Annotated in this window: 47 protein-coding genes and 12 pseudogenes (2 of these 59 cut by a window edge); 42 read left to right on the plus strand and 17 right to left on the minus strand. The window is 68.4% G+C overall.

The window, feature by feature from the left end:
- A protein-coding gene (locus C7T91_RS00930; RefSeq protein ID WP_201741926.1) for a TauD/TfdA family dioxygenase crosses the window boundary here: on the minus strand, positions 1–696 show its 5' portion. The gene continues 315 nt to the left of window position 1, outside the view; only the first 696 of its 1,011 coding nucleotides appear in the window; the start codon lies at positions 694–696; its stop codon lies off the left edge, out of view.
- Between the two features lie 208 nt (positions 697–904).
- Here C7T91_RS00930 and C7T91_RS32050 point away from each other — a divergent pair, with 208 nt between their 5' ends.
- From C7T91_RS32050 to C7T91_RS00985, 11 genes and pseudogenes are all read left to right on the plus strand, one after another.
- A complete protein-coding gene (locus C7T91_RS32050) occupies positions 905–1,522 on the plus strand; it encodes a TetR/AcrR family transcriptional regulator (protein WP_161555675.1) in 618 nt (205 codons plus the stop codon).
- Positions 1,523–1,820: 298 nt separating this feature from the next.
- Positions 1,821–2,348, plus strand: a pseudogene (locus C7T91_RS37670) (metallophosphoesterase); the annotation flags it as partial.
- A 68-nt stretch (positions 2,349–2,416) separates the two neighbouring features.
- Positions 2,417–3,674 (plus strand): annotated as a pseudogene (locus tag C7T91_RS00945) (sarcosine oxidase subunit alpha); the annotation flags it as partial.
- A gap of 46 nt (positions 3,675–3,720) precedes the next feature.
- Entirely contained in the window at positions 3,721–5,379 is a 1,659-nt protein-coding gene (locus C7T91_RS00950) for a phage tail sheath family protein (protein ID WP_108257628.1), read from the plus strand.
- 27 nt (positions 5,380–5,406) lie between these two features.
- Positions 5,407–5,832 (plus strand): phage tail protein, encoded by a 426-nt coding sequence (locus tag C7T91_RS00955; RefSeq protein ID WP_108257629.1) that lies wholly within the window; start codon positions 5,407–5,409, stop codon positions 5,830–5,832.
- Positions 5,833–6,166: 334 nt separating this feature from the next.
- A pseudogene (locus tag C7T91_RS00960) lies at positions 6,167–6,709 on the plus strand (carbon-phosphorus lyase complex subunit PhnI); the annotation flags it as partial.
- A gap of 176 nt (positions 6,710–6,885) precedes the next feature.
- The gene (locus C7T91_RS32055) at positions 6,886–7,206 is read left to right on the plus strand and encodes an endonuclease domain-containing protein (RefSeq protein WP_161555676.1); all 321 of its coding nucleotides are present in this window, start codon (positions 6,886–6,888) and stop codon (positions 7,204–7,206) included.
- Positions 7,203–8,054 carry an alpha-D-ribose 1-methylphosphonate 5-phosphate C-P-lyase PhnJ gene (locus C7T91_RS00970; protein WP_108257631.1) on the plus strand — a complete coding sequence of 284 codons (852 nt, stop codon included), beginning with the start codon at positions 7,203–7,205 and terminating at the stop codon, positions 8,052–8,054. The genes C7T91_RS32055 and C7T91_RS00970 overlap by 4 nt, the downstream gene beginning before the upstream one ends.
- Positions 8,051–8,395: pseudogene (locus tag C7T91_RS34410) on the plus strand (ATP-binding cassette domain-containing protein); the annotation flags it as partial. The gene C7T91_RS00970 and the pseudogene C7T91_RS34410, both read left to right, overlap by 4 nt.
- A 260-nt stretch (positions 8,396–8,655) precedes the next feature.
- Complete coding sequence (locus tag C7T91_RS00980; protein ID WP_108257633.1) at positions 8,656–10,041, plus strand: GntP family permease; 1,386 nt, start codon at positions 8,656–8,658, stop codon at positions 10,039–10,041.
- Between the two features lie 110 nt (positions 10,042–10,151).
- The gene (locus C7T91_RS00985; RefSeq protein ID WP_108257634.1) at positions 10,152–11,402 is read left to right on the plus strand and encodes an AGE family epimerase/isomerase; all 1,251 of its coding nucleotides are present in this window, start codon (positions 10,152–10,154) and stop codon (positions 11,400–11,402) included.
- Positions 11,403–11,428: 26 nt separating this feature from the next.
- Here C7T91_RS00985 and C7T91_RS31305 read toward each other — a convergent pair whose 3' ends face one another.
- Entirely contained in the window at positions 11,429–11,854 is a 426-nt protein-coding gene (locus C7T91_RS31305) for a hypothetical protein (protein WP_145962733.1), read from the minus strand.
- A 797-nt stretch (positions 11,855–12,651) separates the two neighbouring features.
- Positions 12,652–13,125, minus strand: coding sequence for a Cys-tRNA(Pro) deacylase (ybaK, locus tag C7T91_RS00995; RefSeq protein ID WP_108257636.1), 474 nt, complete (start codon positions 13,123–13,125; stop codon positions 12,652–12,654).
- Positions 13,126–13,266: 141 nt separating this feature from the next.
- Between ybaK and C7T91_RS01000 the strand changes: the two genes are divergently transcribed.
- Entirely contained in the window at positions 13,267–14,028 is a 762-nt protein-coding gene (locus tag C7T91_RS01000) for an HpcH/HpaI aldolase family protein (RefSeq protein ID WP_236637904.1), read from the plus strand.
- A gap of 7 nt (positions 14,029–14,035) precedes the next feature.
- Here C7T91_RS01000 and C7T91_RS34415 read toward each other — a convergent pair.
- Positions 14,036–14,269 (minus strand): annotated as a pseudogene (locus C7T91_RS34415) (MerR family DNA-binding protein); the annotation flags it as partial.
- Here C7T91_RS34415 and C7T91_RS01010 point away from each other — a divergent pair.
- From C7T91_RS01010 to C7T91_RS01050, 9 genes and pseudogenes are all read left to right on the plus strand, one after another.
- Positions 14,225–14,362 (plus strand): annotated as a pseudogene (locus C7T91_RS01010) (MOSC domain-containing protein); the annotation flags it as partial. The pseudogenes C7T91_RS34415 and C7T91_RS01010 overlap by 45 nt on opposite strands.
- Positions 14,363–14,425: 63 nt before the next feature.
- The gene (locus C7T91_RS01015) at positions 14,426–14,791 is read left to right on the plus strand and encodes a chorismate mutase (protein WP_108257638.1); all 366 of its coding nucleotides are present in this window, start codon (positions 14,426–14,428) and stop codon (positions 14,789–14,791) included.
- Between the two features lie 22 nt (positions 14,792–14,813).
- Positions 14,814–15,348: pseudogene (locus C7T91_RS01020) on the plus strand (tetrahydrofolate dehydrogenase/cyclohydrolase catalytic domain-containing protein); the annotation flags it as partial.
- Positions 15,349–15,513: 165 nt separating this feature from the next.
- On the plus strand, positions 15,514–15,909 hold the full coding sequence (locus tag C7T91_RS01025) for a VOC family protein (RefSeq protein ID WP_108257639.1): 396 nt from the start codon (positions 15,514–15,516) through the stop codon (positions 15,907–15,909).
- A 74-nt stretch (positions 15,910–15,983) separates the two neighbouring features.
- Positions 15,984–16,283 (plus strand): SH3 domain-containing protein, encoded by a 300-nt coding sequence (locus C7T91_RS01030; RefSeq protein ID WP_108257640.1) that lies wholly within the window; start codon positions 15,984–15,986, stop codon positions 16,281–16,283.
- A gap of 121 nt (positions 16,284–16,404) precedes the next feature.
- A complete protein-coding gene (locus C7T91_RS01035; protein ID WP_108257641.1) occupies positions 16,405–17,427 on the plus strand; it encodes an aspartate-semialdehyde dehydrogenase in 1,023 nt (340 codons plus the stop codon).
- 87 nt (positions 17,428–17,514) lie between these two features.
- Entirely contained in the window at positions 17,515–18,093 is a 579-nt protein-coding gene (locus tag C7T91_RS01040; RefSeq protein ID WP_108257642.1) for a hypothetical protein, read from the plus strand.
- A 204-nt stretch (positions 18,094–18,297) separates the two neighbouring features.
- Positions 18,298–19,200 carry an alpha/beta hydrolase gene (locus C7T91_RS01045; RefSeq protein ID WP_108257643.1) on the plus strand — a complete coding sequence of 301 codons (903 nt, stop codon included), beginning with the start codon at positions 18,298–18,300 and terminating at the stop codon, positions 19,198–19,200.
- On the plus strand, positions 19,197–20,324 hold the full coding sequence (locus tag C7T91_RS01050; RefSeq protein ID WP_108257644.1) for a dienelactone hydrolase family protein: 1,128 nt from the start codon (positions 19,197–19,199) through the stop codon (positions 20,322–20,324). The genes C7T91_RS01045 and C7T91_RS01050 overlap by 4 nt, the downstream gene beginning before the upstream one ends.
- A gap of 50 nt (positions 20,325–20,374) precedes the next feature.
- Here C7T91_RS01050 and C7T91_RS01055 read toward each other — a convergent pair whose 3' ends face one another.
- Entirely contained in the window at positions 20,375–21,046 is a 672-nt protein-coding gene (locus tag C7T91_RS01055; protein ID WP_108257645.1) for a carbonic anhydrase, read from the minus strand.
- A gap of 178 nt (positions 21,047–21,224) precedes the next feature.
- Between C7T91_RS01055 and C7T91_RS01060 the strand changes: the two genes are divergently transcribed.
- Positions 21,225–21,686, plus strand: coding sequence for a hypothetical protein (locus C7T91_RS01060; protein ID WP_108257646.1), 462 nt, complete (start codon positions 21,225–21,227; stop codon positions 21,684–21,686).
- Here C7T91_RS01060 and C7T91_RS01065 read toward each other — a convergent pair.
- The 5 genes and pseudogenes from C7T91_RS01065 to C7T91_RS01085 all read right to left on the minus strand — a co-directional run bounded on the left by C7T91_RS01065 (position 21,678) and on the right by C7T91_RS01085 (position 28,466).
- A pseudogene (locus tag C7T91_RS01065) lies at positions 21,678–22,558 on the minus strand (IS5 family transposase). The gene C7T91_RS01060 and the pseudogene C7T91_RS01065 overlap by 9 nt on opposite strands.
- A gap of 1,254 nt (positions 22,559–23,812) precedes the next feature.
- The gene (locus C7T91_RS01070; protein ID WP_108257647.1) at positions 23,813–24,835 is read right to left on the minus strand and encodes a Rossmann-fold NAD(P)-binding domain-containing protein; all 1,023 of its coding nucleotides are present in this window, start codon (positions 24,833–24,835) and stop codon (positions 23,813–23,815) included.
- A gap of 3 nt (positions 24,836–24,838) precedes the next feature.
- Entirely contained in the window at positions 24,839–25,978 is a 1,140-nt protein-coding gene (rodA, locus tag C7T91_RS01075; protein ID WP_108257648.1) for a rod shape-determining protein RodA, read from the minus strand.
- On the minus strand, positions 25,975–27,915 hold the full coding sequence (mrdA, locus tag C7T91_RS01080) for a penicillin-binding protein 2 (protein ID WP_108257649.1): 1,941 nt from the start codon (positions 27,913–27,915) through the stop codon (positions 25,975–25,977). Before mrdA ends, rodA begins: the two co-directional genes overlap by 4 nt.
- A complete protein-coding gene (locus tag C7T91_RS01085) occupies positions 27,912–28,466 on the minus strand; it encodes an Lrp/AsnC family transcriptional regulator (protein ID WP_108257650.1) in 555 nt (184 codons plus the stop codon). Before C7T91_RS01085 ends, mrdA begins: the two co-directional genes overlap by 4 nt.
- A gap of 144 nt (positions 28,467–28,610) precedes the next feature.
- Between C7T91_RS01085 and C7T91_RS01090 the strand changes: the two genes are divergently transcribed.
- The 5 genes and pseudogenes from C7T91_RS01090 to C7T91_RS01110 all read left to right on the plus strand — a co-directional run.
- Positions 28,611–29,078, plus strand: a complete 468-nt coding sequence (locus C7T91_RS01090) for an RrF2 family transcriptional regulator (RefSeq protein ID WP_108257651.1) — start codon at positions 28,611–28,613, stop codon at positions 29,076–29,078.
- Positions 29,079–29,198: 120 nt separating this feature from the next.
- The gene (locus C7T91_RS01095) at positions 29,199–29,387 is read left to right on the plus strand and encodes a hypothetical protein (RefSeq protein ID WP_108257652.1); all 189 of its coding nucleotides are present in this window, start codon (positions 29,199–29,201) and stop codon (positions 29,385–29,387) included.
- Between the two features lie 107 nt (positions 29,388–29,494).
- Positions 29,495–30,526 carry a sulfate ABC transporter substrate-binding protein gene (locus C7T91_RS01100; protein WP_108257653.1) on the plus strand — a complete coding sequence of 344 codons (1,032 nt, stop codon included), beginning with the start codon at positions 29,495–29,497 and terminating at the stop codon, positions 30,524–30,526.
- A 4-nt stretch (positions 30,527–30,530) separates the two neighbouring features.
- Positions 30,531–31,367, plus strand: a complete 837-nt coding sequence (cysT, locus tag C7T91_RS01105) for a sulfate ABC transporter permease subunit CysT (protein WP_108257654.1) — start codon at positions 30,531–30,533, stop codon at positions 31,365–31,367.
- A gap of 140 nt (positions 31,368–31,507) precedes the next feature.
- Positions 31,508–31,672 (plus strand): annotated as a pseudogene (locus C7T91_RS01110) (methylated-DNA--[protein]-cysteine S-methyltransferase); the annotation flags it as partial.
- Between the two features lie 82 nt (positions 31,673–31,754).
- On the opposite strand, the gene C7T91_RS01115 reads toward C7T91_RS01110, so the two are convergent.
- Positions 31,755–34,316: a GcvT family protein gene (locus tag C7T91_RS01115; protein WP_108257655.1), complete on the minus strand. Its 2,562-nt coding sequence runs from the start codon at positions 34,314–34,316 to the stop codon at positions 31,755–31,757.
- 166 nt (positions 34,317–34,482) lie between these two features.
- Positions 34,483–34,878: a hypothetical protein gene (locus tag C7T91_RS01120; RefSeq protein WP_407943240.1), complete on the minus strand. Its 396-nt coding sequence runs from the start codon at positions 34,876–34,878 to the stop codon at positions 34,483–34,485.
- 108 nt (positions 34,879–34,986) lie between these two features.
- Between C7T91_RS01120 and C7T91_RS01125 the strand changes: the two genes are divergently transcribed.
- Positions 34,987–35,841, plus strand: a complete 855-nt coding sequence (locus tag C7T91_RS01125; protein WP_108257656.1) for an ABC transporter substrate-binding protein — start codon at positions 34,987–34,989, stop codon at positions 35,839–35,841.
- Positions 35,838–36,905, plus strand: coding sequence for a patatin-like phospholipase family protein (locus C7T91_RS01130; RefSeq protein WP_236637905.1), 1,068 nt, complete (start codon positions 35,838–35,840; stop codon positions 36,903–36,905). The genes C7T91_RS01125 and C7T91_RS01130 overlap by 4 nt, the downstream gene beginning before the upstream one ends.
- Before the next feature lie 257 nt (positions 36,906–37,162).
- On the opposite strand, the gene C7T91_RS01135 is transcribed toward C7T91_RS01130, so the two are convergent.
- A complete protein-coding gene (locus tag C7T91_RS01135; protein WP_407943241.1) occupies positions 37,163–37,684 on the minus strand; it encodes an ATP-binding cassette domain-containing protein in 522 nt (173 codons plus the stop codon).
- On the opposite strand from C7T91_RS01135, the gene C7T91_RS34425 reads away from it, so the two are divergent.
- The 3 genes and pseudogenes from C7T91_RS34425 to C7T91_RS01150 form a co-directional block, all read left to right on the plus strand.
- A complete protein-coding gene (locus tag C7T91_RS34425) occupies positions 37,683–38,072 on the plus strand; it encodes a response regulator (RefSeq protein ID WP_407943242.1) in 390 nt (129 codons plus the stop codon). The two genes, C7T91_RS01135 and C7T91_RS34425, sit on opposite strands and share 2 nt — an antisense overlap.
- A gap of 91 nt (positions 38,073–38,163) precedes the next feature.
- Positions 38,164–38,631 (plus strand): RidA family protein, encoded by a 468-nt coding sequence (locus C7T91_RS01145; RefSeq protein ID WP_108257659.1) that lies wholly within the window; start codon positions 38,164–38,166, stop codon positions 38,629–38,631.
- Positions 38,628–38,867: pseudogene (locus C7T91_RS01150) on the plus strand (glycerophosphodiester phosphodiesterase family protein); the annotation flags it as partial. The gene C7T91_RS01145 and the pseudogene C7T91_RS01150, both read left to right, overlap by 4 nt.
- A gap of 566 nt (positions 38,868–39,433) precedes the next feature.
- On the opposite strand, the gene repC reads toward C7T91_RS01150, so the two are convergent.
- The gene (gene repC, locus C7T91_RS01160; protein ID WP_108257662.1) at positions 39,434–40,486 is read right to left on the minus strand and encodes a replication initiation protein RepC; all 1,053 of its coding nucleotides are present in this window, start codon (positions 40,484–40,486) and stop codon (positions 39,434–39,436) included.
- Between the two features lie 449 nt (positions 40,487–40,935).
- On the opposite strand from repC, the gene C7T91_RS01165 reads away from it, so the two are divergent.
- The 3 genes from C7T91_RS01165 (at position 40,936) to C7T91_RS01180 (ending at position 45,765) form a co-directional block, all read left to right on the plus strand.
- Positions 40,936–42,249 carry an AAA family ATPase gene (locus tag C7T91_RS01165; protein ID WP_108257663.1) on the plus strand — a complete coding sequence of 438 codons (1,314 nt, stop codon included), beginning with the start codon at positions 40,936–40,938 and terminating at the stop codon, positions 42,247–42,249.
- 1 nt (position 42,250) lies between these two features.
- A complete protein-coding gene (locus C7T91_RS01170; RefSeq protein WP_108257664.1) occupies positions 42,251–43,309 on the plus strand; it encodes a ParB/RepB/Spo0J family partition protein in 1,059 nt (352 codons plus the stop codon).
- A gap of 1,133 nt (positions 43,310–44,442) precedes the next feature.
- On the plus strand, positions 44,443–45,765 hold the full coding sequence (locus C7T91_RS01180) for a mechanosensitive ion channel family protein (protein WP_108257666.1): 1,323 nt from the start codon (positions 44,443–44,445) through the stop codon (positions 45,763–45,765).
- 480 nt (positions 45,766–46,245) lie between these two features.
- Here C7T91_RS01180 and C7T91_RS01185 read toward each other — a convergent pair whose 3' ends face one another.
- A complete protein-coding gene (locus C7T91_RS01185) occupies positions 46,246–47,550 on the minus strand; it encodes a short-chain fatty acid transporter (RefSeq protein WP_108257667.1) in 1,305 nt (434 codons plus the stop codon).
- Positions 47,551–47,880: 330 nt separating this feature from the next.
- On the minus strand, positions 47,881–48,549 hold the full coding sequence (locus C7T91_RS01190) for a GntR family transcriptional regulator (RefSeq protein WP_161555678.1): 669 nt from the start codon (positions 48,547–48,549) through the stop codon (positions 47,881–47,883).
- A 142-nt stretch (positions 48,550–48,691) separates the two neighbouring features.
- On the opposite strand from C7T91_RS01190, the gene C7T91_RS01195 reads away from it, so the two are divergent.
- The 7 genes and pseudogenes from C7T91_RS01195 to C7T91_RS01220 all read left to right on the plus strand — a co-directional run bounded on the left by C7T91_RS01195 (position 48,692) and on the right by C7T91_RS01220 (position 54,539).
- Positions 48,692–49,234 (plus strand): NAD(P)-dependent oxidoreductase, encoded by a 543-nt coding sequence (locus tag C7T91_RS01195; protein ID WP_108258439.1) that lies wholly within the window; start codon positions 48,692–48,694, stop codon positions 49,232–49,234.
- Positions 49,234–49,578: pseudogene (locus tag C7T91_RS01200) on the plus strand (bifunctional methylenetetrahydrofolate dehydrogenase/methenyltetrahydrofolate cyclohydrolase); the annotation flags it as partial. The gene C7T91_RS01195 and the pseudogene C7T91_RS01200, both read left to right, overlap by 1 nt.
- Positions 49,579–49,666: 88 nt before the next feature.
- On the plus strand, positions 49,667–50,536 hold the full coding sequence (purU, locus tag C7T91_RS01205) for a formyltetrahydrofolate deformylase (protein ID WP_108257669.1): 870 nt from the start codon (positions 49,667–49,669) through the stop codon (positions 50,534–50,536).
- 214 nt (positions 50,537–50,750) lie between these two features.
- Positions 50,751–51,404: a FadR/GntR family transcriptional regulator gene (locus tag C7T91_RS01210; protein WP_330848795.1), complete on the plus strand. Its 654-nt coding sequence runs from the start codon at positions 50,751–50,753 to the stop codon at positions 51,402–51,404.
- Between the two features lie 336 nt (positions 51,405–51,740).
- Positions 51,741–53,120: an ammonium transporter gene (locus C7T91_RS01215; protein WP_108257670.1), complete on the plus strand. Its 1,380-nt coding sequence runs from the start codon at positions 51,741–51,743 to the stop codon at positions 53,118–53,120.
- Between the two features lie 26 nt (positions 53,121–53,146).
- Positions 53,147–53,320 (plus strand): hypothetical protein, encoded by a 174-nt coding sequence (locus C7T91_RS32065; protein WP_161555679.1) that lies wholly within the window; start codon positions 53,147–53,149, stop codon positions 53,318–53,320.
- Positions 53,321–53,405: 85 nt separating this feature from the next.
- Positions 53,406–54,539 (plus strand): aminomethyltransferase family protein, encoded by a 1,134-nt coding sequence (locus tag C7T91_RS01220; protein ID WP_108257671.1) that lies wholly within the window; start codon positions 53,406–53,408, stop codon positions 54,537–54,539.
- 206 nt (positions 54,540–54,745) lie between these two features.
- Here C7T91_RS01220 and xseA read toward each other — a convergent pair.
- Positions 54,746–55,230 (minus strand): annotated as a pseudogene (gene xseA, locus C7T91_RS01225) (exodeoxyribonuclease VII large subunit); its annotated part runs 163 nt beyond the window's last position; the annotation flags it as partial.

Consider the following 55,230-nt stretch of genomic DNA (forward strand, 5'->3'; position numbering starts at 1 on the left):
TTGGCGCAGGTAGCGGCAGCTCAGCTTGCCCTCGTGCAAGCTGAAGATCGGCGACAGGCTGGGCTGGTCCTCGCAGAGATGGGCGAAATGCCAGCGCTTGTAGAACAGGCCCAGGTGATGCGGATGGCTGGCCAGGATCTCGTTGTGGATCGCCGCGGCGCTGACCAGGCTGCTCAGCCCGCCGGACCGCGCCTTGCGGATCGACAGCAGTCCGACCACGTCGGACGGATCGGAGTGATAGGGCAGGTAGAGATTGGTCTCGTAGACGCGGGTCTCCTTCTTCGCGGCATCGCCGACATGCATCACCTGGCCGATCAGGTCGCCGCGGGGATTCTGGCCGACCGGCTGCCCCAAGTGCAGGCCTATGCCGTAGTAGAGCGTCTCGATCTGCGCGTCGGAATAGCGCTCGACCGGCAGGCCGCGCAGCAGGCAGAAGCCGCGACCGTCCTCGAGATCGCGCGCGCAGGCAGCCAGCACCGGCTCCAGGGGGCCGAGCGGGAAATCCGCCGCGGCGAAATCCGGCATCTGCAGCCCGCGCGCCTCGAGCCCGGCAAGCGCCGCGTCGATGGCGTCGATGTCGGCAGCGGAGAGCACGCGCAGCCAGCTGTCGTCATGGTCGAAATCGGCGCCCTTCCAGGCTGCGGGGGCGGGGATCGGCCGGGTCATCATCATCGTGGCGGAGGGATCGCGGGTCATGGGGGCTCCTGTCGTGGCAAGGCGGTGGCGGCGGGGAGGACCGGGGTCGGCGAATCTCCATACCATAAGGTACAGACATGACGGATCGGCGGTGCCGTCAATCCCTGTTGCAAGGCGCGGCACTGCGGATGCGGCGGCGGGATTGAGACTGCCTGCGATTTCAGCGAAACAGGGCGCAGCTCCGGAAGGCGGGGGCAGGGGGCGGGGAATGGCTGAGATGGCAGGTCCGGAGAAGGCAGCGGCTGCGGCGGGGCGTGGCACCGGGCGCGTCAAGGAGGACCGCCTGTCGCGCGGCGACTGGCTGGAGGCCGGCATGGCGATCCTGGCCCGGTCCGGTCCGGGCGGGCTGCGGATCGCGCAGGTCTGCGAGGTGGTCGAGGCGAGCAAGGGCAGCTTCTACTGGCATTTCCGCGACCGCCGGGATTTCCTGGTCGGGCTGTTCGGGCATTGGCGGCAGCGCGAGACCTCGGCGCTGATCGCCCGCACCGAGGCGGCCCATGACAGCCCGCGCGACCGGCTCTGGCATGTGATCCAGTTCGTGACCCTCGGCAGCTACGATGTCGGCTGCGAGGTGGCGATGCGGCAATGGGGGCAGGGCGATCCCGATGTCCGCGACGCGCTGGCCGAGGTCGATGCCGAGCGGCTGGAGTTCTTCGCCCGGCAGTTCCGCGACAGCGGCTTCGCCCCGGAGGAGGCCCGGCTGCGCGCGCTCTCGGTCTATTCGCTGACGCTGAGCTGCGGCTACATGCTGACCGGCGAGACCCCCGCGGAGCTGGAGGCGCGGCTGCGGACCAGCCTCGACATGCTGCTCGCACGGCGGGACTGATCCCCGGCAGGCGGCATTCATGAGCCGCGCTCACGATGGTGATCGGAATTCACTGGAAGCGGCGGGCCATGATGCCAGATAGAGTGCTCCGATCCCCGCCGCAGGTTCCGCGGCCGCTGTTCCGTGAAGGTATCCCTTGTCCCTCTTCCAGTTCATTTCCGTCGTTCCCGGCCTCTATGTCGTGCTGCGCCTGCTCTGGCCGATGCGGCTGCCGCTTCCGGCTTTCCTCGCGCTGGCCCTGGTGGTGCTCGTCGTCTCGCAGCACCGGCTGATCACCATCTGGCTCTGGGGCAGCATGATGTCCCCGGAATGGCCGCGCGCCGTCGCCATCGCGGTGAACTGGATCTACGGCGCCATCGTGATCGGCGCGGTGGCGGCGCTGCTCCTCGATCTGGGCACGCTTCTGGCCTCGGCCCTGCGCTGGCACTGGAGCCCGGTCTCCCCGGGCGTGCGGACCGGCGCCGGGGTGCTGGCGCTGGCGGTCTCGGCCTGGGGCGTGTCCCAGGCGATCCGGGTGCCGCCGCTGAAGGAGATCGAGATCGCGCTGCCGGGGCTGGCGCCGGGCTTCGACGGGTTCCGCGTGCTGCACCTGACCGACCTGCATCTGAGCCGGATGTTCCAGCGCCCCTGGGCGGAACGGACCGTGGCGGCGGCGCAGGCCCAGGGGGCGGACCTGATCCTGGTGACCGGCGACCTGATCGACGGCACGATCCCGGACCGGCGCGAGGCGGTCGCGCCGCTCGCCGGGCTGTCGGCGCCGCATGGCGTCTATGTCACCTCCGGCAACCACGAATACTATTTCGGCCATGACGGCTGGATGGCGCATTACGCGTCGCTGGGGATGACCGAATTGGCCAACGGCCATGTCGTGCTGGAGCGGGACGGCGGGCAGCTGGTCGTCGCCGGGGTGCCGGATGCGCAAGCGCGGCGCTCGGGCGGGCAGGGGCCGGATGTCGCCGCGGCGCTGATGGTCTGCGCGCGGCGGCCGAGGCGCTCGGCGATCTCGGTCTGGCGGCGGCGGCGGTCGATCTGCCCGCGGCAGAGGACGAAGCGGCCGGGCAGGCGGCGTTCTGGCATGTGCCCGGCAAGGGCCGCGCCTGGGTCGATTTCCAGAACGACGTGACGGTGAAGGACGTCAAGCTGGCGCATCAGGAAAACATGCGTCCGGTCGAGCACCTTAAGCGCTGGACCACGCTCGGCATGGCGACCGATCAGGGCAAGACCGCCAATGTCACCGCGCTTGCGGTGATGGCCGAGCTGGCCGGGCAGTCGATTCCCGAAACCGGCACCACGATCTTCCGTCCGCCCTACACGCCGGTCTCGCTCGGCGTGCTCGGCGGCGGCGACAGCGGCNCGCGATTTCCGCCCCGTGCGGCTGACGCCGACGCATCGCTGGGCCGAGGCGCAGGGCGCGGTGTTCACCGAGGTCGGCCCCTGGATGCGGGCGCAGTACTTCCCGCGCCCCGGGGAAACCCACTGGCGCGAGACCGTCGACCGCGAAGCCAGGGCCGTGCGCTCGGCGGTCGGGCTCTGCGACGTGACCACGCTGGGCAAGATCGACGTGCAGGGCGCCGATGCCGGGGAGTTCCTCGACCGGATCTACTGCAACGCCATGGCTTCGCTGAAGGTCGGGCGGGTGCGCTACGGGCTGATGCTGCGCGAGGACGGCCATGCCTGGGATGACGGCACCTGCGCGCGGATGGGCGAGACGCATTACATCGTCACCACCACCACCGCGAATGCCGGGCCGGTCTACCGCCACATGGAATTCGCCCGCCAGTGCCTCTGGCCCGAGCTCGACGTGACGCTGATCTCGACGACCGATGCCTGGGCGCAGATCGCCGTCGCCGGACCCCGGTCGCGCGCGCTGCTGTCGCGGATCGCCGATGGCGCCGACCTGTCGAACGACGCCTTCCCGTTCATGGCCTGCGGCGCGATCACCATCTGCGGCGGGCTCAGGGCGCGGCTCTTCCGGATCTCGTTTTCGGGCGAGCTGGCCTACGAGATTGCGGTGCCTGCGCGCTATGGCCATGCGCTGATGGAGCGGCTTATGGCCGAAGGCGCCGATCTGGGCGTGACGCCCTACGGCACCGAGGCGCTCGGCGTGCTCCGGATCGAGAAGGGCCATGCCGCCGGCTGCCGGGTGATCGGCGGCATCCTGGCGGAGGAGGCGCGGCGGCGCGCAGGCTGAGCGCGGCGTGGCCGATGACGGCGCGGCGCGCCCGACCGCCAGCGCGCAAGGCCCGACCGCGGGCACCGTGTTCCTCGATGCCGACGGGGCGGGCATTGCCGCGGGCGATCTCGTGCATGTCGTGAATGGCGGGGATGACGAGTACGGCTGGATTGCCGCCGTTGCCCAGAGGGTCAGCATTGCTGACCCTCTATCCGAAACCCACGCTGCGGGCACTGCCTTGATACCCGCCCAGGTTGTCCTGGGCATCCATGCCATGTGGCCGGGGGATTGGGGGGATGACCTGCGCGTGACCGTCGAGCGGACGCCGATTCTCGAAACGTCCTCCGTCGGGCTGGCCTCGGCCGGGACCTCGACCCTGACCCTGGCCGCCGCCTTCGGCCTGTTCCCTGGCTCGGTGATCGAGGCGGGGGGCAGGCTCCTGACGGTTGCGGAGGCCGAGACCGACAGCGGCGTCGTCACGCTGGCGGCACCGCTCGGCGCCGACATCCCGGACGGCACGCTAGTCGCCAGCGTAGAATACCTGCTGCTGGTCGAGCGGATCGGGGCCGACGGCAAGGTGGCCGAGGACGAGGTCTTCGACCGGCTGGCGCTGGCGCCGGGGCATCCGCGCTACATCGGCAACATCGTCGGGCTCTGGGATGCCGGAACCGGCACGCCGAGCGAGAGCGGCGGCTCGGTGCTGGTGCGGATCGAGGACACGACCACCGAGGCGACGCGCCGCCTGCCGCTGGTCACCGGCGTGACCCGTTTCCTCGACGGCGGCACCGATGATGCCGGAAATGTCACCGATGCCAGCTATGTCGGGCTCTCGGCGCTCGATCCCGGCGACCGCACCGGCATCCAGGCGATGGAGAACCGCGCCGACATCTCGATCTGCGCGGTGCCGGGCCAGGTCTCGGTCACGGTGCAGAAGGCGCTGATCGCGCATTGCAACAAGATGGCCTACCGCTTCGCCGTGCTCGACACGCCGCTGGGCTCGGGGCTGGAGGCGGCCAAGACCCACCGGCAGAATTTCGACACGACCCGCGCGGCGGTCTACTATCCCGGCCTCGTCATCGCCGACGCCTTCGGCGCGCCGGGCGACAGGCGGGTGATCGCGCCGTCGGGACATGTGGCCGGGATCTACGCCCGCACCGACATCGCCCGCGGGGTCCACAAGGCCCCCGCCAACGAGGTGGTCCGCGGCATCCTCGGCTTCGAGACCGTGCTGTCGAAGGGCGAGCAGGACGTGCTGAACCCGGTCGCGGTCAACTGCTTCCGCGACTTCCGCGCCGAGTTCCGCGGCCTGCGCCTCTACGGCGCGCGGGTGGCGACTTCGGATCCGGAATGGAAATACGTCAACGTCCGGCGGCTCCTGCTGTTCATCGAGAACTCGCTCGATACCGGGCTGCAATGGGCGGTGTTCGAACCCAATTCCGAACCGCTCTGGGCCAGCGTGAAACAGTCGGTCTCGAACTTCCTGACCACCGTCTGGCGTTCCGGCGCGCTCGAGGGCACGACCCCCGAAGAGGCCTTCTTCGTCAATATCGGCTATGACGTGACCATGACGCAGGACGACATCGACAACGGGCGGATGATCGTCGAGATCGGCGTCGCCCCGGTCAAGCCTGCCGAATTCGTCATCGTCCGCATCAGCCAGAAAACCCGCGAGGCGACCTCCTGAGGGGGGCCGTAGCCAAGGAGACATCCCATGCGCAACGATCCCTATGCCCAGTACAATTTCCTTCTGGAGATCGACGGGCTCACCTCCGCGGGCTTCACCGAGGTCGGCGGCATCACCATGGAAAGCGAGATCATCGAGTACCGCGAGGGCTCGGAGGCCGCGCGCGCCCGCAAGCTGCCCGGCATGTTGAAATTCGGCAACATCACGCTGAAGCGCGGCTACACGCAGAACCGCGAGCTCTGGGAATGGCGCAAGACCACGCTCCGGGGCATGACCGAACGCAAGGCCGGGGCGATCATCCTGCTCGACGAGGCGCGCGAGCCGCAGCTGCGCTGGGAATTCCGCGAGGGCTGGATCTCGAAATACGAGGGTCCGGCGCTCAATTCCACGGCGAACGAGGCGGCGATCGAGTCGATCGAGATCGTCGTCGAGGAAGTCGAGCTGGTGGACTGACGCCATGACCGCCGACCGGCCGGAGTTCCGCGCATGACCAGCCTCCTGACCCCCGGGCTCTACCGCCAGCCGGTGGAGCCGGTCCGCCCCGTCGGCAGCCTCGCCCGCGGCGACATCGCGGTGTTCCTGGGCTATGCGCTGCGCGGCCCGGTCGGCGTGCCGGTGCGCATCCACTCGGCCCGCCAGTTCGCGGAGATCTTCGGACCGGCGCCCCTTCACGGCTTCCTCTGGCATGCGGTGAAGGGCTTTTTCGAGACCGGCGGTGCGGCGGCCTATGTCCTGCGGGTCGCGACCCCCGCTGCGCAGCCCGCCGAGGTGCTCCTTGGCAGCGGCCCGCCTGACCCGCGAGCCGCTGGAGCTGCCGGCCTGCCGCGCGCTGCGCCTGCAGGCGCTGGCCCGCGCCGACGAGGGCTTCCTGCTGTCGCTCGCCTATTCGACCCAGCGCGGCTATGCGCGCAACCATGCCTTCGTCGGCGAGCTGCGCATCGGAAAGGTCGCGGTCGAGATGGACATCCCCGAACTGGGCTTCGCGGTCGAGATTGGCGAGGTGACGCTGACCGAATGCGAGACGGTGAACCAGTTCAAGGGCTCGAAGACCGCGCCGCCGCAATTCACCCGCGGCTACGGTCTGGTCTTCGGCCAGACCGAGCGCAAGGCGATCGCGATGGCGCTGGTCGACCGCGCGCTGCGCTGGCAGGAGCTGGGCGAGGAGTTCACCGGTGCCCCGGCCCAAGATGCGGAATTCGTGCTGAGCCATGCCGACAACGTGCAGGCCACCGGGTTTCTCGAGCATATCAAGCTGCCGCATTACGTGGATTTCCAGTCGGAACTGGAGCTGGTCCGCAAGCTGCGCGCGGAAGCGGAGGCAGGCGCATGACCTGCACCGCAGGAGCCCCCCTCACCCCAACCCTCTCCCCGGCGGGGAGAGGGAGCCGTCCAGCTTGCCGCCCGTCCGCGTTAATCTTCCGTTTGCCAATCTTGCCGAACCTCCGGTCGTCCAGCGGCCTCCCTCTCCCCGCCGGGGAGAGGGCCGGGGTGAGGGGAAAGCGGCAAGTGAAAAACCATCCCGTCGACATCCACAATGCGCGCATCCAGCGGCAGGCGGCATCCCCGGCCGAAGCCTGGCTGTGGGAGCGGCTGCGGTCGCGCCGGTTCCACGGCCTCAGGTTCCGCCGCCAGCCCGTGCTGCGCGGCCTCAGTGCCAGCTTCGCCTGCCCGGAGCGCCGGACCGTGCTCCAGATCGACAGCCCCGACCCTCGGACCGAAGCCGCATTCGCCCGCCTCGGGATCGCCACGCTCCACCTCACCGAAGCCGAAATCCTGGAGGCTCCGGACGCCGCCCTGGACCGGATCGCGCGAAAGCTCCTGCCATGACCGATGCCGCCTACAATTTCGCCTATCTCGACGAGCAGACCAAGCGGATGATCCGCCGCGCCATTCTCAAGGCGCTCGCCATTCCGGGCTACCAGGTGCCCTTCGCCAGCCGCGAGATGCCGATGCCCTATGGCTGGGGCACCGGCGGCGTGCAGCTCTCGGCCGCCGTGCTGCTGCCCGAAGACCGCTTCAAGGTCATCGACCAGGGGGCGGACGACACCACCAACGCCGTCTCGATCCGCAAGTTCTTCGAGCGCACCGCAGGCGTCGCCACCACCACCCGCACCGCGGACGCGACCGTGATCCAGACCCGCCACCGCATCCCCGAGACGCCGCTGGCCGAAGGCCAGATCCTCGTCTACCAGGTGCCCATTCCCGAACCCCTGCGCTTCCTCGAGCCGCGCGAGACCGAGACGCGGCGGATGCATGCGCTCGGCGATTACGGGCTGATGCATGTGAAGCTCTACGAGGACATCGCCCGCCACGGCCATGTCGCCACCGCCTATGCCTATCCGGTGATGGTGGAGGGCCGCTATGTCATGGACCCGTCGCCGATCCCGAAATTCGACAATCCCAAGCTGTCCGGCTGTCCGGCGATCCAGCTCTTCGGTGCCGGGCGCGAGCAGCGCATCCACGCCCTGCCCCCCTATGCCGAGGTGGTCAGCCTCGATTTCGAAGACCATCCGTTCGAGGCCTCGAAGCCCGACCATCCCTGCGCGCTCTGCGGCGCGACGGAAAGCTATCTCGACGAGGTGATCACCGACGACCGCGGCTCCCGCATGTTCGTCTGCTCGGATACCGATTATTGCACGTCCCGCCGCGACGCAGCCTTGGAGGCCGCCCAATGACCCCGATCCTGTCGGTCCGCGCCCTCGCCAAATCCTACGGGCCCCGGCTCGGCTGCCGCGGCGTCTCCTTCGATCTCTGGCCCGGCGAGGTCATGGGCATCGTCGGCGAGAGCGGCTCGGGCAAGTCGACGCTGCTCGGCTGCCTTGCCGGCCATCTGGCGGCGGATGAAGGCCAGGTGATCTTCCACACGCGCGATCTCGGTCCGCGCGACGTGCTGGCCATGGCCGAGCCCGAGCGGCGGGCGCTGTCGCGCAGCGACTGGGCCTTCGTCCACCAGCATGCCCGCGACGGGCTGCGCATGGGCGTCTCGGCGGGCGGCAATGTCGGCGAACGGCTGATGCCGCGGGTCCCCCGGCGGGAGCGCAGGCGGGCGGCGGCCCGGCAAGCTGGTGCCTGTGATGTCTTACGTCCGGGCGGCGGCTGCCGCAATCTCCACGATGCGTCCGGCGCAAGTTTCCGGAGCGAAACCGCGGGTTTGCCTAGCGATGCGTCACGCCATTGTGACCGCCGTACCGCCGGCCGCGACAAGTCGCGGGCTGGGCGCCCGCCGGGCGGGCCGGGAAGGTCCGCGCGTATTTTTCCCCTGGAAGGAGGAGCTTCATGGGTCTTGCCGGAATTGTGCTGTCCCTTTGCCTGCTGATGTATCTCGCGTATCGCGGCATCAACGTCCTTATCCTCGCGCCGCTCCTTGCGATGCTTGCCGTTCTGATGTCCGGCGGGCTGCCGGTGCTGGCCACCTACACCCAGGTCTTCATGCGGTCGCTCGGCGGCTACGTGATCACCTATTTCCCGCTGTTCCTGCTCGGCGCGATCTTCGGCAAGGTCATGGCCGATGGCGGCGCGGCGCGCACCATCGCCGAGCGCATCGTCGACTGGACCGGGCCGACGCGGGCGATCCTCGCCGTCGTGCTGGCTTGCGGTGTGCTGACCTATGGCGGCGTCTCGCTCTTCGTGGTGGCCTTCGCGATCTACCCGATCGCCAATGCGCTGTTCCGCCGGGCCGACGTGCCGAAGCGGCTGCTGCCTGCGGCGATCGCGCTGGGGTCCTTCACCTTCACCATGACCGCCTTCCCGGGCACGCCCGCGATCCAGAACGCCATCCCGATGCCGTTCTTCGGCACCAACGTGTTCGCCGCGCCGATCCTCGGCACCTTTGCCGGGCTCGTCATGCTGTTCGGCGGCACCGCCTTCCTCAACCTGCGCGCACGCAGCGCGCAGGCCGGGGGCGAGGGCTACGGCACCCATGGCGCCACCTCGGCCGACAGCTCGCTGCCCGAGGATGCGGCGCTGCCGTCCTTCGCGCTGGCCATCGCGCCGGTCGTGGCGGTGATCGTGCTCAACGCGGTCTTCACCTATCTCGTGATCCCGAACATGGAGGCCGCCTATCTGGCCGAGCCGCAATACGGCGAGACCACGCTGTCGCGGGTCGCGGGCATCTGGGGGATCATCGTCGCGCTGACCGTGGCGATCCTGATGGCGGTGGCGATCAACTGGACGCGCTTCACCGACGTCAAGGAAACGGTCAACGCGGGCACGATGGGCTCGCTGCTGCCGATCTTCAACACCGCTTCCGAGGTCGGCTACGGCGCGGTGATCGCCTCGCTTCCCGCCTTCGCGGTGATCCGCGACGCGGTGCTGGCCCTGTTCCCGGGCAATCCTGTCGCCTCGCTCGCGGTCGCGGTCAACGTTCTCGCGGGGATCACCGGCTCGGCCTCGGGCGGCATGTCGATCGCGCTCGGCGCGCTCGGCGAGCAATTCGCCGAGATGGGCCAGGCGCAGGACATCTCGATGGGCCTGATGCACCGGGTGACGGCGCTCAGCTCCGGGGGCTTCGACGCGCTGCCGCATAACGGCGCGGTGATCACGCTGCTGGCGATCACCGGGCTGACCCACAAGAAGAGCTACGGTGACATCTTCGTGGTGGCCGTGGCGATCCCGGTTGCCGCCACCGTCGCGGTGATCCTGCTCGGCACGCTCTTCGGCTGAGCCCGCCCGCGCCCGGGGCCGCCCACGCGGTGCGGCCCCGGGCAGCCCCCTTGCACGCGCGTGCGTTCCCCGGCATTCCGGGAGGACGGAGCAAGAGGGGAGGCACCGCCATGACACGCCGCTGGAGCGAGGCGCCGGTCCATCGCGACTGGCTGGAAAAACAGGCCGCGGGCCTGTGGGATTTCTTCCAGGCAGGCTTCGTCGATCCCTCTGGGGGCTTTTTCGACCTGGCGCCCGACGGCCGGCCGCTTGATCCTGCGGGCCAGGTCCATCCGCTGCACATCTCCGCCCGCGCCGTGCATTGCTATGCCATCGGCGACCTTCTGGGCCGTCCCGGGTCGCGGGCCGTCGTCGATCACGGCATGGAGATGCTTTGGACCCGCCACCGGGACACCCGCCATGGCGGCTATGCCTGGTCGGTCGCGAACGGGACGGTGGCCGACGGCAGCAAGCAGGGTTACGGCCATGCCTTCGTCCTGCTGGCGGCCTCTTCGGCAAAGCTCCTCGGCCATCCGCTTGCTGCGCCGATGCTGGCCGACGTCACCGAGATCCTCGAGACCCGCTTCTGGGAAGACGGCCCCGGCGCCATCGCGGAGGAATTCACCGCGGATTGGGGGCCGGTCGATGGCGGCCTCTATCGCGGCCAGAATTCCAACATGCACCTGACAGAGGCGCTGATGGCCGCCTTCGAGGCGACCGGAGAGGCGACTTACCTGCACAAGGCCAGACGGATCGCCGAGCGGGTGATCGACCGGGGGGCGCGCGCCGAGGGCTGGCGCGTGCCCGAGCATTTCGGCCCCGACTGGACCGTCGACCGCAGGTACTGCCACCCGAACGAGATGTTCCGCCCCGCAGGCACGACGCCGGGCCACTGGCTGGAATGGGCGCGGCTGATCCTGCAGCTCTGGGTGCTCGACGGCCGCCGCGAGGCCTGGATGCCCGAGGCGGCGCAGGGGCTGTTCCGCCAGGCGATGGCGCTCGGCTGGGACGCGGCGCGGCGCGGGTTTTTCTACACGCTCGACTGGCAGGACCGGCCGGAGAAGCGGATGAAGCTCTGGTGGCCGCTCTGCGAGGCGGCGGGCGCCGCGCATTTCCTGAACGAGCTTCTGCCTGCGCCGGACTGGGAAACCGCCTACCGCCAGATCTGGGACGTGCTCTCGGCCGGGTTCGTCGACCGCCGCAACGGCGGCTGGCGCGAGGAGCTGACCGAGGACCTCCAGCCCGCCTTCACGCTCTTTCCGGGCAAGGGCGACATCTACCACGCGCTGCAGGCCTGCCTGATCCCGCTCTATCCTGCCACCGGCAGCCTGACGCGCGCGATCCTGCGGGCCTCCCCGCCCGGCGACGCCGCAGGTCAGTAGGCGGCACAGGGTGTCTTCGCTCAAGTCTAGCGGCTGTTCAGCAGTTTGCACAGGATCTGCGTGTTGACGCATTTGGCATCGAACAGGAAGGGCTGCGGGATGATCTGCGACAGGGGCTTGGCATTCGCTGCATGGAGGCCGAGCATCGTGGTCTGGATGACGGGCCAGGACTTCTCCGCGACGGGCAGCTTGTTCAGGTCGCCCCATCCCTCTTCACCCGTGTTGACGTAGCGGTGCCTTGTTTGGCGGGCCTTGTCTTTCAGGCTCGCCTTTCCGTCTGCTGTAAACCGGCGGTTGGAGTTGTCCCGCAGCGCCTGATTTCCGAGAACGGTCCTGGATTTGGAGGGATAGGCGGTTCCGTGGTGAAGGCAGCGGCCTCCAGCTCCGCCAATGTGTCCGGTTCGACCGTGGCCCTGCCCTTTTCGCCAAGCCCGTTCAGTTCGTGGATGCAATCCAGAAGCGTCTCAGGTTGATAGACTAATCCGGTTCCTTCCAGAAATTGCGCGTAGCGGCAACTTGCACGCAGGCTGGCCCCAAGGCGGCGCGTGTGATGCTGCGCTCCTGGCTCAGCGGTTCCCCGCCTATCGCGCGGTGGGTCCATTTCAGCAAGCGCAGCAAGGCTGCAAATTCGAAGGGAATGCCGTCGACGCTGGCCGAAGCCATCATCCCGTCTCAGCGCCGGGCATTCGGCTGCTCCCGCTGCGTCCCGATCCTCTCCCGGCTGGGGTATTTTCCGCAGGGCGTCCTCACTGCGGTCTGCACGAAGATCTTCGCGATCTTCGACGTGTTGGTCCGCAATGCCGCACCGGCGCTCTGTGCATTTGGACGCCGCCGGGGTCTTCGCCGCAGCTTGCGGAGGGCGGGAATTCGACGGTCTGCGCTCCGGCATGGATGTATCCGGCTCTGTCCGGGGCGTCCTTCGCTTCCAGCTAGACCGTCAGATGGATCGGCTGGCCGCCTTCCATCGGCGGATAGCGGGTGAAGATGAGGTCCCAGTCTTGAAGCTGTCGCGGCATGCGCCCAGGTTGGCCATGGGATCCTCTTCCTGCAGGTGTCTTCCTGGATCAATGCCGCCAAAGCGGGACAGCGCCCGGTCGCCGACAAGGGGCTGCCGCAGCAGCAATGTCCGCTGAATCGTGGTGATGATGCCAAGTTCCGGGAATTGCGGAAAACATCAAGCGTTCGTTATGCAAGCCGCGCGCCCGCGGCCAGCGGAAGCGGCGGAACGCCAACCCGGGACCGGACGGGCCTAGCGCCGCAGGTCCGCCATCGTGCAGCCCAGTAAGCCGGCCAGCGCCTCGGGGGCGATGCGGATCTGCAGCCCGCGCTGGCCGCCATTGACATAGATCGCCGCAAGCTGACCAGCGCTGGCATCGAGCACCGCCGGCACCGCCTTGCGCTGGCCCAGCGGGCTGACGCCGCCGACCTTGTAGCCGGTCTGGCGCTCGGCATCGGCGGGCTTCATCATCTTCGCCGACTTGCCCCCGAAGGCGGCGGCCAGCTTCTTCATGTTGACCTCGGCATCGGCGGGCAGGATCGCGCAGACCGGCTTGCCGTCGAGCTCGACCATCAGCGTCTTGAAGACCTCGCCCGGATCGGCGCCCATCGCCTCGGCGGCCTGCAGCCCGGCGCGCTCCGCCCCCGGATCGTAGTCGTAGCTTTGCAGCTCGAACGCCACCTTGGCGCGGGTGAGCGCCTGCGTGGCCGGGGTGCTCTTGGCCATGTCCTGTCCTCTCGCAGCGGGCGGCGGGCCGCGCCCGGACCGGGTCTAGCCCTCCGCCCGGCGAGGGGCAAGCCGTTGACACAGGCCCCGTCCCGGTCATTCTCGGCCTGGCTAGGGAGGCAGGCAGAGGGAGGCAAAGCTTTGCAGAAGAACGAATTCAAGGCGGCGCTGGCGGAGTTCCGGCGCCAGGACGGGCTGTGGTGCATGACCGGCGATCCGCTGGCCATCGAGATGATGTCGGGGATGGGCTTCGACTGGATGCTTTTCGATACCGAGCATTCTCCGGTCGACGCGGTCTCGGTGCTGCCGCTGCTGCAGGCGGCGGCAGCGTCGCCGGTGCATCCGATCGTGCGGCCGACGCATCTGAATGCGGCCGAGATCAAGAAGATCCTCGATCTGGGCGCCCAGACGCTCTTGATCCCGATGATCGACAGCGCCGAGCAGGCCGCCCATGCGGTGGCCTGCATGACCTATCCGCCGAAGGGCATCCGCGGCGTCTCCGGCCTGTCGCGCGCGACGCGCTTCGGCACGGTCCAGGGCTACCATGCGCGGGCCTCGGAGGAACTCTGCCTGCTTGTGCAGGTCGAGTCCGTGGCCGCAGTCGACCAGATCGAGGCGATCGCCGCCGTGCCGGGGGTCGACGGCATGTTCGTCGGTCCCGCCGACCTCGCGGCCTCGATGGGCTATCCCGGCGAGCCCTCGCATCCTGAGGTCAAGGACGCGGTGATCGCTGCGATCCGCCGGATCCGCGCGGCGGGCAAGCCGCCGGGCGTCCTGGCGGTCGATCCCGACCTGCATGCCCGCGCGGCCGAGGCTGGGGCGGTGTTCATCTCCGGCGACATCGACATGATGGCGCTGCGCAAGGGGCTGCTGTCCGGTCCGGGGCTCGCCGCGAAGCGCTGATCCGGGATCAGGGTGCGGGGTGCTCGGACAGGCATTCGCCATGGTCGCGCAGCACCTCGAGCACCCGGCACTCCGACACCGCGCCGCCGGAACAGGCGCCGATCATCCGTTCGAGCTCGCCGCGCAGCGCCTCGAGCCGGACGATCCGGTCCTCGACCGCGCGGAGCTGGCGCCGCGCGATGGCGTCGACATCGGCGCAGGACGGCAGAGGCGCGGGGTGACCGCCTGGGTGGAGCGCGAGGGCGTGCTGTCGCTGGGGGAGACGCTGCGCCTGCACATCCCGGTCCAGCCCGCCTGGCCGCATCTGCAGGCGGCGCGGGGCGCGGCACGGTGATCGCTTGAATCCGCCCGCCGCGGGCGTCATTCTTCGCGCGTTTTTGTGTAGGAAGGGGACGCCATGAAAGCGCCATCCGATTGCCGGTCCATGTCCGAGCTCCGCGGGACCATCGACGCGCTCGACCGCCAGCTGATCGAGCTGCTGCGGCTGCGGCAGGACTGCATCGACCGGGCGATCCAGCTGAAGCCCGCCGAGGGGCTGCCCGCGCGGATCGATGCGCGGGTCGCGCAGGTGATCGCCAATGTCCGCGCCTCGGCCGTTGCGAAGGGCGTCGACCCGGATCTGGCGGCATCGCTCTGGCGCAGCCTGATCGAATGGTCTATCGCGCGGGAGCAGGCGGAGCTGGGCCATGGCGATGCCGCAGGGCCTGCCGCGGGTGCGGCGGAGACCCCGGCACCCGGGCCCGGAGCTGCCGGCACGACGTGATACGGCAACGGAGAGCTCCGAAATGACGGCGGAACTGATTGACGGCAAGGCATTCGCGGCGGGGCTGCGGGCCCAGATCGCGGAAGAGGTGTCCCGGCTGAAGGCCGAGCACGGGCTGACCCCCGGGCTGGCGGTGGTGCTGGTGGGCGAGGACCCCGCGAGCCAGGTCTATGTCCGCTCCAAGGAGAAGATGACCGTCGAGGTCGGGATGAACTCCTACGCGCACCGCCTGCCGGCCGATGTCAGCCAGGGCGAGCTGATCTCGCTGGTGCGGACGCTGAACGCCGACCGCGCGGTGAACGGCATCCTGGTGCAGTTCCCGCTGCCGAAGGGCTTCGACCAGCAGGAGGTGATCGAGACGATCTCGGCCGCCAAGGATGTCGACGGCTTCCATCCGCAGAATGTCGGNCCGCCTGGTGGCGGGCATTCCGGCGCTGGTGCCCTGCACGCCCTTGGGCTGCATGATGATGCTGAAGGACCGGCTGGGCGACCTGTCGGGGCTGAACGCGGTGGTGATCGGCCGCTCGACGGGTGTAGCCCAGGGCTTCGGCATGCTGCGCCAGGTCGAGGGTGTTGCGCAGCGCATCTGCCGGCGTGCCGCCCTCGGGGATCGGCGAGAGGTCGAGAAGCGAATAGGGGAGCATGGGGGCCTCGTCATCTGTTCCCTTCCGACATAGGTAGCTGGCGCAGAGATGGAACCCCGAAAGGGCAAGGAGGCCGCGATGGCAAAGATGATCCACAGCATGATCCGGGTGCTGGACGAGGCGCGCTCGGTGGCGTTCTACCAAACCGCCTTCGGGCTGGAGATCGCCGACCGGCTGGATTTTCCGGAGTTCACGCTGGTCTACATGTCGAACCCCGAGACCGGCTTCGAGCTGGAGCTGACCGTCAACAAGGGCCGCACCGAGCCCTATGACCTCGGCGACGGCTACGGCCACCTCGCCGTCAGCGTGGCCGATCTCGACGCGGAACATGCCCGCTTCGAAGCCGCGGGCCTGGCGCCGCGCAAGCTGGTCGAGTTCGCGCCCGCGGGCACGAAAGTGGCGCGGTTCTTCTTCGTCGCCGATCCCGACGGCTACCAGATCGAGGTGCTGGAACGCTCGGGCCGCTTCGCCTGAGCCGCATCTCCTGTTCATTTCGGCCCCCCGGCGCGCTACACTCGCCGCGAGGCAGAAAAGAGCAGGAGAAGACCATGCGCAGGGCAATCCTGGCCGCTCTTGCGGCAATCGTGGCGGGCAGCGCGCTGCCCGGCCCGGCAGCGGCCGAGGAACGCGGCCGCTACGAGGTCTACGGCGTCGAGGGCGAGGACATGCTCAAGATGCGCGCGGGCCCCGGCACCGGCTACAACATCATCGTCGGGCTGCCGAACGGCACGGTGCTGCGGATGGGCACCTGCGAGCAGACCGGGCCGACGCGCTGGTGCCAGGTGACGCTCGACCGGGCGCGCGGGCTCAAGGGCTACGTCTCGCGGGCATATATCCGCAAACTCTGATCCCGGTCCGGGCAATATCCGCAAAGACCCGGGCGGTCCGGGGGCGTCTTTCGCGCGCCCCCTTCCTATTTGCCGCAGTTTTCGGTATGGCGGCCCCCGTCGAACCAAGGAGAAACCCGAAATGGGCTATAAAGTCGTCGTCTGCGGCGCCACGGGCAACGTGGGTCGCGAGATGCTCAACATCCTGGCCGAGCGCCAGTTCCCTGTTGACGAGATCGCAGCTCTGGCATCGCGCCGGTCGCTGGGAACCGAGGTGAGCTTTGGCGACAAGACCCTGAAGACCCAGGATCTGGAGCAGTTCGACTTCGCGGGCTGGGACATCGCGCTTTTCGCGATCGGCTCGGACGCAACGAAGGTCTATGCGCCGAAGGCCGCGGCGGCGGGCTGCGTCGTGATCGACAACTCGTCGCTCTACCGCTATGACCCGCTGGTGCCGCTGGTCGTTCCGGAAGTGAACCCGGAAGCGGTGCACGAGTACAAGAACAAGAACATCATCGCGAATCCGAACTGCTCGACCGCGCAGATGGTCGTCGCGCTGAAGCCGCTGCATGACCGCGCCAAGATCAAGCGCGTCGTGGTCTCGACCTACCAGTCGGTTTCCGGCTCGGGCAAGGAAGCCATCGACGAGCTGTGGAACCAGACCAAGGGCATGTATGTCCCCGGCCAGGAAGTCGAGCCGACGGTCTATCCCAAGCAGATCGCCTTCAACGTGATCCCGCATATCGACGTCTTCCTCGAGGACGGTTCCACCAAGGAAGAGTGGAAGATGGTCGCGGAAACGAAGAAGATCATCGACAAGAACATCAAGGTCAGCGCCACCTGCGTGCGCGTTCCGGTCTTCGTCGGCCATTCGGAATCGGTCAACATCGAATTCGAGGAGTTCCTCGACGAGGACGAGGCCCGCGAGATCCTGCGCGAGGCGCCGGGCATCATGGTCGTCGACAAGCGCGAGGCCGGCGGCTACGTCACCCCGATCGAATGCGTCGGAGACTATGCCACCTTCATCAGCCGGATCCGCCAGGACTCGACCATCGAGAACGGCCTGAACCTGTGGTGCGTCTCCGACAACCTGCGCAAGGGCGCGGCACTCAACGCCGTGCAGATCGCCGAGACCCTCGGAAACCGCGTCCTCAAGAAGGCGTGACTTCCGGGGCGGCGGCGCCCTCCGCTATGTGATCCGGGCCGGAGCAGCAGCCGCTGCTCCGGCCTGTTTTGTTGTGCGGGGATTGCGATGGCGTGCGGAAAGGGCGGCCCGGCGGCGCTTGCGGCCGGATGGATGGTGCTGGCCGGCGGGGCCGGGGCGCAGGGCTGGGACTCTGCCCTGGCGGCCTTCGGCGGGCGGATGACCTGGGGGGATTACGGCACCATCGCCTACGAGCCCGGCGACATCGAATGGGCCGACGAGCGGCTCTGGGGCCTTGCCTGGTCGCGGGACCGCGCCACGGCCATGGGCGGGCTTCGGCTGGGCTGGGAGGCGCAGCTGGTCGTGCATGAAGGCGTCTCCGACCATGTCGCGGTGAACATTCCCGCCACCATCCGCTACCGCTTCGCCGATCCGGTGATCCCCTGGCAGGGCGCGGCCTTCGGGCTGGGCGTCTCGGTGGCCAGCGCGGCGCCGGAGCTCGAGAAGCAGCGCAAGGGCCGGAGCCAGGCGGTGCTGCCCTATTGGCTGATGGAGCTGGAATTCGGCAAGCCGTCCTGGGGCTTTTCCCCGTTCCTGCGCATCCATCACCGGTCGGACGGCTTTGTCTTCGCACCCTTCGACACCGGATCGAACGCCGTCGTGGCCGGGGTGCGCGTGCCGTTCTGACCGGGCTGCCGCTCGACGGGGCCAGGCGCGGCAATTTGTTCGACTAGCATATTAGCAGAGGAGAATCCTTGCCGTCGGGCCGGATGCTGCCCAGACTGGCGCAAATCGCAGCCAATCTGGGAGGAAACGGCCGTGACTCATGCCAGGGGCGCCTGCAGGCGCCTGATGACCCTTGCCCTATGCCTGACGATCGGAGCGCCTGCCATGGCCGGACCGCTGAGCCACGAAGCGACGCTGAGCCTCTGGGGCGGCCGCGCGCCGGGCGCGCCCGACGGGCTGGAGCAGGTGATCGTCGAGCGGTCGGACAGCCTCTACCGCGCCGACCGGGCGCTGACGGGCATCGCCGATCCGAGCCTGACCGTCTTCCTGCCGGACGAGCCGAACGGCGTTTCGATGATCGTCGCGCCGGGCGGCAGCTACCGCCGGGTGGTGCTCGACAAGGAAGGCATCGAGATCGCCAGGGCGCTGGCGCCGCAGGGCATCACCACCTTCCTGCTCAGCTACCGGCTGCCGGGCGAGGGCCACGAGAACGCGTCGCAGGCGCCTCTGGCCGATGCGCAGCGCGCGGTGCGGATGGTGCGCCGGAACGCGGCGGACTGGGGGCTCGATCCGGCGAAGGTCGGCTTTCTCGGCTTCTCCGCCGCGGGCCATCTGGGCGGCTCGATCGCCACCATGCATGACCGCGCCGTCTACGAGCTGGACGATGACGAGGCGGGCGTGTCGGCACGGCCGGATTTCGTCGCTCTGGTCTATCCGGTGATGACGATGGAGGACGGTCCGGTCCATGCGGGATCGCGCGAGGCGCTCCTCGGCGCGGCGCCGGCGCCGGAGCAGATCGCCGCCTGGTCGCCCGAGCGCCATGTCACCGCAGAGACGCCGCAGACCTTCCTGCTGCATGCCGATGACGATCCTTCGGTCGATGCCGAGAATGCGCTGCGCTTCTACATGGCGCTGCACCGGGCGGGCGTTCCGGCCGAGATGCACATCTTCCGAGACGGCGGCCACGGCTTCGGCATCCGTGCGGCGGGGGAGCAGCCGGTCGGCCAGTGGCCCGCGCTGCTGTCGGACTGGCTGGGCGCGATCGGCATGGCCGGACCGGCGGAATGAGGGGGCTGCTCATGGCAGTGGCGGCAGCTGCAGCGACCGGGGCCGGGGCGGCCGATTACGAGACGCAGGTCGTCGACGGCATGAACCTTCCGGCCTTCCACGCGGCGCTGAAGGCGCGGATGACCTATCCGCTGGCCTATGGCGGCGGCGATCCGGCGGAATGGCACGAGCAGGCGATGGCGGCGGCGGCCCCCCTGATGCTGCCCTACGAGGCGGAGGCGCCCTTTGCGCCGGAGGTGATCGACGAGGTGGACCGCGGCAGCTACATCGCCCGCCGCATCGCCTTCGGAGTGACCGATGAAAGCCGCGTCGCCGCGCTGCTGCTGGTGCCGAAGGGCGAGGGGCCGTTCCCGGCGGCGCTGATGCTGCACGATCACGGCGCGCGCTTCGACATCGGCAAGGAGAAATGGGTTTCGCCCTGGTATGACGGGGCCCGGGCGGCCTCGGCGGAGGAATGGGCGGACAAGTATTTCTCGGGCCGCTATCCCGGAGAGGAGCTGGCGAAGCGCGGCTATGTGGTGCTGGCGACGGATGCGCTCGGCTGGGGCGACCGCGCGGGCAACGGCTACGAGGCGCAGCAGGCGCTGGCGGCCAATCTGTTCAATCTAGGCTCTTCGCTGGCCGGGCTGATGGCGCTCGAGGACATGCGCGCGGCCGAGTTCCTCGCCGGTCTGCCCGAGACCGATCCGGCGCGGGTGGCGGCGGTGGGCTTCTCGATGGGGGCCTTCCGCGCCTGGCAGGCCGCCGCGCTGTCGCCGCATGTGACGGCGGCGGTCGCGAATTGCTGGATGGGCACCTCCGAGGGGCTGATGGTGCCCGGCAACAACCAGCTGAAGGGCCAGTCGGCCTGGTACATGCTGCATCCGGGCCTGCCGCGGCTGATGGACTATCCGGATGTCGCCGCGCTGGCCGCGCCGAAGCCGATGCTGGTCCATGCCGGGGCCGAGGATCCGCTCTTCCCGGCCGCCTCGGTCGAGGCCGCCTTCGCCAAGATGCACGGGGTCTGGGATGCCTATGGCGCGGATGCGGCCCTGGCCACCCGGATCTGGGAGGACAAAGGCCATGTTTTCACCGCCGACATGCAGGACGCCGCCTTCGACTGGCTCGGCGCGGCGTTCCGCTGATCTCACGGGCCGGAGGCAGGCTCCTCCGGTCCGGTCCGTTTCCGGGGCAGCTAAATCGAGGTGAACTCGCCGGTTTCGGGCTCGTACTGGCTGAGCGTGCCCGAGCCGATATCCATGTAGAGCCCGTGGATCGAGAGCAGCTCGTTGTCGAGCGCCTCGTGCACGAAGGGGAAGGTCATCAGGTTTTCCAGCGACACCACGACGGTCTGCTTCTCCATCGCGACGCGCAGCTCCTCGGGATCGTCGAGCTCCTTCACCCGCTCGTAGCCCGGGCGCAGCACGTCGAGCCAGCGGCCGAGCATGCTTTCCTTGACGTCGAGCTCGGGCGCGTGGCCGCGGCACATTTCCTTGCAGCCGGCCGCGCCGCCGCAATGCGAATGGCCCATCACGATCAGGTTCGACACCTTGAGCGCGGTCACTGCGTATTCGATGCAGGCCGAGGTGCCGTGATGCTGGCCGTCGGGCTCGAAGGGGGGAATCAGGTTGGCGACGTTGCGGTGCATGAAGAACTCGCCCGGCCCGGCGCCGAAGAGATTCGTCACGTGCACCCGGCTGTCCGAACAGGAGATCACCATGGTGCGCGGGCGCTGGCCCTCTTCGGCGAGGCGGCGGTACCAGGCCTTGTTCTCCTGGTGATCCGTGGCGCGCCAGCCATGGTATCTTTCGCTCAGATAGGACGGAAGCTTGCTGATCTTGCCAAGCTGCGGACTGGGTGCATCCATGATCGGTCTCCACGCTGCGTCTGCCGCTTAATAACCATGAATGATCCGAAACTTTAGCGGAAAATCCATGGATTTCGCCTCTTGGCTTCAACGGTTTCTTGAGGCTGCCGGCGCTAGAAGGTCCGCACGCTGTGGGGGCGTTCTATCGACGGGGTTTGAGACTTTGGCCGTTATTTCCATGAAGTTCGACGAAGCTGTCCGCTTCGAACCGCGCAGGCTTGCCGATCTGTACCGCACTCTGGGCGAGATCGGTGCCGAAAATGTCCTGTGCGACACGATGGAGGAACTGACCATCCAGCTGGCACGCATCGAGAAGCTGGGCCGCCGCGCCCGGTTCGACGATGTGCGCGAGATCGCGGAACGCATCGCGCCGAAGGCCGAGCAGATCGGCCTGTCGGGGCTGGGCGGCGTTGCCCGCGCCGTGGCCGATTGCGTGCGCAACGGCGACCTGGCGGGCTTCTCCGCCACGCTGGCGCGGCTGACGCGGATCTGCTCGAGGCGGCCCGGAGCTGCCGCCTGCCGCCCCGCGCCAGCCGCAAGCTGCATGGCCGGATCGAGGCCCTGCCGCAGGAGGGCGCGGCATCGCCCGGAAGGGGCAGCTGCGGATGTGCCAGGGGTATCGCCGCCTAGGTCATGTTGACAAAAAGCGGAGCCAGATGCGGACGGATGCAACGTCAATGAAACCGAGGAAACCCAGCGCGGTCTTGTCATGGCGCGTTGCCACCCGGCGCCACTGCTTGAGCTTGGAAAAGCAGCGTTCGACCAGGTTGCGCCAGCGGTGGAAGCCGCGGTCGACGGCGCGCCATTCCCTGCGGTTCCGCCGCATCGGGATGACGGCGGCGATCCGGCGTTCTTCCAGCTTTTCCCGTATCTTGTCAGCGTCGCAGCCCTTGCCGGCCAGGAAATGCGCGGGGTCCGGCAGCTCCTTCGCCATCACCGGGCCGACCCCTTTCGCGTCAGCCGTCTCGCCGCCGGTGATCTTGCTGCGCATCGGCAGTCCCGCGCCGTTCGCCCGGAGGTGGATCTCGGTCGTGAAGTGGCAGGCGGATCGGAAAACGATCCGGGGGACCGTTTTCCCTCCGGACAGTCGAGAACGGCCGAAACCTTCCTTTTGAGTCCTCCCCCTTGAGCCCGCTGCCTGCTGACGGGCGCGAATTGTCATTCGGCTCTGCGCTCGGACCAATGGCGCTTGCGCCTCGTTGTCGATCATCTGGACCCGGGCGGGCACGAGGTCGCTGTCGTTGAGAAACAAGAGGATGGTCTCCCATAATCCGGCTTCCGTCCAGCGTCTGACCTAGCGGCAGACGGACCCCCGTTTTCCGAACTCGCCGGGCAGGTCGCGCCACGGGGCACCGGTCCGCGTTCGGCGTGATGCCCGAACCAATGGCGCATTCACGCCTCACTCCGGAATATGCCGTCCAGAACAAGGCGATGGTTGACAGGTTTGCGGCCGTTCGGAGCACGGACGGCAGTGATGAAACGCTCGGAAAACCGCCATTCCTCATCGGTCATCGGATTTCGCGCCAAGGTCACCTCCGTCGCAACGGTGATCTTGAATCACACAGACGGCCAACTGCGGATCCCTTTTGTCAACACGGCCCAGTCATGGCAGGGACGCCGAAAGTCGTCGGGACCACGGCGATCGACCGGGAAATGGTCGGCTTCATCTGGGGCATGGCTCGAGCCGTCACGCCTGTTCCAGGCCCTGCGGTCCCGCAGTCGGCTTGGAAAAGGCACGCTCTTGCGGCCCGCCGATGCGCAAGGCCGGGGACGGAACGCGGCGCCCCCCCGCGCCCTGTCCCGGGCCGGAAACGGCGCTCGATCCCTGGAGCGGGGCAGCCCGGGACGACACCACGGCCATGCGGTCGCCCCCCCGCGCATGGGACCTTGCCCTCCGCCGCAACGGTCAAGGCAGCACGCGCCGGATCGCGGCCGGGGTGGCCGGACGGTCGCGAAGGCCCGTGCCCCGCTCTGGCAGCCCCGTTCGCCGGAGCCGGCCGCTCCAATTTCACGGCGAGATTGACGGAAGCGGTCCGGACATCCGGACGGCCTGCGACCGGATCTTGGCAACGCCATCCAGCCGAAGCCACGCCATGGCCCGTGACGCAGGCAAGACGGCCGCCGCTTGGCCCCGGCTTCGGCGGCGCGGACCATCCTGGCTCCGTTCCGCCAGGCCGTCCTTTGCACCCGCCGGCTGCAGGACCGTTCCGCGGGAAAGATCGCCCGGGTCCCCGGCTCCATGGCCGGTCCCGCGGCGGCGGCACGGATCGCAAGGCGGTCCGCCTCCGGCAGCAGCATGGCCCCAGCGGCGCCGCACAGACAGCGCTGCAATCGCGGGCGGCAAGCGTATCGGCCACTGTCGGCACGGCGGCCGACTGCCGTTTAGGCGCTCCCGGCGTCCTCCCGGTGGCTGTCCCCGCCCGAACACCGGATGTCTCCCTCCGCCATGGCAGCGGCAGAGGGAATGATCCCAACTTCGGCAGGCGGGGACTTTTCCGGCGGCCCGCTGAGCCAAGCTCCCATGATCGCGGCGGGAGGACTCTCGCGCGGCAGTCTGCTTCGGCGATTGCGCCTGACGGCGCTGAGCCAACGTGAACGGAGGCGCGGCCAAGTCCCGGGCAAGATGCTCATCGGGCGGGATGGTCCGGCATGCATCGATCAGCGCCGCGGCTTCGCGGGACGAACGGCGCGGCAAGCTCCGCCACCGGGCATCATCACGGCCCGGGAGGAGGAGGTCCGGAAACAGGTCGCTTGCGGCAGCGATCTTCATTTCCGGCGCGAAGCCCGGGCCTGCAGCCAAGGTCTCCACCGCAGCTCGCCGGAACGGGCCATGACGGCATGTCGTTCTGCCAGACTTCGCAATCCCTCCCGCCCCATGGCATGCGATCGCTTGCGGACGATGGAGGCAAAGAAGAACCAAGGCCGAAATGCGCCCCGCCTTGGTCCGGGCAAGCTGGCGGCCGTCTGCGGGGCGCGGGCACCGCGATGTACCTCCCCGGCAGGGACGGGCAGCACCGGAATGGATTTCTTCCTTTCCACGGCCTTGTCTCGCCCGGAGCCCGCACCGGCGGAACAGCCTCCCGGGAAGGCGCCGCGAGGGCGGACAGGAGGGACGGCAGCCTGAGGCTGCGGGCTGTCGACCGGCACCCGCCGGTTCATGCCGCAGGAGCGAGGACGGCCAGCGATCCGTCCGGAGGACCGGTCGCCCGGCGGGCAGTCCTGTCCTGGCGGAGACGGGGCGCGGACAGACCCGCTTGCGGAGAAGGTTGCCGTCAAGCTGCCGCGTGTCCGGCGCGGCGCGCGGCTCCAGCCTGCCACGTCGAAGCGCAGCCCGGCCAGCGCCGCCGCGCAGGCGGCGCCGAGCTGGCCGAGCCCCAGCACGGTCACCTTGCGCTGGCGCGCCAGCGGCGGAACGACCTTGTTCCACTCCGTGGCGCCGAGGAACCGGTCGATGTCCAGATGGTGGCGCAGAACATGGCCGGTGACGTATTCGACCATGCCCTCGGCCAGGCTGCCGTCCACCAGGCGCGCGAGCGGCTGGGTCAGGGTCGGGTCGCCGGTGATCGTCTCCACCCCGGCCCAGAGGCTCAGCACCGCCTTGGCCTTCGTGAAGGGCGTGAAATCCGGCACGGTGCCGGGCAGGTAGACGAGGTAGTCGACCTCGGCCGGATCGGGGCAGGTGGGCGACAGCACCGCGGGGACGCCGACCTCCTTCAGCGCGACCAGCAGCGGGCCCTTGTAGCGGCGCCAGGCATCGTGGCCGCCGGTGAAGTAGATGTTCGCAGTCATGGATTACCTCGGTCGGTGGACATGGGCGCTCTGGACCAGGCCGAAGGCGCCCAGGAGCACCATCATCGCCGAGCCGCCGTAGCTGACCAGCGGCAGCGGCACGCCGACGACCGGCGCCATGCCCATGACCATCGCCATGTTTACGGAAAAGAACAGGAAGAAGGTCGCCGCGATCCCGAGGATCAGGAGCGACGAGAACCGGTCGCGGTTGGCCATGGCCGAGACATAGCAGAAGACCAGCACCAGCGCGTAGAGCCCGAGCAGCGACGAGGCGCCGACGAAGCCGAATTCCTCGGCCAGCGTGGTGAAGATGAAATCGGTATGCTTCTCGGGCAGGAAGTTCAGCCGCGACTGGGTTCCCTGCATGAAGCCGCGCCCGGTCCAGCCGCCCGAGCCGAGCGCGATCGTCGCCTGGGTGATGTGGTAGCCCGCGCCCAGGGGATCGGTGGTCGGGTCGAGGAAGGTGTCGATGCGGCGGAACTGGTAGTCCTTGATCAGCTGCCAGTCGGTGCCGCGCGAGGCCATCACCGCATAGACCAGCGAGGCGCCCGAGGCGATCACGGCCAGGAAATAGGCCCAGTGGACGCCCGCGAGCCACATGATGAAGCCGCCGCCCGACAAGAGCAGGATCGCGGTGCCGAGATCCGGCTGCTTCAGCACCAGCGCGGTCGGCACCAGGATCAAGAGGATCGGCGGCAGCATCCAGAGAGGGCGGCTGACCTTGTCGACATCGAGCCAGTCGTAATAGGCCGCCAGCACCATGATCAGCGCGATCTTCATCAGCTCGGAGGGCTGCAGCTGGAAGAAGCCGAGATCGATCCAGCGCTGCGCGCCCATGCCGATCTCGCCCATCACCTCCACCGCGACCAGCAGCAGGAGCGACACGCCGTAGGCCACGAAGGACACGTTGCGCCAGAACCAGATCGGCACCATCGCGACGACGAACATCGCCGCCATGCCGGCCGCGAAGCGCTCCATCTGCGGCTCCATCCAGGGCTGCGCCGAGCCGCCGGCCACCGAATAGAGCATCATGAAGCCGACCGAGCAGATCGCGGTCAGCAGGAACACCAGCGGCCAGTTCAGGTACAGCACCTTGCGGATGCCCGAAGGCACCGTCTTCACCGCGTATTCGAGATAGCTCATGCCCGGCTCTTTCCGCTCCCGCTGCGGAACTGGTCGCGCATCGGCATGGCGTCGAAACGGGCGGCGATGTCGTCGCGCTGCGAGGCGGGATAGGCATCGAGCGGCGGTACGCCGCCGGTCATCGCGGCCAGGAGGACATCCCGGGCGATCGGCGCGGCGGCCGAAGAGCCGCCGCCTCCGTGTTCCACGATCACCGCCACGGCATAGCGCGGCGAGGGCACCGGTCCGTAGGCGACGAACAGCGCGTGGTCGCGGCGTTCCCAGGGCAGCTGGTCGTTGCGGGTCACGCCGCGGGCGCGCTCGGCCTTGGTGATGTTGCGCACCTGGCTGGTGCCGGATTTGCCGGCGATCAGCAGCTGGTCATCGACCACGCGGCTGCCATAGCCGGTGCCGCGGCGCGAATTGCTGACGGCGTCCATCGCGTCGCGCACGGTGCGCAGGTGGCGCGGATTCAGCCCCAGCGGCTCGGCGCTGACCGGCTGCTCGAACCCGTCGACGGTCTTGATCAGCCGCGGCATCACCGCGTTGCCGCTGGCGATCCGCGCGGTCATCACCGCCAGCTGCAAGGGCGAGGCCAGCACGTAGCCCTGGCCGATCGAGGCGTTCAGCGTGTCGCCGACCAGCCATTCCTGGCCGTAGCTCTTGCGCTTCCACTCCTTGTTCGGCGCGATCCCTTCGGACACCGCCGACATCGGCAGGTCGAAGCGCGTGCCCAGCCCCAGCCGCTGCGCCATGGCGGCGATCCGGTCGATCCCGACCTTCTGGGCGATCTCGTAGTAATAGACGTCGCAGCTCTGCTGGATCGAGCCGACCAGGTTGACATGGCCATGGCCGCCGGATTTCCAGCAATGGAACCGCCGTCCGCCCGCCGCCAGGTAGCCCGGGCACCACTCGGTGCCCTCGGGGGTGATCACCCCGGCCTCGAGCGCGGCCAGCGCCACCACCATCTTGAAGGTCGAGCCGGGCGGATAGGTGCCCTGCACGGTCTTCGAGGCCAGCGGCCGGTACTTGTTGCCGGTCAGCGCCTTGTAGTCGGCCACCGAGATGCCGCGCACGAAGAGGTTCGGGTCGAAGCTCGGCGAGGAGACCGCCGCGACAATGTCGCCATTGGTGCAGTCGACCACCACCACGCCCGAGCTTTCGCCGTCGAGCCGCGCCTGGGTGAAGTTCTGCAGCTGGGCATCGACGGTCAGCTGCAGGTTCTTTCCCGAGGTGCCCTCGGTGCGCGACAGTTCCCGCATCACCCGTCCGACCGCGTTGACCTCGATCTGGCTGTTGCCGGCCTTGCCGCGCAGCAGCTCCTCCATCCGCGCCTCGACGCCCGACTTGCCGATCTGGAATTTCGGGATCTGCATCAGCGGATCGGGGTCTTCCATCTTCGACAGGTCGTAGTCGCTGACCGGGCCGACATAGCCGGTGACATGGGCGAAATCCTGGCCCATCGGATAGCTGCGGGTCTGGCCGACCTCGGGGCGCACGCCGGGCAGGGCGGGGGCGTTGATCGCGATCCGCGCCAGGTCTTCCCAGGGCATCTGGTCCTTGACCGTGACCGGGACGAAGGCCGAGCGGCGGCCGACCTCGCGCAGCGTGCGTTCGATTTCCTCGGGGGTCAGCGGGATCAGCCCGGCCAGCCGGTCGAGCACTTCGGCGACGTCGCCGGCATCCTCGCGCACGATCACCACGCGGTAATTCTGGTCGTTCTGGGCCACGGGGCGGCCCTGGCGGTCGAAGATCAGCCCGCGCTGCGGTGCCAGCAGGCGCACGTTGATGCGGTTCTCCTCGGCGAGGGTGCGGTACTCGGCGGCCTCTTCCACCTGCATGTGGCGCAGCCGCAGCCCGAGCGCGCCCATCATGGCGAACTGCAGCCCGCCCAGCACCAGGCCGCGCCGGGTGATGATCCCCGCGCTCTTCTCGACATCTTTCTCGGAACGTCTCATGACCGGGTCCTTCGGATCACCCCCTGAGGGTAGTCGAGGCGGCGGATCCCGGCAAGCCGCAGCACCAGTGCGGGCAGGGGATATGCCGCGATGGTGACCGCGGTCGCGGTCAGCATGTGCAGCAGCGGCGCATGCGAGGCCAGCGTGACGGTCAGCAGCACCCAGTCGGCCAGCGACATCGCGCCGACCAGCAGCGCCACCAGCGCCCATTCCGTCGCGAAGGAGAGCGGCTGGGGCGACCGGCGGCGGCCGCGCAGCACCTCGGAGCCAACCAGCGGGACGCCGGCCACCACCGCGGCAAAGCGCGCCTGCCAGTCCGCCGAGGCTTCGGGCGCCTCGACCGTGGCGAAGACCGTCAGCGCGAAGCCCAGGCGCTCGGGATCGACCACCGCGACCTGGCCGCGGATCACGCCCGCCGCCTTCAGTTTCTGCACGCGCTTCCAGCAGGGCGTCTGGCTCAGCCCCACCTCGGCGGCCAGCCGCGCGACCGGCACTGTCGCATCGGCCATCAGCCGTGCCAGGATCTTGCGGTCGATCACGTCGAGTTCCATCCGGCAGTCCTCCCTGGTCCTGTCTCCGCGGCCGTGCCCGACTCGTGGCACGGCATATTACACGATAATGTCTATCGTCTTTGACATGTAAAGACAGATTTCTCTGGCGCCGCCGGACGGATGGCGTATTCTTGGTCTTGGAACATGATCACGCAGAAGACGAAATATGCGCTCAAGGCACTGATGGTGCTGGGCGATGCCGGCAAGGAGGCGCTGACGATCGAGCAGATCGCGCAGCGCTCCGGCGCGCCCAAGCGGTTCCTCGAACATATCCTGATCGATCTGCGCAAGGCGGGCTATCTTGCCGCCAAACGCGGCAGGGCGGGGGGCTACCACCTGATCCGGGACCCGAAAACGATCGCGCTCGGCGCGCTGCTGCAGCAGATCGACGGGCCGATCGCGCCCTTGCCCTGCCTGTCGCGCCGCTCCTACCAGCGCTGTGCGGACTGTCCCGACGAAGCCGCCTGCAAGTTGCGCCAAGTGTTCGGACAGGTGTTCTACAGCTATCTGGTGCTGATCGATTCCCTGTCGCTCGACGATTTGCTCGTCCGCCCGGCCGCGGCCGCGGCGCTGGAGCTTCACGCCCTGCCCGAGGCGCATCCGGGAGACTGACGTTCTCCTGCGGGACAGAAGAACGCTGAAACCGTTCCCTCGATTAAACACGATAATCACGGTAGATATTATCGTATTGGTAGGGCGATCCCCGTCCCGCCGCTTCGACGGAGACCCGTGATGACAGACCTTCCGAAGTCCCCGCGCCGGCTCTGGAGCCTGACGCTGATCCACCGCGCCACCGGGCGGCCGCATCGCTGCGGCGATGCCGTGCTGACCGTGCTGGCCCGCGACCCGCAGCTTGCCGCGGCCGAAATCCTCGAAGGCCGCAATCTGGCCGACTGGCGCGTCGAGATGCGCCCGGCCTGATCCCCGGGCCTCGTCCGGCCCCAACCACAATCCCGACCACAATCCCGGCACCTGCACCGGGCGGCGCGCGCCGCCCGGACGGTGCCCTGCACCCAGAGGAAACCCGAATGATCCGACTGATCCGCACCTTCCTTCCGCCCGGCCGCGGCCTCGCCGCATTCTGGCTTGCCGCCACCGGGGCCGCGCTTGCCGGTCCCGGCGCAAGGGCCGATGAGATCCTCAATGTCTCCTACGACCCGACGCGGGAATTCTACCGCGACTACAACGCGCTCTTCGCCGAGCGGTACGAGGCCCGGTCCGACGGTGCGCTGCGCATCGAACAGAGCCATGGCGGCTCGGGCGCCCAGGCCCGCGCGGTGATCGACGGGCTCGGCGCCCAGGTCGTCACGCTGGCGCTCGCGCCCGATATCGACGCCATTGCCGCGGCGACCGGCAAGATCGCGCAGGACTGGCAGGCGCGCCTGCCGCATGGCTCTGCGCCCTATACCTCGACCATCGTGTTCCTCGTCCGCGAGGGCAATCCCGAGGGCATCCGCGACTGGCCGGACCTGATCCGCGACGGCGTCGAGGTCATCACCCCGAACCCCAAGACTTCGGGCGGGGCGCGCTGGAACGTCATGGCCGCCTGGGCCTGGGCCATGCGCCAGCCGGGCGCCACGCAGGAGACCGGAGAGGCCTATCTGAAGGACCTCTTCGCCCATGTGCCGGTGCTCGACACCGGCGCGCGCGGCGCCACCACGACCTTTGCGCAGAGAGGCGTCGGCGACGTGCTGATCGCCTGGGAGAACGAGGCCTTCCTCAGCCTCGCCGAATTGGGCGAGGACAAATTCGACATCGTCGTGCCGTCGGTGTCGATCCGCGCCGAGCCGCCGGTGGCGCTGGTCGAGGGCAATCTCGCGGATGACCGCCAGCGCGCCGCCGCCACTGCCTATCTGGAACAGCTCTACAGCCCCGAGGCGCAGGCCATCGCCTTCCGCCACTACTACCGCGCCTGGGACAGCTCGCTGGCCGACCCGGCGGATCTGGCGCGCTTTCCCGAGGTCGAGATGGCGACGATCGCCGAGTTCGGCGGCTGGGACGAGGTGCAGCCCGCCTTTTTCGGCAGGGGCGGCGTGATCGACCGCGTGCAGGGGGAGTGATCGCATGCGTGCCCTGCTGCGCCGCCCTTCGCCGCTTCCGGGCTTCGGGCCCTGTCTCGGGCTCGCGCTCGCGGCGCTCGGGATCGTCGTCCTGGTGCCGCTGGCCGCGCTTCTGGGCCGGGGCATCGCGATGGGACCGGAAGCGCTCTGGGACCATCTGGCCCGGCCGCGCGTGCTGGCCGCGCTCTGGCTCTCGTTCCGCGCCGCCATCGGCGCGGCGGCGATCTCGGGCATGCTGGGACTGTTGCTGGCCTGGGTCCTGGCCCGCTACCGTTTTCCCGGCCGCCGCCTGCTCGATGCGGCAATGGATCTGCCCTTCGCCCTGCCGACGGCCGTTGCCGGGATCGCGCTGACGGCGCTCTATGCGCCCTCGGGGGCCTTCGGCCGGGTGCTGGAGCCTCTCGGCCTGAAGGTCGCCTATGCCGAGGCGGGCATATGGCTGGCGCTGGTCTTCGTGGGGCTGCCCTTCGTCGTGCGCACGCTGCAGCCGGTGATCGAGGATCTCGACCCGGCCGTCGAGGAGGCCTCGGCCAGCCTCGGCGCCTCGCGCGGCCGGACCTTCGCCCGCGTGGTGCTGCCGGTGCTGATGCCTGCGCTCTCGACCGGCTGCGTGCTCGCCCTGGCCCGCGCCGCCGGGGAATACGGATCGGTGATCTTCATCGCCGGGAACCTGCCGAAGCTGACCGAGATCGCGCCGCTCCTGATCGTGATCCGGCTCGAGGAATTCGACTACGACGCGGCCGCCGCCATCGGCCTCGCCATGCTGGCCATCGCGCTGGCCCTGATCTTCGCCATCAACGCGGCCCAGGCCTGGAGCCGCAGGAGGACCGGACATGCCTGATTTCAGCGACACTTGCCCTTCCCGGATCCTGCCGCGCGGCGGCGGCATCCTGCTGGCAGGGGGCTCCGGCCTCGCCGGGCTTCTGGCCGCCCTCGGACTATGGGCTGCCGGGGCAGGGGCCGCCGCCGCGCTGGCCGGTGCGCGCGGTGGCGCGGGCGAACGGCGCCAAACGGATCGCGGTGATGATCCCCTGCCACCGGGCAATCGGCGCCGACGGATCGCTGACCGGCTATGGCGGCGGGCTCTGGCGCAAGCAGCGGCTGATCGGGATCGAGGCGGAAACGGTGGCAGGCTGCCGCGCCTGACGCGAAAACGCCCTGTCCGTCCGGAGACGGGCAGGGCGCCGGGAGGCCCGCGCCGTTCCGGCGCGGGATGCAGACGCGGCGATCAGCTGCGCGGCTTGGAGTTTTCCGGGTCGTAGAGCGGAGCATAGCCGACACCTGCGACTTCGACCGGGTAGGTCTCGTCGAAATAGGTGACGTTCAGCTTGCGCCCGACCTGGCAGTACTCCCAGGGCAGGTAGGCCAGGGCGATGTTCTTGCCGATGGTCGGACCGTAGGCCACCGACGAGGTGTAGGAGCGGCGGCCTTCGCTGTCGATCAGCACTTTGCCGGTTTCCGGATCCATCACCGGCATGGTGGTGTTCGGATAGCGCTTCACGCCGTTCTTGTCGGTGTTCTCGGTCATCACCAGCGTGCAGAGCATCGCGGGCTGGTGCTCGCGGGCCTTGAACTCCAGGTGCTTTTCCTTGCCGCGGAAATCGGCCTCTTTCACCTTCGGACGCGCCAGGTCTGCTTCCAGCAGGTTGTACTGGGTGTGCAGGTCGGCGTTCTGCAGGCGCAGCGACTTCTCGAGGCGGCGGGAGTTCGCGTAGGTTTCCACGCCGACGGCGATCACGCCGGTGGAGCGCAGCGCGTCCCAGACAGCGAGGCCGTCTTCATAGGCCATGTGCAGTTCCCAGCCCTGCTCGCCCACATAGGAGATGCGGAACGCGCTGACCGACTTGCCTGCGATCTCGATCGGACGGATTGCCGCGAAGGGGAAGTTCTCGGCGTTCAGGGCCTCCGGATCCGCGACGACCTTCTTGAGGTTCTCGCGGGCGTTCGGGCCCCAGATGCCGATGGTGGTGAACTTCTCGGTCGTCTCCTCGATGGTGACGTCGAGGCCGCGGTCCTGCGCCACGCGCTTCATGTAGATCAGGTCGCGCGGGCCGGCATCGGCACCGTTCACCAGGCGGCAGCGGTCCGCCATGCGGAAGACGGTGAAGTCCGCCCGCACCATGCCTTCGTCATCGAGCATGTGGGTGTAGATGCCCTTGCCGATGTTCGCGTCGCCGCCGATCTTGGCTGCGCAGAGCCATTCCATCAGCTCGACATGGTCCGGCCCGGAGATGTCGGTCATGTGGAAGTGCGACAGGTTGATGATGCCGCAATCCGCGGACATCTCCAGCTGCTCGGCGTTGGAGACGCGCCAGAAATGGCGGTTGTCCCACTCGGCTTCGCGGACCGGAACCTGGTCGGCATATTTTTCCAGCAGGTGCTCGTTCGCGGCATAGCCGTGCGCGCGCTCCCAGCCGCCGAGTTCCATGAAGTAGCCGCCCAGCTCGACTTCGCGCTCGTAGAACGGCGAACGGCGGACGCCCCGGCCCTTGGAGAAGGGTTCGCGGACGTGGACCGGCGGGTTGTAGATCTTCTTCGCGGTTTCCCAGCAGCGGTCCTGGATGAACTGCTCTTCCAGCTGGAAGTCGGAGAAGCGCGAGTAGTCGATGCCGTGATGGTCGACATGCGTGCGCCCGTCGGTCATCCAGTCTGCGATCAGCTTGCCCATGCCGGGCGCGTCCTTGACCCAGATCGCGACCGCGTACCACAGGCCGCGCACCTTGCGGCTTTCGCCCATCGAGGGGCCGCCGTCGGTGGTGGTCTGCAGCAGGCCGTTGAACGAGTGGCTCTCGTTGAAGCCCAGCTCCGCGAGGATCGGGGTCAGCTCCATCGCGCGCTCGAGCGGCTCGATGACGTCTTCCAGCGCGAGGTCGCGCATCGACGGCCCGAGGCGGGCCTGGCCCTTCTCGAGGATGTCGCGCGGATGCACCATGCGCGGCTCGTCCTCGTAGTAGTAGCCCCATTCCATCTGGCCGCCCTCGGTGGTGGCGGGGTCGCCGGTGTCGCGCATGTAGGCGGAGTTGCCCTGGTCGCGCAGCAGCGGACGGCCGATTTCGAGGCCGGTGCCTGCGAATTCGTCATACGGACCGAAGAAGGTCAGCGGGTGGTCGACGGGCATGACCGGCAGGTCTTCGCCCACCATGCCGGCGATCAGGCGGCCCCAGAGGCCGGCGCAGACGACGACGTGATCGGCCATGATGGTGCCGCGGTGGGTCTTCACGCCGACGACGCGGCCGTTTTCCTGGATCAGCTCAAGCGCCGGGGTGTTGGCGAAGGCGCGCAGCTTGCCGGCTTTCTCGCCCGCATCCACGAGCTTGCCCGCGACGGTCTGCGACCGCGGCACGACGAGGCCTGCATCCGGGTCCCACATGGCGCCCTGGATCTGGTCTTCCTCGAGAAGCGGGAATTTTTCCTTGGCTTGGGCCGGGGTGATCATCTCGACGCGGGTGCCGAAGGCACGGCCGGAGTCGCAGCGGCGCTTCAGCTCTTCCATGCGGATGTCGTCGCCGACGCGTGCGACCTCGATGCCGCCGATGCGGCTGTAGTGACCGAGCTTCTCGTAGAAGTCGACGGAGTACATCGAGCTCCAGGTGCTCAGCAGGTCATGGCCGGTCACGTAGCAGAAGTCCGACGCGTGGCCGGTGGAGCCGATATCGGTCGGGATGGCCGACTTGTCGATGCCGACGATGTCGTCCCAGCCGCGCTCGATCAGGTGGTGCGCGACGGACGCGCCGACGATGCCGCCGAGACCGACGATGACGACATTGGCCCTTTCCGGGAAAGCTGCCATTTCTACATTCCTTCTTCGCGAGATGCCCGCTTGATACTCAGCATGCGGCGATGGTTGAGGGCAACGGCCTTGCCGGCCGTGAAACGAAATTTGCCGCGCGGCGCGGGGGACGGCACCGCGCGGCCAGTGCTGGGGCCGCAAGGGGGGACGGGGCGGCCCCGCATGGTCAGAGTTCCGGGACGGACAGGTCGGCGCGGCGGAAGGCGGCGACCAGCGTGTTGTGCATCAGCGTCATGATCGTCATCGGACCGACCCCGCCCGGAACCGGCGTGATCGCGCGGGCGCGGGTCGAGGCGCCCTCGAAATCCACGTCGCCCTTGAGCAGCGTCTGGCCGTCGCGGATCACCCGGCTGGTGCCGACGTCGATGACGGTCGCGCCCGGCTTGATCCACTCGCCCTTGACCATCTCGGCCTGGCCGACGGCGGCCACGACGATATCGGCGCGGCCGACTTTCTCGGCGAGGTCGCTGGGCGAAAGCTGCACCGTGACCATGGCGCATTCGCGCACCAAGGACCGCGCGGCCCGACAGCGTTCGAGCGGCCAAGCGGGGAGGCGGCTCATGTCCCGGCTCTCCCGTGCCGGGCGGAACATTCTCCTCATTTTCCGGCCTGCCCTTTCCTCAAGGAGGAAAATGGACCAGATGAAGCGGAAACCTCGGGGAGACACCGCATGATTCAGTTCAAGGCACCGATCCTGGCCGGGCTTGCCGCGCTCGGCTTCGCCACCTCGGCCATCGCCGAAGACAAGCTGGCGCTCGAAATCGGCTACATGCCGATCCTGCCGGATGCGCAACTCTTCGTGACCCTCGAGGAGGGCTGGATGGACGAGGCCGGCATCGATCCGGAGCTGGTGCAGTTCCAGAACGGCCCGGCGATGGTGCAGGCGCTGCTGGCCGGGCAGCTCGATGCCGCCTATTTCGGCATCGGCCCGGCGATGGTCGCCCGCGGCAAGGGCGCCGACATCAAGGTCGTGGCCTCGAACATCGTCGAGCAGATCTCGGTCGTCGCGCTCGGCGATCTCGCGCCCTATTTCGACGGGGACGCCGCCACCGCCTTTGCCCGCTTCGCCGGAGACAAGGGCCGCAAGCCGGTCCTCGCCACCTTCCCGACCGGCTCGGTGCCGGAAACCGTGCTGCAATACTGGCTGCAGAACGGGCTGGGCGCCGGTCCGGATGCGGTGGACATCGTCTACCAGGGCGCGGCGCAGGTGCAGCAGGCGCTGCTGACCGGGGCGGTCGACGGCGCGGCGATCCTCGAGCCGGTGGTCAGCTCGGTGCTGGCGCGCGATCCGGAGGCCAAGGTCGTGGCGGCGGGCGGCGACGATGCGGTGGTGCGCGACCGCGCCGAGGATGCGGCGGCGCGCGAGGCCGTGCGGGACGCCTTCGGCGAGGCGGGGCTGATCGAACTGGCGTATGCGATGAACGGCGCGGCGCTGATCCCCGGGGTCAGGCGCGCGATGGGCTTCGCCGGGCTCGGCGAGGCACAGGTGCTGCAGAGGCTGGCTGGCAACGAGGGACGCAGATGAAGGACATGAAGAACAGCGTGAAGCGGATCAACCTGGCGCTTCAGGGCGGCGGCGCGCATGGCGCCTTCACCTGGGGCGCGCTGGTGCGGCTTCTGGAGGACGAGCGGATCGAGATCGCCTCGATCTCGGGCACCTCGGCGGGGGCGCTGAACGGCGCGGCGCTGAAGGCCGGGCTCAGCTGTCCCGAGACCGACGATCCGCGGCAGAACGCGATCGACATGCTCAACTGGCTCTGGACCCAGATCGGCGCGGTGCAGGACCTGCGGATGAGCGCCTGGATCAATGCGCTGGGGCCTCTGGTCGGGCTGGTGCGCGACGCCTACCAGGCCTCGCCCGCCTACTTGATGGCCGAAGCCGCCACCGGCTTCATGTCGCCCTACATGTACGGCCCGGCCTACCGCAACCCGCTGGAGCGGATCGTTGCCAAGCTGATCTTCGACAATATCTGCTGCACCGACCGCGGCCCGGATTTCTTCGTCTGCACGACGCGGGTGCGGGACGGCAAGTCGCGGATCTTCCGCGGCGGCGAGATCACCGTCGACACGATCCTGGCCTCGGCCTGCCTGCCGACGATTTTCCAGGCGGTGAAGATCGAGGATGCCGAGACCGGGCGCGAGGAATTCTTCTATGACGGCGGCTATACCGGCAACCCGGCGCTCTATCCGATGTTTGCCAGCCACCTGCCGGATGACATCGTGATCATCAACATCAACCCGCTGGAGCGCGACGAGCTGCCGACCTCGCCCCAGGAAATCGGCAACCGCATCAACGAGATCAGCTTCAACTCCTCGCTGCTGCGCGAGCTCAGGGCGATCTCCTTCGTCAAGCGGCTGCTGAAGACCGGGCAGGTGCCCGAGGGCTCGATGCGCGACGTCCATATCCACATGATCGCCGATGACGAGATGATGACCCAGCTGTCGGTCGCGACCAAGCTGGTGCCGTCGCCCTATGTGCTCGGCAAGCTGCACAAGGCGGGCTATGCCGCGGCCGATGCTTTCGTGACCGATCATTTCGACAAGATCGGGGCGCATAGCTCGGTCGACACGGTGCGGATGTTCAGCTGAGGCGCGGCGCGGCCGCTCCCGGTCCGTCGGGACATGGCGGCTTGAGCGGCAGGAGGCATGTTCGGACTTGTCTGCCGCAGGGAAAGGTCGTTCAGGGATGCTGAGCTTGCCCCCGGATCCCGGACTGGGAGTTGCAGTACTCTCAGGAACAAGGGCGGCCCGCCCCGTTCCCCTCCGCGCTGCGGGCCTGCCGCGCGCGCTCCATCGCGCGGGAAAGCCTGTCGGCCATCCGGTCCGCGCCCGGCGTCTCGTCCTCGTCAGACATCGGCCAGCGCCTGTCCCATGTAGACCTCCTGCACGATCTCCGACTCCATCACCTCGTCCGGCGGCCCGTCCGCGACCAGCGCGCCGCCATGCAGCACGATGATCCGGTCGGCGAGCGCGCGGATCACGTCCAGCTTGTGCTCCACCAGCAGAACGGTGCGCCCCGCCTGCCCCTTGAGCCCGGCCACCAGGTCGAGCACATGCGGCGCCTCGTCGGCGCTCATCCCCGCGGTCGGCTCGTCGAACATGAAGACCCGCGGCTCGAGCGCCATCAGCAGCGCGACCTCGAGCTTCCTCTGGTCGCCATGCGGCAGCGCCGTCACCGGCATCTCGGCGAGGCTCAGCAGCCGGACCTGCTGCAGCAGCCGCTCGGCCCGGTCGAGAAGCTCCCAGTCGCCCATCGCGCGCGACAGCATGCGGAAGCCGCGGCCCTCGCGCGCCTGAATGGCAAGCCGCACGTTCTCCAGCACGGTGAGCCCGGGGAAGAGGTTGGTCAGCTGGAAGGCCCGGCCCATGCCGCGCCGGGTCCGCGCCGAGGCGCTCAGCCGCGTGACGTCGCGCTCGCTCCGGCTCGAGCGGATGGGGCTCGAGGTCACCGCCGCCGCATCGGGCGACGAGGCGCTGGCGCTCTTCCCCGGACTGCGCGCCGATGTGCTGCTGACCGACATCGTCATGCCCGGCAGCCTGCAGGGCCCGGCGCTGGCCGAGCGGCTGCGCAGGCTCATGCCGGGCCTGCGGGTGATCTTCATGTCGGGCTATCCCAACGAGAGCACCGCGCATGGCGAGCGGATCGACCTGCAGGACATCAGCCTGATGAAGCCGATCAGCCGCAGGGACCTGACCAGGGCACTCTGCGCAGCGCTGGGACAGCCCGGAACCGCCGCGACAGCCGCGGCGGAGTGACGGGGCCGCCCGGCGCCGCGGATGCATTTCGGCTTCCTCCGCCCCGCCTTCGGCGGTAAAGCTGCGCCCGAAACCATCAAGGAGGCCCGACATGTCCGGTCAATTCGAGTCCCGCCTCGCCGCGCTCGGCATCACCCTGCCCGAAGCCGCTGCGCCCGCCGCCAACTACGTGTCCTACGTGCAGGCCGGCGACCTGCTGCATGTCTCCGGGCAGCTGCCCAAGGCCGAGGACGGCACGCTGGTCACCGGCAAGCTGGGTGACGGCATGGACGTTTCCGATGGCGCAGCCGCGGCGAAGCTCTGCGCGATCCACCTGCTGTCGCAGGTCAAGGCAGCCTGCGGCGGCGATCTCGACCGGCTGGTCCGCGTCGTCAAGCTGGGCGCCTTCGTCAACTCCGCGCCCGATTTCGGCCAGCAGCCCGCGGTCGTGAACGGCGCCTCCGATTTCCTCGTCGAAGTTCTGGGCGATGCCGGGCGCCATGCCCGTTCCGCGGTCTCCTCGCCGTCGCTGCCCTTCGGCGTCGCGGTCGAGATCGACGGCGTTTTCCAGATCCGATGACCTTTCCGGCCGGGCTGCTCGCGCAGCCCATCGCCCATCGCGGCCTGCATGACCTGGCCGCCGGGCGGCCCGAGAACAGCCTCGCGGCGGCCAGGGCCGCCATCGAGTGCGGCTACGGGATCGAGCTCGACATCCAGCCGAGCCGCGACGGCGTGCCGATGGTCTTCCATGACGACAGGCTCGACCGCCTGACCGGCGAGACCGGCCCCGTCACCGGCCGCAGCGCCGCCGAGCTGGGCCGGGTCTCGTAATGGCCGCTCTTCGCCTCGAGCCGCCGTGCCACGGCGAGCTGCCGTTCCAGCTCCGGATCGCCGGGCCGCCGTCCCAGTGCAGCCTCAGCCGCCGCAACCTTCGCCGCGGCATGGCCGGGCTCGCCGATCCGCGTGGCGCCGAAGACGACGATCGCATGGGCAATGCCGTGTTCCTCCAGCAGCGTCTCCGCCTTCTGGTAGTCGAGCAGCAGCCGCGTGCCGCGCATCGCGTCGCGGTGCAGGAAGTCCATGTCCTCGTCGGCGCGGCGGTAATTCGGGGCGGCCATGATGCGCTGCACCAGATCCGGTGCCTTCAGGTCTTCGTGCCGGGGCTTCGGCGCGCATCCGGGCAGGTCGACGGAACGGCGGATCTCGTGCGGCGGAAGCGGCTTCCGTCCTGCCTCAGGAATGCGCCGGGCCATGTCAGAACCTCCGGGTCCGGATCGGTGCGGGAACCGATGCAGGCGGGGAAACGCTCCGCCACTCTGGACGCCGCATCTGCGGCCACTCTGGGCAGTCTGCGCCGGCAGGGGACTTGAGGGCAAGCATCGTCATGCGGCCTGTCTTTCCCGTGCCTTCTGCCTCAGGCTGGCATGGACGAGGTTGTCCAGATCAAGCTCGCCGCGCATCCAGCGGTCGGTGAGGTTGCGGAGATAGCCGCCGGGATTGGCGATCCTTTCGTGCCGCTCGAGCACCGTGCCGAGCAGGATGGCTGCGGGCCCGGGTCCCATCTTGTCCGAGCTTCTCTGCCAGGCGCGCCGTATGCCGGGAAGCGCGAGGGCAGCATCGTCGAGCTGGCGCTGCAAAGGGGTCCTGGCAGAGGGGCTGAGCATTGCCGTTAGGCTGGGAAAGGCGCGGGCGATGTCGGTTTCGTCGACAGGGTCGGTTCGGGGTTCGGGCTTATCAAGGGTATTGGAAATTTGGTGCTTTGAGTGCTGCTCATTCCGGTCGCCGCTGCCGCCCGGAATGGCCGTGTTCAGACAGGCGGCGATGTCGCTGCCGAGACGGATCAGCGCGTCTTCGGTCGGTTTCCGGCGCAGCCGCCGCTGGAACTCCGCGATCCGCTCCGGACAGGTGCCGGGCTGCTGTTTCAGCTTGGCCAGCAGGTCGGCGCAGTCCCGGCGCAGTTCTTCCGTGCGGGCGGCCTGGGCTTCGACCTCCGCGAGCAGGCCCATCAGCTGGCCATGGGTTTCGGCGAGCGGGGCGAGGTCGATGCCATAGGCGCGTCCGGCGCGTGCGTAGCGCTTGCGGTTCGGCGACATCACGCGCCGCACCAGCCCGCGCTCTTCCGCCCTGCGGATGCAGCGGTTGACCGTGCTGTCGCCGGAGCGCCCCATGCGTGCCGCGATCGTGGCATTCGCGGCGAAGACGATGCACTCTCCCCTGCGGTCGAGGGCGAGCCGTTCGCCGGGGACGAAGCTCAGCAGGACGTCGAGAAAATGGATGTCGGTGCCGTTCAGGCCCAGCTCGGCCGCACAGGCCTTGAGCGGGTCCATCAGGTCGCGCCACTTGTGCAGGGCAAGCGCGGTCTGCGCTCCTGTCACCGGTGCCGCAGGCAAGCCGGTGCCGTCCCGCCGCGCGGCAGGGTCTGGAAAATGGGTCATGGCGATGTCACGGGACCGGGAGATCAGGCAAAAAGCCGCCACGCGCCCGACAGGCGTTGTTGACTTTGGGATCTCCGGGGGCCATCTTGAGGGTGCAAAACATCAGATGGGGCGTCCGGAGAAATCTGGCGCCTCTTTCTTTTCCGGCCTGCTGTGCCTCCTTGCTGCTGCTCGTTGCCGTCAATGACCGAGTCGGTTGTCCCGATTCTTGCGTCATGCGGGAAGTTTAGGTGCCAATCCCGGATTTTGTCAAACATCAGTGAATATCGGGACTGGATCTGTGTTTCGCGGGTCCCTTCCCCAAGCTCTGGTGGCTTTTCCCATGGAATTGCAATGGAATTGGCGAAAAGCAACAGCTCGGACCAAATCCCGGTATTCCGGAATTTCCGGGTTTTCTAATCCGGAGATCCCGATATTCTCCCGGCAACGAAAATGGCGGGATCAGGGCAATGGATGACCATACCACACTTCGCATGATGAACGAGGCGAGCCTCCTGCAGCAGCAGGCAGTGCGCGAGCAGACCTTCTCTCCGGACGATACCAAGCAGCTCCGGCGCTTCTCCACCTGGGAGGTGGCGAATTTCATTTTCGGCGTGAACCAGGACACGTTCCGCAAGCGGCTGATGGACCAGCCCGAGCTGCCCCAGGGCATGGTGGAAAAGTCGAACGGCCAGCGCTGGTTCACCATCGACGAGATCACCCGGCTGCGCCGCGGCCTGAAGTTCAAGAACAAGTCGCTGATGCCGCCGCGCCCGAAGGGCCGCGCGCTGCGGATCGGCGTGTCGAACTTCAAGGGCGGCGTCGGCAAGACCGTGGTGGCGCAGCACCTCGCCCATGCGGCGGCGCTCGACGGCTACCGCGTGCTGGTGATCGACTTCGACCCGCAGGCAACGCTGACCCATTCGATGGGCCTGACCGCGGTCAGCGAGGACCAGACCGTCTGGGGCATCATGTGCCGCGACCTTTGCAAGGAAGCCGACCGGATCGTCGACACCTATGACGATCCCGACGACTGCCCCTACCCCGCCAGCTACGAGCTGCCCGACGACGTCCAGTCGATCGGCCGCCAGAAGTTCTCGGACTTCATCCTGCCGACCTGCTGGGGCCGTTCGATCCACATCATCCCGAGCTGTGCCAACGCGGCCTTCGTGGAATTCGCCTCCGCGCAGTACCGCAACCTGCATCCCGGCTGGACCTTCTTCGGTTGCGTCTCGCGCTATCTCGACGAACTGCCCGAGGACGACTACGACCTGATCATCTTCGACTGCCCGCCGGCCATCGGCTACCAGTCGCTGAACGCGGCCTTCGCGGCGGACGTTCTCTATATCCCGTCGGGCCCGGGCTACTGGGAATACGACTCGACCACCTCCTTCCTCGGCCAGCTCGCCACCGCGATGGAGGACATCTCGGCGGGCTATGCCGGCCATGCTGACGGCGCGCGGCTGAGCCTGCCGAAGGAGTTCCTGGCGATCCGGGTTCTGATGACCCGCTACGAGGCCTCGAACGAGCTGCACGAGGCGATGAAGCGGGCCTTCCACAATGTCTTCGCCGGCCGGGTCTGCGAGCATGCGATCGAGATGACCCGCGCGGTCGAACAGTCCGGACGGTTCCAGAACTCGATCTACGAACAGGACTACCGCGAGATGACCCGGGATACCTGGAAGCGCGCGCGCAAGAGCTTCGACGAGGCCTACGAGGAATTCCGCGAGACCATTCTTTCGGTCTGGCCGCGCGACGGCGAGCTCAAGCGGAAGGCAGGCTGAAATGGTGAAATCCAAGTTCGACATCACCCCGGGCGCCGCCCGCCGACCCGTCGCGAAACCAGGTCCGGAGGCCAAGCCCGGCCCGATGAGCGCCGCGATCCGCGAGACCGCCCGGTCGCTCGACCGGTCCGAGGAGGACCTGAAGCAGCAGCGCCGCCGCAATGCCGAGGAGGCCCGGCAATGGCGTGACGCGATGGATGCGGGGCTGGTGCTGCTGCGGCTGCCGCTCGAGATGATCCGCGCCGACGATCTGGCGCGGGACCGGGCCGATCTGGCGGACGAGCTGAAAAGCCCCGAGATGGAGGAGCTGAAGCAGTCGATCCGCGCGCTTGGCCAGAAGGAGCCGGTGACGGTCCAGCAGGACGGCAGTGGCTATTCGCTGACCTCGGGCTGGCGGCGGCTGCACGCGCTGAAGATGCTCTTCGAGGAGACCGGCGACGCGCGGTTCTCGCTGGTCACCGCCAAGATCGAGACCCAGGCGACAGGCCGCATGGACCGCTATGTCGACATGGTCACCGAGAACGTGGTGCGCAAGAACCTGTCGCTGTCGGAGCTGGCCGGGCTTGCCATGGCGGTGGCCAAGGATCCCGAAACCGGCATGGCCGATGCGCGCGCCGCGGTGAACCGGCTCTACCACGCGCAGAGCCCGGCGCAGCGCTCCTATGTCAACGCCTTCGTCCGTCTGCTCGAGGAATTCGGCGGCGTACTGATCGACCCGCGCGATATCTCGCGCGACCTCGGCGTGCAGGTGGTGCGGGCGCTGGAGGACGGCGATGTGGCGGCGCTGCGCGAGGGTCTCGCAGCGACCTCCGGAACGGAGGCGCAGCTGCGGCTGCTGCGCGATTTCGTCGAGCGCACCGACCGGGCGCCGGACCCGCGCGGCTCCGGCCGCGGCTCTGCGGTCAAGACCGAGTTCCGCATGGGCGCCGCCAAGGTGACCGCCCGCAAGGGCGAGGTCCGCATCAAGTCGCCGGTCGACTATTCCGAGCTTTCCCGGGATGTGCTCGAAGAGGCCTGCCGGGCCTTCGAAGAGGTGCTCCGCCGTAACGGGCGGGGCTGAGTTTAACGGCCGTTAAACCGACCGGGCGGGCCTGCCGCGGAAGTTTAACGGCCGTTAAATCCGTCGGGCCCGCCGCTGCAGGCCGACCTCGAAGCCTTCCTTTTTCATCGTCCTTGCCGTTATGGACGGCGCTCCCGGAGCGGCGGCGCCGCCGGGCATGACCGGTCGTCATGTTGTGCCGCGGAGCCTCCGGCACCTGATGCCTTTTCCGGGACGGCGGCTTGCAGCGCAGGGGCAGGCGCGGCACCGTTTGGGCGTCGCTGGCGGAGATCGCTTCAGGAAAATGACAGGCGTTCGGGGCGGCGCCCTTGGGCCTCCGCTCTGCCGCCATGTCTCGGAGCTGCACCGTCCGCGACGAGCGGCCGTGTCCTCCGAAGGTGAGGGCCGCGCGGAGCCGTGATGCCGTTTCGTGCGAGACGGTGGCCGGAGACCTCATGAAGCGGCGCCTCAAGACCGGACCAAAAACCCGCCTGTGCGCCGATGCGGATGTCCGGCGCTTCCGGACCCCTTGCGGTGTATGGCTAGCGGAGGTCTTGACGCCCGTGCCCGTGCCCGTGCCCGTGCCCGTGCCCGTGCCCGTGCCATACGGCGAGGCGCCGGGAAGGGAAACGCGGCAACGGGATGAGGCGGATGCAGGACTGTGGAATGTCCTTGTTGCAGCGCGCCGGCGGGCAGGCGATAGTGTCGGTGTGATGCCAGGGCCACCGCGGCCGAACCTGTCACGGAGACTGCGCCTCGGCGCATGAGGGCAGGGCGGTCAGACGGAGATCCGCGGTATCGGCCGGGGCATGGCGGGCTGCGGGCACGCCGCGCAAAGTGCCGGGGCCGAAATGGCGCCGCCGGTCGGCTGACCGAAGACAGCGTTCCATTACCGGACATAAGTCGCGGAGGCAGAACTCGGCGCTTTTATCCGGAAAATGCGCAAAGAACCGCCGCTTTGTTTCCTTCGAACCTGCGGGAACCGCGGGCTGCAAAGCGGGGCGCAGCGCGGTCCATTGGCGCGGGGACGGCCGGGAGGCGGCCGTCCCGGCCGGAGGCATCCGACCGGCCGGGCGCCTGCGAAAGGGGCGCGGAGATTGCGGGACCGCCGCTTTCCCGGCAAGCTGGAGGCCCGAGGCAGACAGGCAGGATGCATGGAACCAGATCTGTTCGAACAGACCGCGAGCTACGGGCTCGACCTCTACCACTTCCTCCGGATCCAGCTGGGCGCGCTGCTGCGGCCCTGGGTCGGCTACCAGCTGGCCATAGCGGTGTCGCTCTTCGCGGTGGCGCATGTCGCCGCGCGGATGGCCGGGCCGCGGGTCCATGGCTGGCTGCGCGCCCGCGAGGGCTGGCCGATGTGGCGGATGCGCACCGCGCTGGTGCTCCACCGGCGGCTGCGCGGGCTGATCTTCGTGCCGATGATCTGGGCGGCGATCTGGGTCCTGCGCGAGACCACCTGGCCGAGCCGCTCCTTCCTTCTGGCGATCATCGGCAACCTGGCGCTTGCCTGGCTGGTGGTCGCGCTGGCGGCGCGGCTGATCGCCAACAAGCCGCTGCGCGCGGCGGTGCAATACGGCGCCTGGATCTGGCTGACCCTGACGGTGCTGGGCCAGACCGAGGAATTCGTCGCGCTGATGTCGCGGATCACCGTCGACATGGGCAGCCTGACGATCTCGGCATGGATGGTGGTGCAGGCGGCGGTGGCGGTGACCGTGCTTCTGGCGACCGCGCGCTTCCTGTCGCGCACCTCCGCGGCGCGGATCAACGCCAACGAGGAGATGAGCCCCTCGATGCGCGTCCTGTCGATCAAGGCGGTGCAGGTCGCGCTCTACGGCTCGGCCTTCCTCTTCGCGATGAAGGCGGTGGGGGTGGACCTGACCGGGCTTGCCGTGCTCTCGGGGGCGATCGGCGTCGGGCTCGGCTTCGGGCTGCAGAAGGTCGTGTCGAACCTGGTTTCGGGGATCATCATCCTGCTCGACAAGTCGATCAAGCCGGGCGACGTGATTTCCCTCGGCGAGACTTTCGGCTGGATCAACGCGCTCGGCGCCCGCTATGTCTCGGTGGTGACGCGGGACGGGCGCGAATACCTGATCCCGAACGAGGACATGATCACCGGGCAGGTGGTGAACTGGTCCCATTCCAACGAATTCGTCCGGCTCGACATCTTCTTCGGCACGGCCTACGCCAACGACCCGCACGAGGTGCGCCGGATCGCGGTGGAGGCGGCGCTGTCGGTCAAGCGGGTTCTGGAGAGCAAGCCGCCCGTTTGCCACATCGTCGGATTCGGCGACAGCTCGGTCGACTACATCCTGCGCTTCTGGATCACCGACCCGACGGCGGGCCTGACCAATGTGCGCGGCGCCGTCTACCTGGCGCTGTGGGATGCGTTCAAGGACAATGGCGTGGCGATTCCGTTCCCGCAGCGCGAAGTGCGGATGCTCGGCGGCGCAGAGTCTGAACCGGCGGCAAGCTGACGAAGGAAAGGAAGGCGGCGGTCCCGGGGAGGAGGAGGGGGACCGCCGCCGATTTCCCGGGCTCAGGGAGGAGGAGGAACCCGCGGAAAACTGGTAACTTGGTCACTCGTGACTGTGTTAACGCTAACTTAACGGCCGTGCCGCATCGCGGCAACCGCCATTCCGTCAGGTCCGCCATGCACTATGCGCAAGGCTCCGGGCCGGAGCTGCGGCGGAAACAGGGGGCGCCATCCGGAAGAGAGCCAGTCGGGGGGCAGGACGGAGCGAGGTTTCTGCAGAGGCCTGCATCCGGCGCCCGGCCGAACGGGAAGGTCTTTCGACCCGCCGCTGCCGATGGCCCGCGCTGCATGAAGGCGTGCCGCGGTGCGGAGGGGGAGGACCCGTGCCGCCTCCGCACCGGCAGTTGGCTGTCCGGGCCAGAATGCGGGGCGGCGGCGGGCGGTCCCGGCCGCGCGGGCAGCCGGGACCAGGGACGTCATCTCACGCGATCAAGGTGAAGACCGTGCCGATCGCGATGCCCGAGATGGCCAGCCAGATCAGCAGGTAGCCCATGATGTCCCGCGCCGACAGGCCGGCGACGCCGAGCAGCGGCAGGGCCCAGAAGGGCTGGATCTGGTTCGTCCAGCCATCGCCCCAGGCAAAGGCCATGATCGTATGCGCCGGGTTCGCGCCGAGCGCGGCCGCCGCCTGCATCATCACCGGGCCCTGGATCGCCCATTGCCCGCCGCCCGACGGGATGAAGAAGTTCACCACGCCCGCGCAGAGGAAAGTCAGCACCGGGAAGGTCTGCGGCGTGGCGATCGAGATGATCGCGTCCGAGAACTGCGTCACCAGCCCCGAGCCGGTCATCATGCCGGCGATACCGGCATAGAGCGGGAACTGGATGATGATGCCCGCCGCCGCCTTCACCGCCTTCTCGGTCACCGCCACATAGGCGGCGGGGCTGCGGTGGAGGATCAGCCCGAGCGACAGGAAGATCAGGATCCAGCTGTTCAGCGTCACCGAGAAGGTGCCGGTGACGATCTGCATCGCGACATAGGCGCCGGCCAGCAGGCCGAGGATCAGGGTCGGCAGGCGGCTGTGCTCCAGACGGTCCGAGGGGGTCATCTCCGCGGGGGCGGGCCGGGGCGCGATCTCCTCCTCGTCATCGCCTTCGAACTGGACGATCTTCGCGGGCTGTTTCTGCAGCATGAAGAAGCCGACCAGCAGCGCCAGCAGCAGCAGCGTCAGCAGGATGTTCCACCAAGCATAGAGCGTGTCCGTCACCGGCACGATGCCGATCGCCTGCTCCATGAAATGCCCGGGCGTGGCGATCACCAGCGGGATAGAGGAAGACGGCCCGCGCACCAGCTCGCCGCCATAGGCGGCTGCCACGATCAGCGGGAAATGGATATGGACGCGGCGGCCCATCTCGCGGGCCAGGATGGCGCCCGCCACCATGCCGAAGCCCCAGTTCGCGTAGTAGCAGACGAAGCTGGTGACGATGGTTATGGCCAGGGCCTGGCGGGCGGTGCCGGCCTTGCGGGTCAGCGCCGAGAGCATCGCCTGGACCGGCGGGGTCATGGCCAGGACGTAGCCTGTGACCAGCACCAGCACCATCTGCATGGCGAAGGTGAAGAGCTTGGCGAAGCCGTCGCCCCAGTATCCGGCCATGGCGGCGGGCGACTGCTGCGCCAGCCCCATGCCGAGGGCGAAGACGATGAAGGTCAGCATGAGCGCCAGAACGAAGGCGCTCGGCAGGTAGCGTTGTACGACGCGCACCGAAAAATTTGTAATGGCTTCCACGGGGCAGGGGTCTCCTCTGCGGTTACGGGCCGGTCCGGCCGACGGTTTGCGCCGCCGCCGGGCCTGCTTGCCGGGCAATGCCCTGATATCGTTGCCGTCACAACGAGTTGGGGCCGAGGTTTGCATCCCAGGGTATGATGCGAGATCCGCGCGGCATGGGCGCCGAGGGGGGTGCGGCCCGTCGTGGCATGGGCCGCGTCAGGCTATCGGTGCGGGGGAGGGAGAGGCGCTTCCGGTGCCGCGCTTGCCGGATGGGCAGGCCGCCGGGCGAATCTACGGCGCCGCGGCAAGGCAGGCAGGGATGCCGGGCCGCGGCAGGCTAGCCGGGGGTCATTTCCGGGCGCCTGCGCGGGACAGCAGCGCGATGCGCTGGAACCGGCCGTGCCGCGTATGGCGGCGCATCGCGTCTTCGGCGGCGACGCTGTCGCCGTCTTCGATCGCGCGGTAGATCTCCTCGTGCTCGGCGAGCGACCAGGAGTCGTAGTCGTATTTGCCATGGGTCGAGCCGCGGATCATCCCCGCCGAAACCAGGAGGATGCTGGCCGTCCGCTGGACGTAGCGGTTCGCCGAAATCCGGTAGATGCAGCCGTGGAAGCGGTCGTTCACGTCGAGGAATTCGGTCTCGCCGGCGGGGCCCGCGCGCTGCTCGTCGAGGATGGCCCGCAGCTCCAGAAGGTCTTCGGTGGTCGCCTTGCGCGCGGCCAGCCGCGCGGCCAGGCATTCGACCGCCTCGCGCATGTCGTAGATCTCTTCGGCGGCGGCGATGTCGATCTCGGCGACGCTGGGCCGTCCGCCGCTGCCCTGGGTCAGGAACCCCTCGTTCAGCAGCCGGTGGATCGCTTCGCGTGCGGGGGTGCGGCTGACCTGGAACCGGTCGCACAGCTCCGACTCGCTCAGCCTCTGGCCCGGCGCGAGCTCGCCCTGGCGCAGCAGGTCGCGCACCTGTCCGTAGACGATGTCGGCAAGCGGCAGATCCGGCTTGGAGGCGTCGTTCTTCATAAGTCGCTGATTTTCCCAGTTTCTGACAATTGCAGGGTACGGCATCGCCGTTCTCGCAGCAAGAGGTATACACTTATTGACCTTACATTGTCATCCGTATACCAAAATAGCAGATAATGAGAGTTCGGGATACCTAATGAGCATGGAGAACCCCCTCCGCAAAGTCCTCGTCACGCGGGACCGCATCGACGGGGCAGCTGTCGAGCTGCTCGGCCGCAACGGATACGAGTGCATCTTCTCGCCGCCCTACACGCCGCCCGAAGAGGTGGTGAAGCTGGCCCGCGACGCGCAGATCTCGGCGATCATGGTGTCCCAGGGGCGGATCACCGAAGAGGTGATCGCCGCCTCGCCGGCGCTGAAGGTGATCGCCAAGCACGGCAGCGGCGTGAACAACATCAATCTCGGCGCCGCCGAGGCGCGCGGCATTCCGGTATACAGGGCCGTGGGGGCGAATGCCCGCGCGGTCGCCGAGCACGCGGTCACGCTGATGCTGGCGCTGCGCAAGTCGCTGCCGAAGCTCGACGGCGCCACCAAGGGCGGCGAATGGCTGAAGGGCGCCTTCATCGGCCAGGACATCCTGGGCACGCGGCTGGGGCTGATCGGCATGGGCGTGATCGGCCGCGAGACCGCGGCGCTGGCCCGCGCGCTGCCAAGGCCGCGGCGCCCGCGCCATCGGCGGCCATGATCGCCGGGGCCGAGCCCTGCGGCACCAGCGGGGTCTGCCGCGGCGCCGATATCCTGGTGGCCGCCGTCGGCCGCCCCGCGATGATCCGCGGCGACTGGGTCAAGCCCGGCGCGACGGTGATCGATGTCGGCATCAACCGCATTCCCGCGCCCGAGCGCGGCGAGGGAAAGACCCGGCTGGCCGGCGATGTCGATTTCGCCTCCGCCGCCGAAGTCGCGGGCGCGATCACCCCGGTTCCGGGCGGCGTCGGCCCGATGACCATCGCCTGCCTGCTGGCCAATACCCTGACTGCCTGTGCGCGGATCCACGGCCTCGTGCCNGCCCGCCGACCTGACCGTTTGACCCCCGAGGGAGAGAGAAAAGTGAATATCCGCACCCCCAAGATCGACCCCGCCGCCGCCGCGCCCGCCGGGGCCGCCGCCCGCTNACGGCCTGACCGTCACCTGCGGCTCGACCCGCGGCGTGGTCGCCGCCATCGCCGGCTTCCTCGCCGAGAATGGCTGCAACATCACCGACAGCGCGCAATATGATGACATGGAGACCGGCAAGTTCTTCATGCGGGTCAGCTTCGCCGCCGAGACCGGCGCGGCGCTCGACGAACTGGAGCGCGGTTTCGCCGAGGTCGCGGCCGGAAAGGACATGGATTTCGCCTTCCATGACGAGACCTCGAAGATGAAGGTCGTGATCATGGTCAGCCGCTTCGGCCATTGCCTGAACGACCTCTTGTACCGGGTCCGGATCGGCGCGCTGCCGGTCGAGATCGTCGCGGTGATCTCGAACCACATGGATTACCAGAAGGTGGTCGTGAACCACGACATCCCGTTCCACTGCATCCCGGTCACCAGGGACACCAAGCCCGAGGCCGAGGCGCGGATCATGAAGGTGGTCGAGGATGCCGGGGCCGAGCTGATCGTGCTGGCGCGCTACATGCAGATCCTCTCGGACGAGATGTGCCAGAAGATGAGCGGACGGATCATCAACATCCACCACTCCTTCCTTCCGAGCTTCAAGGGCGCGAACCCCTACAAGCAGGCCTATGCCCGCGGCGTGAAGCTGATCGGCGCGACCTCGCATTACGTGACCGCCGATCTCGACGAGGGCCCGATCATCGAGCAGGACACGGTTCGCATCACCCATGCGCAATCCGCCGAGGACTACGTGTCGCTCGGCCGCGACGTCGAGGCCCAGGTGCTGGCGCGCGCGGTCCATGCCCATGCCCATCGCCGCGCCTTCCTGAACGGCAACAAGACGGTGGTCTTCCCCGCCTCGCCGGGCAGCTATTCCTCCGAGCGCATGGGCTGAGTCCCCGCTGCCCGCGGCCNGGCCCTGCTCCCGGCCNAGCCGCGGGCAGCGGCACGGGACCAGTCGGGGCGCGGGCAGCGGCANCTGGACCAGTCGGGCCGAATTGGTCTATTGGATCGGAAATGCCGAAACGGGTTTCCGAAGGGTCCTTCTGNTGCCGAATGCAACGCTGCCTCCCGCCGGCGCGTCCCTGCCGGGGGCGACGCTGCGCTATGTGATCGAAACGCTCTCGACCCGGATCGCGACCCAGGAATACGCCACCGAGGAACGCCTGCCCTCCGAGCGCCAGCTGGCGCAGGATCTGGGCGTGGCGCGCAACACGGTGCGCGAGGCGCTCGACCAGCTCGAGGCGCGCGGCATGATCCGCCGCCGCGCGGGCTCGGGCTCCTTCGTCACCTATGATCCCGACGGCGCCACCGATGCGCTCTCGCCGGTCGCCGCCGATACCGGGCCGCTGCACCTGCAGGTGATGCGCGGCATTCTCGAGCCCGAGATGGTCCGGCTCGCCATCGTCAACATGCCGCCCCGCCAGATCGAGGCGCTGTCCGGCGTGCTCTCCCGGATGGAGGGCGTGCAGACCGACGCCGCCGCCTTCATCCGGCTGGAGGAGGAATTCCACCGGCTGATCGCCGAGGGCACCGGCAATCCGCTGCTGATCGCCTGCTACAACCTGGTGCTCGACGCCCGCCGCCAGTCCTTCCGTACCGCCATGTACCGCCGCCACCTGACGCCGGCGCGGATCGCGATCTACCAGCGCGGCTATAACGGGCTGTTCAACGCCATCGCCGCCCGCGACATCGAGGAGGCCAGCGAGTTCATGAAGCTCGCCCTCGTCGAGGACCAGCGCCTGCTCCTGCAGGAAGACTGACCGCCGCGCTTCNCCCCCCCCGTTCGCGCCTGATTCCCCCCGCAGCCTCCGCCGCGGGGGCTTTGCGTTGCGTCATGCGGAAAACCTGCAGTTCCGATCCGCGTTCAGCCGTTTTTGCCCGCAGCGCGGCCCATAAATTGGTCGTTCTCCGCCGCGGCTGGCGCGGAAGCAGGCAAAAACCGCGAAACAAAAATTCCCCGCAAGAAAAAAGTTTGACCAACGGTGAGTTTGGTCNCCTCCACTCGTTTTGAGTGAGCCAATCTTGATAATTGGTCCAAACCAAACGGCGGCCCGCTCCCGACTGCAGCCAAGTCACAACAGGACGAGGAGACGACCTTGGAACCGGATCTTGCATCCCTTGCCGCCGCCGTGGCGGAGCTCAAGGACAGCGTCGCCGCCACGAACGGCACGTTTTCCGAGACATTCTACTATCTGACCATCCCGCTCATGGTGCTGATCCATGCCGGGTTCCTGGCCTACGAGATGGGCGCCTCGCGCTCGAAGAACGCGCTGGCCGCGGGGATCAAGAACATCCTCGCCTTCGCGATGATCGTGCCGTTCTTCTATTTCGCCGGCTGGTGGATCTACTGGGCCTTCCCCACCGGTCTGTCGCTCTCCGAAGGCGCGATGGGCATTTCGGGGCTGGCCTATGCCAACGAGGTGGCGCTGCCCTGGAGCCAGTACATGGGCCCCAATCTCGACGACCGCGCCTCGGGCGTGTTCTGGGGCGCCTTCGTGCTTTTCGCCGCCACCACCGCCTCGATCCTCTCGGGCGGCGTGATCGAGCGGATCAAGCTCACCGGCTTCGTCGTGCTGGCGATCGTGCTCGGCGCCTTCGTGTGGATCCTCGCGGGCGCCTGGGGCTGGCATGCCGACGGATGGCTGGTCACGAAATTCGGCTACCATGACTTCGGCGCGGCCGGCGTCGTGCACATGATCGCGGGCTTCTTCACGCTCGGCGTGCTGATCAATCTCGGGCCGCGCATCGGCAAGTTCAACGCCGACGGCTCGGCCAACCACATCGCGGGCCATTCGATGCCGATGACGCTGATCGGGCTGATGCTGATCATCGCCGGCTTCTGGGGCTTCCTGATGGGCTGCGTGATCGTGCCGGGCGAGGCCTGGTCCTGGGGCAACGCGATCGAGGCGTCGATCTACGGCACGCCGATGACCATTTCGGGGATGACCTTCAACACGCTGATGGGCTTCGCCGGCGGCATCATCGGCGCCTGGATGGTGACCCGCGATCCGTTCTGGATGATGTCGGGCGCGCTCGGCGGGATCATTTCCTGCGCGGCCGGCCTCGACCTCTGGTACCCGCCGATGGCCTTCGTGATCGGCTTCCTCGGCGCCTCGGCCATGCCCTTCGTCGCCTCCTTCATCGAGCGGCGCGGCATCGACGACGCGGTCGGCGCCTTCGCGGTGCACGGTTTCCTCGGCATGTGGGGCCTGATCGCGGTCGGCATCGCTGCCCAGGGCTATCCGGCGCTGTTCGGCGAGGACGTGATCGAGACCTCCTTCACCGGCCAGCTCGTCGGCGCGGTGGTGATGGGGCTGATGGGCTTCGTGCCGGGCTATGCGGTGTCGTTCCTGCTGAAGGTCACCGGCCAGCTGCGCGTGCCGCCGGAGGCCGAGATCCTCGGGCTCGACGCGGTGAAGGTGCCCGCCTCCGCCTATCCCGAAGGCCTCTACCCCTCGGCCAGCCCGGCCGAGTGATCCCCTGACCCCGAAAGGACAACGCGATGGAAGCTCCCTTTGACGCAACCACCTGGGACGGCATCACCGGTGCCATCTATGCCGGCTACGGCTCGGGCGAGGGCCTCTGGCTCGCGGGCTGCCTGGCGCTGGTGGTGATCGCCATCTTCTTCGGCTGGAAGCACGAGGAACACGCCTACAAGGCGACCGAAAAACGCTGAGGCNCGCCGCGGCGGCCGGGCCGTCCGGCCGCCGCCCCCCGCACACGTGACACGACTGACGGAAAGACACGGAGGAATACCGCNGATGATCGCTTCCTGGAGATTTTCGGCCCTTGCCGACCGCCACCGCGCGCTGGGATCGCAGCTGGAAGACTGGAGCGGGATGGGCACCGCCTGGAGCTACGACAAGGACCAGACCGAGGAATACCTGGCGATCCGCACCAAGGCGGGCGTTATGGACGTCTCGGGGCTGAAGAAGGTCCACCTGATCGGCCCCCACGCGCAATACGTGATCGACAAGGCCACGACGCGCAACATCGAGAAGCTGAAGCCCGGCCGCTCGACCTATGCGACGATGCTGAACGACCAGGGCAAGTTCGTCGATGACTGCGTCATCTACCGGATGGGACCGCACAGCTTCATGGTGGTGCACGGTTCGGGCGCGGGCCACGAGCAGCTGTCGATGTATGCCGCGAACCGCAATGTCGCGATGGTCTTCGACGACGACCTGCATGACATCTCGCTGCAGGGACCGCTGGCGGTCGACTACCTGGAAAAGCACGTGCCGGGCATCCGCGACGTGGTCTATTTCAGCCACATCCAGACCGTGCTCTTCGGCAAGCCGGTGATGATCTCGCGCACCGGCTATACCGGCGAGCGCGGCTACGAAATCTTCTGCCGCCGTCAGGATGCCGTCGAGATCTGGGACACGATCGTCGCCGAAGGCGCCGGGATGGGCATCATTCCGACCCGCTTCACCACGCTCGACTGGCTGCGCGCCGAAAGCTACCTGCTGTTCTTCCCCTATGACAATTCCGAGATGTACCCGTTCGAGGCCGAGGGCCCGGGCGACACGCTCTGGGAGCTGGGGCTCGATTTCACCGTCTCGCCGGGCAAGACCGGCTTCCGCGGCGCGGAAGAGCATTACCGGCTGGAGGGCAAGGAGCGGTTCAAGATCTACGGGCTGAAGCTCGAGGGCACCGATCCGGCCCCCGAGGGCGCGGCGCTCCTGAAGGACGGCGAGACGGTCGGCGTGGTCACCATCGGCATGAATTCCGAGCTGAACGGCCACAATGTCGCCATCGCCCGGATGCCGGTCGCCTGCGCGGTCGAGGGCACGGCGCTCAGCGTCGATTTCGGGGACCGCCAGGTCGCCGCCGCCGCCCATCCGATGCCGTTCTACGACATCGACAAGACACGGCGCACCGCCAAGGGCTGAGGCCCGTCCCCNGCGGGNCGCGCCGAGCCGCGCGCCTGCGGTTCCGGCAGGAAGGAGAAAAGGCAGGACACAATGCCCCAGACAGAGTTCACCCCCTCGATCGACAGCCGTCCGACCTATGCGAATGCCTCGAGGATGCGCCGGGCGGGCTCAGGCTCGAGGGCGGCAAGATCGCCATCGGCGCGGAGGGGCGCAGCTCGCGGCCCCGCCACGATCAGCACGTCCGGGCGCGGCAGCGCGCCGCCCGGCGTCAGCCGGTTGAAGCCCTTGATCGCGTTTTCCACCTCGCGGGCGCAGCGCTCGCCCTGCACCGCGACCGGCCAGACCAGCACCTTGCGCGGGAAGCGGTCGCGCAGCCGGTGGAGGATGTCGCGGATCACCGCGCCCGAGGGCGAGGTGACGACGCCGATGATTTCCGGCAGATAGGGCAGCGGCTTCTTGCGCTCGGGCGCGAACAGGCCCTCGGCCTCGAGCTTGGCCTTGCGCTTTTCCAGCATGGCCATCAGCGCGCCGACGCCTGCGGGCGCCATGTCCTCGATCACCATCTGGTACTTGGACTGGCCGGGGAAGGTGGTCAGCCGGCCGGTGGCGATGACCTCCATGCCTTCCTCGGGCTGCATGGCGAGCCTTGCGGCCTGGCCCTTCCAGACCACGCCGGCCAGGACCGCGCGGTCGTCCTTCAGATCCAGGT

The sequence above is a fragment of the Mangrovicoccus ximenensis genome (genome assembly GCF_003056725.1).
GTDB lineage: Bacteria > Pseudomonadota > Alphaproteobacteria > Rhodobacterales > Rhodobacteraceae > Mangrovicoccus > Mangrovicoccus ximenensis.

What these genes read in the sequence shown, in the direction of transcription:
- C7T91_RS32050 (WP_161555675.1), top strand. Translation starts at nt 905, where the DNA reads ATGGCTGAGATGGCAGGTCCGGAGAAGGCAGCGGCTGCGGCGGGGCGT.
- C7T91_RS00955 (WP_108257629.1), top strand. Translation starts at nt 5,407, where the DNA reads ATGCGCAACGATCCCTATGCCCAGTACAATTTCCTTCTGGAGATCGAC.
- C7T91_RS00970 (WP_108257631.1), top strand. Translation starts at nt 7,203, where the DNA reads ATGACCGATGCCGCCTACAATTTCGCCTATCTCGACGAGCAGACCAAG.
- C7T91_RS00980 (WP_108257633.1), top strand. Translation starts at nt 8,656, where the DNA reads ATGGGTCTTGCCGGAATTGTGCTGTCCCTTTGCCTGCTGATGTATCTC.
- C7T91_RS00985 (WP_108257634.1), top strand. Translation starts at nt 10,152, where the DNA reads ATGACACGCCGCTGGAGCGAGGCGCCGGTCCATCGCGACTGGCTGGAA.
- ybaK (WP_108257636.1), bottom strand. Translation starts at nt 13,125, where the DNA reads ATGGCCAAGAGCACCCCGGCCACGCAGGCGCTCACCCGCGCCAAGGTG.
- C7T91_RS01015 (WP_108257638.1), top strand. Translation starts at nt 14,426, where the DNA reads ATGAAAGCGCCATCCGATTGCCGGTCCATGTCCGAGCTCCGCGGGACC.
- C7T91_RS01025 (WP_108257639.1), top strand. Translation starts at nt 15,514, where the DNA reads ATGGCAAAGATGATCCACAGCATGATCCGGGTGCTGGACGAGGCGCGC.
- C7T91_RS01030 (WP_108257640.1), top strand. Translation starts at nt 15,984, where the DNA reads ATGCGCAGGGCAATCCTGGCCGCTCTTGCGGCAATCGTGGCGGGCAGC.
- C7T91_RS01035 (WP_108257641.1), top strand. Translation starts at nt 16,405, where the DNA reads ATGGGCTATAAAGTCGTCGTCTGCGGCGCCACGGGCAACGTGGGTCGC.
- C7T91_RS01040 (WP_108257642.1), top strand. Translation starts at nt 17,515, where the DNA reads ATGGCGTGCGGAAAGGGCGGCCCGGCGGCGCTTGCGGCCGGATGGATG.
- C7T91_RS01045 (WP_108257643.1), top strand. Translation starts at nt 18,298, where the DNA reads ATGGCCGGACCGCTGAGCCACGAAGCGACGCTGAGCCTCTGGGGCGGC.
- C7T91_RS01050 (WP_108257644.1), top strand. Translation starts at nt 19,197, where the DNA reads ATGAGGGGGCTGCTCATGGCAGTGGCGGCAGCTGCAGCGACCGGGGCC.
- C7T91_RS01055 (WP_108257645.1), bottom strand. Translation starts at nt 21,046, where the DNA reads ATGGATGCACCCAGTCCGCAGCTTGGCAAGATCAGCAAGCTTCCGTCC.
- C7T91_RS01060 (WP_108257646.1), top strand. Translation starts at nt 21,225, where the DNA reads ATGAAGTTCGACGAAGCTGTCCGCTTCGAACCGCGCAGGCTTGCCGAT.
- C7T91_RS01070 (WP_108257647.1), bottom strand. Translation starts at nt 24,835, where the DNA reads ATGACTGCGAACATCTACTTCACCGGCGGCCACGATGCCTGGCGCCGC.
- rodA (WP_108257648.1), bottom strand. Translation starts at nt 25,978, where the DNA reads ATGAGCTATCTCGAATACGCGGTGAAGACGGTGCCTTCGGGCATCCGC.
- mrdA (WP_108257649.1), bottom strand. Translation starts at nt 27,915, where the DNA reads ATGAGACGTTCCGAGAAAGATGTCGAGAAGAGCGCGGGGATCATCACC.
- C7T91_RS01085 (WP_108257650.1), bottom strand. Translation starts at nt 28,466, where the DNA reads ATGGAACTCGACGTGATCGACCGCAAGATCCTGGCACGGCTGATGGCC.
- C7T91_RS01090 (WP_108257651.1), top strand. Translation starts at nt 28,611, where the DNA reads ATGATCACGCAGAAGACGAAATATGCGCTCAAGGCACTGATGGTGCTG.
- C7T91_RS01095 (WP_108257652.1), top strand. Translation starts at nt 29,199, where the DNA reads ATGACAGACCTTCCGAAGTCCCCGCGCCGGCTCTGGAGCCTGACGCTG.
- C7T91_RS01100 (WP_108257653.1), top strand. Translation starts at nt 29,495, where the DNA reads ATGATCCGACTGATCCGCACCTTCCTTCCGCCCGGCCGCGGCCTCGCC.
- cysT (WP_108257654.1), top strand. Translation starts at nt 30,531, where the DNA reads ATGCGTGCCCTGCTGCGCCGCCCTTCGCCGCTTCCGGGCTTCGGGCCC.
- C7T91_RS01115 (WP_108257655.1), bottom strand. Translation starts at nt 34,316, where the DNA reads ATGGCAGCTTTCCCGGAAAGGGCCAATGTCGTCATCGTCGGTCTCGGC.
- C7T91_RS01120 (WP_407943240.1), bottom strand. Translation starts at nt 34,878, where the DNA reads ATGAGCCGCCTCCCCGCTTGGCCGCTCGAACGCTGTCGGGCCGCGCGG.
- C7T91_RS01125 (WP_108257656.1), top strand. Translation starts at nt 34,987, where the DNA reads ATGATTCAGTTCAAGGCACCGATCCTGGCCGGGCTTGCCGCGCTCGGC.
- C7T91_RS01130 (WP_236637905.1), top strand. Translation starts at nt 35,838, where the DNA reads ATGAAGGACATGAAGAACAGCGTGAAGCGGATCAACCTGGCGCTTCAG.
- C7T91_RS34425 (WP_407943242.1), top strand. Translation starts at nt 37,683, where the DNA reads ATGCCGCGCCGGGTCCGCGCCGAGGCGCTCAGCCGCGTGACGTCGCGC.
- C7T91_RS01135 (WP_407943241.1), bottom strand. Translation starts at nt 37,684, where the DNA reads ATGGGCCGGGCCTTCCAGCTGACCAACCTCTTCCCCGGGCTCACCGTG.
- C7T91_RS01145 (WP_108257659.1), top strand. Translation starts at nt 38,164, where the DNA reads ATGTCCGGTCAATTCGAGTCCCGCCTCGCCGCGCTCGGCATCACCCTG.
- repC (WP_108257662.1), bottom strand. Translation starts at nt 40,486, where the DNA reads ATGACCCATTTTCCAGACCCTGCCGCGCGGCGGGACGGCACCGGCTTG.
- C7T91_RS01165 (WP_108257663.1), top strand. Translation starts at nt 40,936, where the DNA reads ATGGATGACCATACCACACTTCGCATGATGAACGAGGCGAGCCTCCTG.
- C7T91_RS01170 (WP_108257664.1), top strand. Translation starts at nt 42,251, where the DNA reads ATGGTGAAATCCAAGTTCGACATCACCCCGGGCGCCGCCCGCCGACCC.
- C7T91_RS01180 (WP_108257666.1), top strand. Translation starts at nt 44,443, where the DNA reads ATGGAACCAGATCTGTTCGAACAGACCGCGAGCTACGGGCTCGACCTC.
- C7T91_RS01190 (WP_161555678.1), bottom strand. Translation starts at nt 48,549, where the DNA reads ATGAAGAACGACGCCTCCAAGCCGGATCTGCCGCTTGCCGACATCGTC.
- C7T91_RS01195 (WP_108258439.1), top strand. Translation starts at nt 48,692, where the DNA reads ATGGAGAACCCCCTCCGCAAAGTCCTCGTCACGCGGGACCGCATCGAC.
- C7T91_RS32065 (WP_161555679.1), top strand. Translation starts at nt 53,147, where the DNA reads ATGGAAGCTCCCTTTGACGCAACCACCTGGGACGGCATCACCGGTGCC.
- C7T91_RS01220 (WP_108257671.1), top strand. Translation starts at nt 53,406, where the DNA reads ATGATCGCTTCCTGGAGATTTTCGGCCCTTGCCGACCGCCACCGCGCG.